The organism is Pseudomonas sp. 8_5_2, from assembly GCF_059295255.1.
In genome coordinates, this window is record NZ_CM181238.1 from 1,436,570 (window position 1) to 1,493,757 (window position 57,188).

At 62.0% G+C, this 57,188-nt stretch carries 49 protein-coding genes (2 of these 49 running past the window's edge); 34 read left to right on the top strand and 15 right to left on the bottom strand.

Annotation, left to right across the window (positions count from 1 at the left end):
- Both minD and minC read right to left on the bottom strand, forming a co-directional pair.
- A protein-coding gene (gene minD / locus AC5O5R_RS06605) for a septum site-determining protein MinD (RefSeq protein WP_016485323.1) crosses the window boundary here: on the bottom strand, positions 1–633 show its 5' portion. It extends 180 nt beyond the left edge of the window; 633 of the gene's 813 nt are visible here — the first part of the coding sequence; its start codon is at positions 631–633; its stop codon lies off the left edge, out of view.
- Between the two features lie 119 nt (positions 634–752).
- Positions 753–1,523 carry a septum site-determining protein MinC gene (gene minC / locus AC5O5R_RS06610; RefSeq protein WP_172224867.1) on the bottom strand — a complete coding sequence of 257 codons (771 nt, stop codon included), beginning with the start codon at positions 1,521–1,523 and terminating at the stop codon, positions 753–755.
- A gap of 111 nt (positions 1,524–1,634) precedes the next feature.
- Between minC and AC5O5R_RS06615 the strand changes: the two genes are divergently transcribed.
- Both AC5O5R_RS06615 and AC5O5R_RS06620 read left to right on the top strand, forming a co-directional pair.
- Positions 1,635–2,570, top strand: coding sequence for a lipid A biosynthesis lauroyl acyltransferase (locus AC5O5R_RS06615; RefSeq protein WP_172224865.1), 936 nt, complete (start codon positions 1,635–1,637; stop codon positions 2,568–2,570).
- 178 nt (positions 2,571–2,748) lie between these two features.
- Positions 2,749–3,897: a patatin-like phospholipase family protein gene (locus tag AC5O5R_RS06620; RefSeq protein ID WP_172224863.1), complete on the top strand. Its 1,149-nt coding sequence runs from the start codon at positions 2,749–2,751 to the stop codon at positions 3,895–3,897.
- Positions 3,898–3,983: 86 nt separating this feature from the next.
- Here the strand turns inward: AC5O5R_RS06620 and AC5O5R_RS06625 are convergent, their stop codons facing one another.
- Both AC5O5R_RS06625 and AC5O5R_RS06630 read right to left on the bottom strand, forming a co-directional pair.
- Positions 3,984–4,811: an MlaA family lipoprotein gene (locus AC5O5R_RS06625; RefSeq protein WP_172286556.1), complete on the bottom strand. Its 828-nt coding sequence runs from the start codon at positions 4,809–4,811 to the stop codon at positions 3,984–3,986.
- Positions 4,804–6,102, bottom strand: a complete 1,299-nt coding sequence (locus AC5O5R_RS06630) for a serine/threonine protein kinase (protein WP_172231650.1) — start codon at positions 6,100–6,102, stop codon at positions 4,804–4,806. Before AC5O5R_RS06630 ends, AC5O5R_RS06625 begins: the two co-directional genes overlap by 8 nt.
- Positions 6,103–6,294: 192 nt before the next feature.
- Between AC5O5R_RS06630 and AC5O5R_RS06635 the strand changes: the two genes are divergently transcribed.
- The gene (locus tag AC5O5R_RS06635) at positions 6,295–6,660 is read left to right on the top strand and encodes a hypothetical protein (protein ID WP_172231647.1); all 366 of its coding nucleotides are present in this window, start codon (positions 6,295–6,297) and stop codon (positions 6,658–6,660) included.
- Positions 6,661–6,879: 219 nt separating this feature from the next.
- On the opposite strand, the gene AC5O5R_RS06640 is transcribed toward AC5O5R_RS06635, so the two are convergent.
- Positions 6,880–8,445 (bottom strand): glycoside hydrolase family 17 protein, encoded by a 1,566-nt coding sequence (locus AC5O5R_RS06640; RefSeq protein WP_172231644.1) that lies wholly within the window; start codon positions 8,443–8,445, stop codon positions 6,880–6,882.
- 197 nt (positions 8,446–8,642) lie between these two features.
- Here AC5O5R_RS06640 and AC5O5R_RS06645 point away from each other — a divergent pair, with 197 nt between their 5' ends.
- The 3 genes from AC5O5R_RS06645 (at position 8,643) to AC5O5R_RS06655 (ending at position 11,717) form a co-directional block, all read left to right on the top strand.
- A complete protein-coding gene (locus AC5O5R_RS06645; protein WP_172286553.1) occupies positions 8,643–9,503 on the top strand; it encodes a glycine betaine ABC transporter substrate-binding protein in 861 nt (286 codons plus the stop codon).
- A gap of 241 nt (positions 9,504–9,744) precedes the next feature.
- Entirely contained in the window at positions 9,745–10,056 is a 312-nt protein-coding gene (locus tag AC5O5R_RS06650; protein ID WP_172232781.1) for a DUF485 domain-containing protein, read from the top strand.
- Positions 10,053–11,717, top strand: coding sequence for a cation acetate symporter (locus tag AC5O5R_RS06655; protein ID WP_172286552.1), 1,665 nt, complete (start codon positions 10,053–10,055; stop codon positions 11,715–11,717). The genes AC5O5R_RS06650 and AC5O5R_RS06655 overlap by 4 nt, the downstream gene beginning before the upstream one ends.
- 55 nt (positions 11,718–11,772) lie before the next feature.
- Here AC5O5R_RS06655 and AC5O5R_RS06660 read toward each other — a convergent pair whose 3' ends face one another.
- Positions 11,773–11,925 carry a DUF3309 family protein gene (locus AC5O5R_RS06660; protein ID WP_013971433.1) on the bottom strand — a complete coding sequence of 51 codons (153 nt, stop codon included), beginning with the start codon at positions 11,923–11,925 and terminating at the stop codon, positions 11,773–11,775.
- Between the two features lie 219 nt (positions 11,926–12,144).
- Between AC5O5R_RS06660 and AC5O5R_RS06665 the strand changes: the two genes are divergently transcribed.
- Entirely contained in the window at positions 12,145–12,954 is an 810-nt protein-coding gene (locus tag AC5O5R_RS06665) for an SDR family oxidoreductase (RefSeq protein WP_172233263.1), read from the top strand.
- A 119-nt stretch (positions 12,955–13,073) separates the two neighbouring features.
- Positions 13,074–13,262: a carbon storage regulator CsrA gene (gene csrA / locus AC5O5R_RS06670; RefSeq protein WP_172233261.1), complete on the top strand. Its 189-nt coding sequence runs from the start codon at positions 13,074–13,076 to the stop codon at positions 13,260–13,262.
- Between the two features lie 32 nt (positions 13,263–13,294).
- Here csrA and AC5O5R_RS06675 read toward each other — a convergent pair whose 3' ends face one another.
- The 5 genes from AC5O5R_RS06675 to mnmC form a co-directional block, all read right to left on the bottom strand.
- Positions 13,295–13,522, bottom strand: coding sequence for a YheU family protein (locus AC5O5R_RS06675; RefSeq protein WP_054900489.1), 228 nt, complete (start codon positions 13,520–13,522; stop codon positions 13,295–13,297).
- Between the two features lie 81 nt (positions 13,523–13,603).
- Positions 13,604–14,788 (bottom strand): osmoprotectant NAGGN system M42 family peptidase, encoded by a 1,185-nt coding sequence (locus AC5O5R_RS06680; protein ID WP_172231186.1) that lies wholly within the window; start codon positions 14,786–14,788, stop codon positions 13,604–13,606.
- A 125-nt stretch (positions 14,789–14,913) separates the two neighbouring features.
- Positions 14,914–16,659, bottom strand: a complete 1,746-nt coding sequence (gene ngg, locus AC5O5R_RS06685; RefSeq protein WP_172231183.1) for an N-acetylglutaminylglutamine synthetase — start codon at positions 16,657–16,659, stop codon at positions 14,914–14,916.
- A 3-nt stretch (positions 16,660–16,662) separates the two neighbouring features.
- Complete coding sequence (locus AC5O5R_RS06690) at positions 16,663–18,450, bottom strand: N-acetylglutaminylglutamine amidotransferase (RefSeq protein WP_172231180.1); 1,788 nt, start codon at positions 18,448–18,450, stop codon at positions 16,663–16,665.
- Positions 18,451–18,673: 223 nt separating this feature from the next.
- Complete coding sequence (gene mnmC / locus AC5O5R_RS06695) at positions 18,674–20,653, bottom strand: bifunctional tRNA (5-methylaminomethyl-2-thiouridine)(34)-methyltransferase MnmC2/FAD-dependent 5-carboxymethylaminomethyl-2-thiouridine(34) oxidoreductase MnmC1 (RefSeq protein ID WP_172223487.1); 1,980 nt, start codon at positions 20,651–20,653, stop codon at positions 18,674–18,676.
- A 136-nt stretch (positions 20,654–20,789) separates the two neighbouring features.
- Here mnmC and pap point away from each other — a divergent pair, with 136 nt between their 5' ends.
- Positions 20,790–22,283, top strand: a complete 1,494-nt coding sequence (gene pap, locus AC5O5R_RS06700; RefSeq protein ID WP_172223483.1) for a polyphosphate:AMP phosphotransferase — start codon at positions 20,790–20,792, stop codon at positions 22,281–22,283.
- A gap of 351 nt (positions 22,284–22,634) precedes the next feature.
- Positions 22,635–23,597, top strand: coding sequence for a DMT family transporter (locus tag AC5O5R_RS06705; RefSeq protein WP_172223479.1), 963 nt, complete (start codon positions 22,635–22,637; stop codon positions 23,595–23,597).
- A gap of 43 nt (positions 23,598–23,640) precedes the next feature.
- Here AC5O5R_RS06705 and AC5O5R_RS06710 read toward each other — a convergent pair whose 3' ends face one another.
- The gene (locus tag AC5O5R_RS06710; protein WP_172223475.1) at positions 23,641–25,035 is read right to left on the bottom strand and encodes a class II fumarate hydratase; all 1,395 of its coding nucleotides are present in this window, start codon (positions 25,033–25,035) and stop codon (positions 23,641–23,643) included.
- 154 nt (positions 25,036–25,189) lie between these two features.
- On the opposite strand from AC5O5R_RS06710, the gene AC5O5R_RS06715 reads away from it, so the two are divergent.
- From AC5O5R_RS06715 to AC5O5R_RS06745, 7 genes are all read left to right on the top strand, one after another.
- The gene (locus AC5O5R_RS06715) at positions 25,190–25,714 is read left to right on the top strand and encodes a DUF2059 domain-containing protein (RefSeq protein ID WP_172223471.1); all 525 of its coding nucleotides are present in this window, start codon (positions 25,190–25,192) and stop codon (positions 25,712–25,714) included.
- A 10-nt stretch (positions 25,715–25,724) separates the two neighbouring features.
- Positions 25,725–26,021, top strand: coding sequence for a BolA family protein (locus tag AC5O5R_RS06720; protein WP_172223468.1), 297 nt, complete (start codon positions 25,725–25,727; stop codon positions 26,019–26,021).
- A gap of 220 nt (positions 26,022–26,241) precedes the next feature.
- The gene (gene trhO, locus AC5O5R_RS06725; RefSeq protein WP_172223465.1) at positions 26,242–27,174 is read left to right on the top strand and encodes an oxygen-dependent tRNA uridine(34) hydroxylase TrhO; all 933 of its coding nucleotides are present in this window, start codon (positions 26,242–26,244) and stop codon (positions 27,172–27,174) included.
- A 3-nt stretch (positions 27,175–27,177) separates the two neighbouring features.
- Positions 27,178–27,810, top strand: coding sequence for a DsbA family protein (locus tag AC5O5R_RS06730; protein ID WP_172223460.1), 633 nt, complete (start codon positions 27,178–27,180; stop codon positions 27,808–27,810).
- Positions 27,803–29,635: an ABC transporter ATP-binding protein gene (locus AC5O5R_RS06735; RefSeq protein ID WP_172286131.1), complete on the top strand. Its 1,833-nt coding sequence runs from the start codon at positions 27,803–27,805 to the stop codon at positions 29,633–29,635. The genes AC5O5R_RS06730 and AC5O5R_RS06735 overlap by 8 nt, the downstream gene beginning before the upstream one ends.
- A gap of 133 nt (positions 29,636–29,768) precedes the next feature.
- Entirely contained in the window at positions 29,769–32,228 is a 2,460-nt protein-coding gene (locus AC5O5R_RS06740; RefSeq protein ID WP_494515099.1) for an EAL domain-containing protein, read from the top strand.
- A 30-nt stretch (positions 32,229–32,258) separates the two neighbouring features.
- Entirely contained in the window at positions 32,259–33,044 is a 786-nt protein-coding gene (locus tag AC5O5R_RS06745) for an iron-containing redox enzyme family protein (RefSeq protein WP_172223449.1), read from the top strand.
- Between the two features lie 124 nt (positions 33,045–33,168).
- On the opposite strand, the gene AC5O5R_RS06750 is transcribed toward AC5O5R_RS06745, so the two are convergent.
- The 3 genes from AC5O5R_RS06750 to ubiG form a co-directional block, all read right to left on the bottom strand.
- Positions 33,169–33,909, bottom strand: a complete 741-nt coding sequence (locus tag AC5O5R_RS06750; protein ID WP_494515100.1) for a YciK family oxidoreductase — start codon at positions 33,907–33,909, stop codon at positions 33,169–33,171.
- Positions 33,910–33,978: 69 nt separating this feature from the next.
- Positions 33,979–34,650: an N-acetylmuramic acid 6-phosphate phosphatase MupP gene (mupP, locus tag AC5O5R_RS06755; RefSeq protein ID WP_172233374.1), complete on the bottom strand. Its 672-nt coding sequence runs from the start codon at positions 34,648–34,650 to the stop codon at positions 33,979–33,981.
- Positions 34,651–34,652: 2 nt separating this feature from the next.
- On the bottom strand, positions 34,653–35,351 hold the full coding sequence (gene ubiG, locus AC5O5R_RS06760; RefSeq protein WP_172233371.1) for a bifunctional 2-polyprenyl-6-hydroxyphenol methylase/3-demethylubiquinol 3-O-methyltransferase UbiG: 699 nt from the start codon (positions 35,349–35,351) through the stop codon (positions 34,653–34,655).
- Positions 35,352–35,461: 110 nt separating this feature from the next.
- Here ubiG and mtnA point away from each other — a divergent pair, with 110 nt between their 5' ends.
- The 17 genes from mtnA to AC5O5R_RS06845 all read left to right on the top strand — a co-directional run.
- Positions 35,462–36,538, top strand: a complete 1,077-nt coding sequence (mtnA, locus tag AC5O5R_RS06765) for an S-methyl-5-thioribose-1-phosphate isomerase (protein WP_172232536.1) — start codon at positions 35,462–35,464, stop codon at positions 36,536–36,538.
- A gap of 276 nt (positions 36,539–36,814) precedes the next feature.
- Positions 36,815–39,577 carry a DNA gyrase subunit A gene (gyrA, locus tag AC5O5R_RS06770; RefSeq protein WP_172286133.1) on the top strand — a complete coding sequence of 921 codons (2,763 nt, stop codon included), beginning with the start codon at positions 36,815–36,817 and terminating at the stop codon, positions 39,575–39,577.
- 256 nt (positions 39,578–39,833) lie between these two features.
- A complete protein-coding gene (gene serC, locus AC5O5R_RS06775) occupies positions 39,834–40,919 on the top strand; it encodes a 3-phosphoserine/phosphohydroxythreonine transaminase (protein ID WP_172232397.1) in 1,086 nt (361 codons plus the stop codon).
- Positions 40,919–42,013, top strand: coding sequence for a prephenate dehydratase (pheA, locus tag AC5O5R_RS06780; RefSeq protein ID WP_172286134.1), 1,095 nt, complete (start codon positions 40,919–40,921; stop codon positions 42,011–42,013). Before serC ends, pheA begins: the two co-directional genes overlap by 1 nt.
- A 254-nt stretch (positions 42,014–42,267) precedes the next feature.
- Positions 42,268–44,475 carry a bifunctional prephenate dehydrogenase/3-phosphoshikimate 1-carboxyvinyltransferase gene (locus AC5O5R_RS06785; protein WP_372242460.1) on the top strand — a complete coding sequence of 736 codons (2,208 nt, stop codon included), beginning with the start codon at positions 42,268–42,270 and terminating at the stop codon, positions 44,473–44,475.
- Positions 44,472–45,158, top strand: coding sequence for a (d)CMP kinase (gene cmk, locus AC5O5R_RS06790; protein WP_172230675.1), 687 nt, complete (start codon positions 44,472–44,474; stop codon positions 45,156–45,158). The genes AC5O5R_RS06785 and cmk overlap by 4 nt, the downstream gene beginning before the upstream one ends.
- 124 nt (positions 45,159–45,282) lie before the next feature.
- The gene (gene rpsA, locus AC5O5R_RS06795) at positions 45,283–46,959 is read left to right on the top strand and encodes a 30S ribosomal protein S1 (RefSeq protein ID WP_172230678.1); all 1,677 of its coding nucleotides are present in this window, start codon (positions 45,283–45,285) and stop codon (positions 46,957–46,959) included.
- Positions 46,960–47,436: 477 nt separating this feature from the next.
- The gene (gene ihfB, locus AC5O5R_RS06800; RefSeq protein ID WP_494515101.1) at positions 47,437–47,733 is read left to right on the top strand and encodes an integration host factor subunit beta; all 297 of its coding nucleotides are present in this window, start codon (positions 47,437–47,439) and stop codon (positions 47,731–47,733) included.
- Between the two features lie 18 nt (positions 47,734–47,751).
- Positions 47,752–48,015 (top strand): lipopolysaccharide assembly protein LapA domain-containing protein, encoded by a 264-nt coding sequence (locus tag AC5O5R_RS06805; protein WP_172232333.1) that lies wholly within the window; start codon positions 47,752–47,754, stop codon positions 48,013–48,015.
- 99 nt (positions 48,016–48,114) lie between these two features.
- Positions 48,115–49,545 carry an MBL fold metallo-hydrolase gene (locus tag AC5O5R_RS06810; RefSeq protein WP_494515102.1) on the top strand — a complete coding sequence of 477 codons (1,431 nt, stop codon included), beginning with the start codon at positions 48,115–48,117 and terminating at the stop codon, positions 49,543–49,545.
- Between the two features lie 228 nt (positions 49,546–49,773).
- Positions 49,774–50,826 (top strand): LPS O-antigen chain length determinant protein WzzB, encoded by a 1,053-nt coding sequence (locus AC5O5R_RS06815; RefSeq protein WP_494515103.1) that lies wholly within the window; start codon positions 49,774–49,776, stop codon positions 50,824–50,826.
- Positions 50,827–50,939: 113 nt separating this feature from the next.
- Positions 50,940–52,157, top strand: coding sequence for a glycosyltransferase family 2 protein (locus tag AC5O5R_RS06820; protein WP_494515104.1), 1,218 nt, complete (start codon positions 50,940–50,942; stop codon positions 52,155–52,157).
- A 10-nt stretch (positions 52,158–52,167) separates the two neighbouring features.
- A complete protein-coding gene (locus AC5O5R_RS06825; RefSeq protein ID WP_494515105.1) occupies positions 52,168–53,652 on the top strand; it encodes a lipopolysaccharide biosynthesis protein in 1,485 nt (494 codons plus the stop codon).
- A gap of 38 nt (positions 53,653–53,690) precedes the next feature.
- The gene (locus tag AC5O5R_RS06830) at positions 53,691–54,548 is read left to right on the top strand and encodes a dTDP-4-dehydrorhamnose reductase family protein (protein WP_494515106.1); all 858 of its coding nucleotides are present in this window, start codon (positions 53,691–53,693) and stop codon (positions 54,546–54,548) included.
- A 20-nt stretch (positions 54,549–54,568) separates the two neighbouring features.
- Positions 54,569–55,582: a polysaccharide biosynthesis protein gene (locus tag AC5O5R_RS06835; RefSeq protein ID WP_494515107.1), complete on the top strand. Its 1,014-nt coding sequence runs from the start codon at positions 54,569–54,571 to the stop codon at positions 55,580–55,582.
- Between the two features lie 62 nt (positions 55,583–55,644).
- Positions 55,645–56,436 carry a glycosyltransferase family 2 protein gene (locus tag AC5O5R_RS06840; RefSeq protein ID WP_494515108.1) on the top strand — a complete coding sequence of 264 codons (792 nt, stop codon included), beginning with the start codon at positions 55,645–55,647 and terminating at the stop codon, positions 56,434–56,436.
- A protein-coding gene (locus AC5O5R_RS06845; RefSeq protein ID WP_494515109.1) for an EpsG family protein crosses the window boundary here: on the top strand, positions 56,436–57,188 show its 5' portion. It continues 300 nt past the right edge of the window; 753 of the gene's 1,053 nt are visible here — the first part of the coding sequence; it begins with the start codon at positions 56,436–56,438; its stop codon lies off the right edge, out of view. The genes AC5O5R_RS06840 and AC5O5R_RS06845 overlap by 1 nt, the downstream gene beginning before the upstream one ends.

Here is a 57,188-nt window from a genome sequence, read left to right on the forward strand (position 1 = left end):
AGGGATCACACCCTTGAGCTTGATCGCCAGGATCTCTTCGACGTCGGCGATGCTCAGCATTTCGCCCTTTTCCACGCGCTCGGGGTGGTAGCGGGTGATCAGCAGGTGCTCCTTGATCGGCTCTTCGCCTTTTTCGGAGCGGCGCGACTTGCTCGACAGGATACCCAGCATGCGATCGGAGTCACGTACCGAAGACACTTCGGGGTTGGTCACGACAATGGCTTCGTCGGCGAAGTACATCGCCAGGTGCGCGCCTTTCTCGATACCGGCTGGCGAGTCGCAGATGACGTAGTCGAAGGTTTCCTTCAGCTCCATCAGCACTTTTTCGACGCCTTCCTGGGTGAGTGCGTCCTTGTCACGCGTCTGGCTGGCGGCCAGCACGAACAGGTTTTCCAGGCGTTTGTCCTTGATCAGGGCCTGCTGCAGGTTGGCTTCGCCGTTGACCACGTTGACGAAGTCGTACACAACGCGGCGTTCGCAGCCCATGATCAGGTCGAGGTTACGCAGGCCCACGTCGAAGTCGACGATGACGGTCTTGTGGCCGCGCAGTGCGAGGCCGGTACCAATGGCGGCGCTGGTGGTGGTCTTGCCCACACCCCCTTTGCCGGAAGTAACCACGAGAATCTTGGCCAAGGTGTTTCACCCCTAAAATAGTCGGGACAGTCGTCCCTGCAAAAAACTGAAATATCTTGAATAGCTTGAAATAACGGCAACGGTAAAAAAGTTGCTCTAAAAATGCAGGCAAGTATCCGTTAAAGACGGGTGATGTTCAACACGTCGCCAGACAGGCTGACTTGCACGCCAGTTCCCCACAGCGGGTCGCGCCGCAAGTCTTCGCAGACCTTGTACTGGCCGGCGATGGAGACCATTTCGGCGGTCATCTGCTGGCAGAAAATCCGTGCCTTGGTATTGCCTTTGATGCCGGCCAGGGCCCGGCCGCGCATGGCGCCGTACACATGGATGTTGCCATCGGCCAGAAGTTCCGCACCCGGGCTGACCGATGCGGTCACGATCAGATCGCCACCTTGGGCGTAGATCTGCTGGCCGCCGCGCACCGGCGAGGTGATGATCCGGGTCGGGCGCACTTCGGGTTCGGCGACGGGTGGTGGTGGTGGTGGTGCCGGGGCCGGCTCGGGCTGCTTCACCACCTCGGGCTCGGGGTCCAGCGGCCGCTCGCGGGCACCGGACGGTGGCAGCACCGGCAGGTCGATGGCGATGGCGGCGGCGATGTCCTCGATGCGGTTGGCGCGGATGGCCAGGGTGCGCAGGCCATGGTGGCGGCAGATCCGCATCAAGCCGGGCAGGTCGACTGCCCCTTCGCCTGCCGGCAGCTTGTCCAGCGCCAATACCAGCGGCGTGTTGCTGAAGAAGTTCGGTGCCTGGGCGACCTTGGCCGCCAATTGGCGGTCGAGGGCTTCAAGGTCATTGCGCGCCAGTTCCAGCACAGTAATGGCGAGCATGCTGCCCTTGAGCTGGAACACGGAGGCGGTGTCGGGTGTGTGGTTTGGGCTCATGGTCTGCATAGACGGCTTGTTGCGAAAAAAGTGCCCTGACTTATAACGAGAACACCGGTTGCCCGCAACATGCGCTGATCCGTTGTAGAATGCGCGGCCTTTGTCTTTCCGGATGCTTCAATGGAACGCCCGCGTTTTCGTCCCTATTTCCTTCACCCCAAGTTCTGGGGCCTGTGGCTGGGCCTGGGCGTGCTGTGGCTGGTGGTCCAGCTGCCGTACCGGGCCCTGTTGAAAATCGGTGCCGCGCTGGGCGCGGTCATGTACCGCTTTGCCGGTGAGCGCCGGCACATTGCCGCGCGCAACCTGGAGCTGTGCTTCCCGGAGCTGTCGGTCGACGAACGGCAGCGTTTGCTCAAGGCCAATTTCGCCTCCACCGGCATCGCCTTCTTCGAAATGGCCATGAGTTGGTGGTGGCCCAAGGCCAGGCTGGCGCGCCTGGCCCATATCGAGGGGCTGGAGCATCTGCAGGCGGCCCAGCAGGCGGGGCAAGGCGCGATCCTGATGGCGGTGCACTTCACTACCCTGGAAATCGGCGCGGCGCTGCTGGGCCAGCGGCACACCATTGACGGCATGTACCGCGAGCACGGTAACGCGCTGTTCGACTTTATCCAGCGCAGCGGCCGCGAGCGACACAACCTTGACTCGCTGGCGGTGGAACGCGAGGACGTGCGTGGCATGCTAAAGCTGCTGCGTTCGGGCCGGGCCATCTGGTACGCACCCGACCAGGACTACGGCGCCAAGCAGAGCCTGTTCGTACCGTTGTTCGGCATCCCTGCGGCAACGGTTACCGCCACCACAAAGTTCGCCCGGCTGGGCAAGGCGCAGGTGATTCCGTTCACTCAAAGGCGCCTGGAGGACGGCAGCGGCTATCGTCTGGTGATCCACCCGCCGCTGGCAGACTTCCCCGGCGAAAGCGAAGAGGCTGACTGCCTGCGCATCAACCAGTGGGTCGAGGGTGTGTTGCGCGAATGCCCCGAGCAATACCTGTGGGCGCACCGCCGGTTCAAGTCGCGGCCCGAGGGCGCACCGCGGCTGTACGACAAGAAAAAGTCTTGAACCTTGTGTAGGCAGGTCTGGCCTCTTCGCGGGTAAATCGGACCGCCGTACCGCCGCTCCCACACGGGGCTTGCAAAACCGGGGACTGTGGGTATCCCTATGGGAGCGGCGGTGCGGCGGTCCGATTTACCCGCGAACAGGGCGTGCCTGAATACACATCAACCCCAGGAAGGACTCCATGGCCCCACCCGCGGTAACCGGTCTTATCCTTTCAGGGGGCGGCGCCCGCGCCGCCTATCAGGTTGGCGTCCTGGCCGGCATCGCCGAACTGCTGCCCGCCGGCGCGCACAACCCGTTCCCGGTCATTGTCGGCACCTCCGCCGGAGCCATCAACGCCGTCACCCTGGCCAGTGGCGCCACCCAGTTCCATGACGCCGTGCAACGGCTGACCGCTTTCTGGCAGAACTTTCGCAGCCACCTGGTCATCCGCAGCGACTGGCCGGGTGTAGTCCGCCAGGCCAGCCGCTTCGTTGGCCACAGCCTGCTCGGGCTGGGCGCCCAGGCCCCGGTGGCGCTGCTCGACAGCAGCCCCTTGCGCAGCCTGCTGCAAGCGCACCTGAACCTGGACGGTATCAGCCACGCCCTGGCGGCCGAGCAGCTGAGCGCCGTTGCAGTGACCGCTTTCGGCTACGAGTCTGGCCAGGCGGTGACCTTCTACCAGGGCCGCGGCACCATCGAAGGCTGGTTGCGCCACCGCCGCATCGGCGTGCCCACGGCGCTGACCATCGACCACCTGCTGGCCAGCGCGGCGATCCCGCTACTGTTCGCCCCGGTGCAGCTGGGCGACGAGTATTACGGTGACGGTGCTGTGCGCCAGTCGGCGCCGATCAGCCCGGCCTTGCACCTGGGCGCCAGCCGGGTGCTGGTGGTGGGGGTGAGTGGCAACCCCCAGCGGCCGGCGCCACCCTTGCCGACCCAGCGGGTGTTCAGTGGGCAGCAGCCGAGCCTGGCACAGATCGGCGGGCACATGCTCAACAGCACCTTCATCGACAGCCTGGAAGACGACATCGAACTGCTACAGCGCCTGAATCACCTTAGCCGGCTGTTGCCCGCACACCTGGATGCGCGACACCTGGGGCTGGCGCCGATCGAGGTGCTGGTGGTGGCGCCCAGCCAGCCGCTCGATGAGATCGCCGCACGGCACCGGCGCGAGTTGCCGGCGGCACTGCGGCTGTTCTTGCGCGGGCCGGGGGCCACGCGCACCAGCGGGGCAGGGGTGTTGAGCTATTTGCTGTTCGAGGCCAGCTACTGCAGCGAGCTGATCGAGCTGGGGCGGCGCGACGCCCTGGCCAAGAAGCGGGAGTTGTGTCTGTTCCTGGGAATTTGAGGTTGCTTGTTCGGGTGGTTCTCAAGGGGATCGCGTCAGGGCTTACAGATGTCAGCCCTGATGCGGTCCCTGTGCCCAGATCAGTCCTACTCAGCTATCTGCAACTTCCTCGACTGGGTATACACATAGCGCACCTTCTCGTACTCGAACGGCGAGTTCAGTTGGCCATAGCGGAATTTGGTGGTATAGCGCTTGTCCACCACCTGCAGCGCGAAGATCTCCGGGTGGTCAGTGCTGGCCTCGGGCACGTTCAGGTAGTTGATCGCCTGCTCACCCGCATAGTCCACCACCAGGCCGGTGGTATCGCGCAGGTTCGATGGGCCCAGCACCGGCAGCATCAGGTACGGCCCGTCTGGGACGCCGTAGAAGCCCAGGGTCTGGCCGAAATCTTCGCTCTGGCGTGGCAGCCCCATGCTGGTCGCCGGGTCCCACAACCCACCCACGCCGATGATGGTGTTGAACATCAGCCGTGCGGTGATCTCTGCCGAACGCTTGGCCTTGAGTTGCAACACGCTGTTGAACAGGTTCGGCACATCGCCCAGGTTGTTGAAGAAGTTGCTCACCCCGGTGCGCACGAAGCGCGGGGTGACGTACTGGTACCCGCTCACCAGCGGCAGCAGCACCCACTGATCCAGACGGTAGTTGAAGTGGTAGACGCGACGGTTGATCGACTCCAGCGGGTCGTACACGTTCAGCGCCTCCAGGGTGGAGCGCTCGAACTCGCGCTGGTCCAGCCCCGGGTTGAATTTCAGCTCACGCAGCGGGTCGATGAAGCCGTCGGCTTCCGGCACCAGAGGCGCTGTACCCATCACCTGCGGGTCGCCCTCGACCACGCTGGCGCGGGGCGCGGTTTCGGCCGCCAGCGCGTGGCCGGCGACGAGCAGGGCAGTGGCGAAGAGGAGTTTGTTAACCACGGAAGAACTCCAGCATGGCGTCACTGTTGACGCGGTAGTTGAGGTTGCCGCAATGGCCGCCATGGGGGTAAAGGGTCAGCCGGTCACCGAACACCTTGCGCAGGAAGCCGATGTCGCCCGGGCCGAGGATGACATCGTCGGCGTTGTGCATCACGGCGATCTTGTCGCTGCTGCGCAGGTAGTCTTCCAGGGCATACAGGCTGACCTGGTTGACCAACTGCAGGATGCTGTTGCCGTCGGTGCGGGCGCGCCACATGGGGATGACCTGCTCGGTCATGTAGCAGTCGAAGTCGCACTGCAGGGCGCGCTTGAAGAACGGCGTGAGGCTGCTGCCCTCGGTGATCGGGAACTTCGGCGGAATGATCAGGCCGCGGCGGTTGATCAAGTCGGAGGTGAAGGCAATGTCGGCCGCCGAGAAGCGGAACGAGGTGCCAATCAGCATCGCCATCTGCTCGTTGGACAGGTGCTGTTTCGACTGCTGGAAGTCGTACAGCAGCGCTTCATTCAGATCGATATAACCCTTGTCCTGGAAGTAGCGCGTCAACTTGGTCAGCATCAGTTCGTAGAACGTGGTGCTGCGGTCGATGCCCTTGACCTGGGTTTGCACCAGTTTGTCGAGGTTGTTGATGGAGGTGTAAAGGTTCACCGGCGGGTTCAGCAGCAGCACGCGCTTGAAGTTGAAGCTGCGGCGGGTTTCGTCCAGGTGGCTGACAAAGGCGGCATCGAGTGCCCCCAGGCTGTAGCCGGTGAGATAGAAATCTTTGACGGGCAGGCGCGGGTGCTGGGCGCGTACGGCCTGCATCACCCGGTACATGTCTTCGGCGTCTTCCTGGCTGATACCGGGGGTGGCGAAGCGTGAGGCGGCGCTCATGAAGTCGTAGCTGGTGGGCGACGACAGTTGCACCACATGGAAGCCGCCCTGGTAGAACAGCTTTTTCAGGTATTCGTTGATGCTGCTGCTGTACGGGGCGCCGGTACCGGCGATGATGAAGATCAGGGGCGCCTCGTGGTCCTGGCGGGCCAGGCGATACTTGAGCTTTTTCACCGCCCAGAAGTTGTCGGGCAGGGTGAACTCACGCTCGGGGCGCAAGGTGAGGCTGTAGTCGGACTGGTTGATTTCGTCGTCGCTGGGCAGGGTGGGGCGCTGGTCCGGCGGGGTGGTGGCGATGGTCGCCTCGAACGGGTTGGTCAAGGGGTAGCCATAGCTTGCGGCGTCGATATCTCGCGCTGAAGCGGCCACAGCCATGAGCAGGCCGCCGAGCAGGGCAGCGAGGCGCAAAGATAGATGCATGTATTCCCCCAAAAGAACGCAAGGTCGAGCAGTGTGCAGGCTAGGACCACATCCTACCGGGCAAAGTTGCCAGGTGCGCCTGCCTTTGGTGTGCTTGTTATCTGCAACATAGCTGCAGAGCCATGATTTTGCCTTAGAACCGGGCTTGAGTGATCATGGATACTTTCGATTACCGCTATGGGAAAAAACAGGATGTCTCGTTCGCTGCCCGCTGCATTGCTCGTGCTGTTTCTGGGGCTGTGGCTCGCGGCCAGTTATGGCGTGCGCTACGGGCTGATGGAGGACGGCCAGTGGGTGGGGCTGTGCACCGCGCCAGCGATGTACTGGCAGTGCGAGGTGCGTTCGTTGCTGGGGTTGGGCATCCATCACCAGGTGATGGCCTGGGGCGGGCTGGGGCTGGCGCTGCTGGCGCAGGTGGTCGCCGGCCGCGCCGGTTGGTGGTTGGCGGTGCTGGCCCTGGTGTTCGCGGTGCCGGCGCTGGTGCTGTATACCGCCAGCATTGCCGTGTTTGCGCTGGTACTGGCGGGGTTGCGGTTGGTCAGGCAGCCCTCTCGCTAAGCTGCTGCAACTACGACTGTGGGCGCAACTGTCTTGCGCAAGATTTAAAAAGCGTGCGTGATCCCTGTGGGAGCGGCGGTGCGGCGATCCGATTTACCCGCGAAGAGGCCGGACCTGCCGGCCACTATCCTTGGGCATTCACCGTTGTCTCCGCCACCGCATTCGCGGGTGAACCCGCTCCCACCAGGCGCCGTGTTTGCCCAGAACCCAGCCTGGTAATCAGGCGTGGCGCAACCGCAGGCTGCGCCACAAGGCTGCCGTCATCAGCACACTCACCAGTGCCCAGGCCCAGGCCTGCTGGTTCTCCAGCCCTTCAACGAACAACTGCGGCGCCACCCCAGCACCGACGATGAACGCCAGCAACGCCACCTCCGCCCGTCGCGCGCGCACCGGCCGCAGCACGTAGACCACTGCCGGTAACGCCAGCGCCGCGCTGGGGAAGCTGCGGTAGCGCGGGTCGAACACCATCGCCAGCATGCTCACCGCCGCCGCAAAACCCGCCGCCAGCAGCAACCAGCCGGCCTGCGCCTGCAGCCAGGCGTACAGACGCTCGCGCCAGCCCGTCCGCTGTGCCAAGGCAAGCACCCCATGGGCCAGCACCAGCAGGTTCAGCCCCGCCAGCACTACCGCCCACAGCCATTCCCCGGCAAACCGCGCATGGGTGCGCATCAACTCGCCCCATAATCCCAGGCAGCCCGCACCAAACGCGGCCAGCAGCGGCAGCAGCACGGCAGCCTGCACTGTGGCGGGGCGCCCGGCGAGTAGCAGCATGGCCGCCATCAGCAGCGCACTGGCCAGCAACCATTGCGGCCAGTAGGGCAGGTTGCTGACCGGCCCTTCGAGCACGCCCTTGTCCTGCCGGTTGGCATCGTACAGCCCCCAATAACCGCCCACCGCGCCCTCGTTGGCACGCTTCCAGGGCTGGTCGAAGGCCTCGATCAGGTTGTAATGCCAGCCGTTGCTTTCCGCCATCGCAACGAAGCCGCGAATGAAGCGCGCTTCGTTGACCCGGCTGGGCACTGCGGTTTCGCGCTGCCGGCCTTCGCTGGGCCAGCCAGTTTCGCCGATCACGATATCCTTGGGCGCGAAGCGCGTGCCGAACACCCGGCGCACATCGGCCACGTGGGCCAGGGCATCGTCGATGCCGCGTGGGTCGTCTTCCCAGTAAGGCAGCAGGTGGATCGTGAGGAAGTCGACCGCAGGTGCCACCTGCGGATGCTGCAGCCAGAACTCCCACACATCGGCATAGGTAACCGGTACCTGCACCTGGCTTTTCACCTTGGCGATCAGCTTGGCTAGGTGAGCGCCGGTAACTTCCTTGCGCAGCAGCGTCTCGTTGCCGACGATCACGGCAGTGACCACGTCGGGGTTGGCGTTGGCAGCGGCGATCAGCAGGTCGATTTCCTTGGCCGTGTCCGCCGCGTGGGCATTGACCCAGGCCCCGAGCATCACCTTCAGGCCATGCTTGCGCGCCAGCGCCGGGAGCGCTTCGAGGCCGGTTTGCGAATAGGTACGGATGCACTGGAACCGTTCAGCCAGCAACGCCAGGTCGGCATCCATCCGCTCCGGGCGCAGGTGAAACGGCTGGTCGTAGGGCGACTGGTCCTTGTCGAACGGTGTGTACGAAGCGCATTGCAACTTGTGCGTGGGGCTGGCCGCATCGGCCAGGTGCACCGGCTTGCCAAGCCCGTACCAGAGGCCTGCGAGGCCAAGCAGGGCCAGCAGGCAGGCAAGCAGGTACAACGGCAGCAGCAGGCGAGCAGAACGGGGCATCGGGCGGTCCATCGTCAGGCACAAAAGGGTAGATAGTAGCCCGGCGCCAAGACTTTGGCATGCAAGGATCGCGCAGGTCGGTGTAGGCAGATGGCGCTAATGGCACAGTGCTGTCGCATATGAGGCGGGTACAGGTCGCAGGCGGATCAGGTCGACTGGTGTGACAGGCAGATGATGCAATCTCCAAGACCTGACGAGGGGATGCTTTGATGGCAGCTTTGAGAAGAATGCGACGTGTCCTGGGCGTGGGAACCGCCCTGGTATTGGCCATGAGCGGTGCACAGGCAATGGCCAAGGAAGTAAGCATCGGTTACGTGGATGGTTGGGCCGACAGCGTGGCGACCACCAACGTGGCCGCCGAAGTGATCAAGCAGAAGCTCGGCTACGACGTGAAGCTGCAGGCCGTGGCCACGGGCATCATGTGGCAGGGCGTGGCGACCGGCAAGCTCGATGCCATGTTGTCGGCCTGGTTGCCGGTGACTCACGGCGAGTACTGGACCAAGAACAAGGACAACGTGGTCGACTACGGCCCCAACTTCAAGGACGCCAAGATCGGCTTGATCGTCCCCGAGTACGTCAAGGCGGTGAGCATCGCCGACCTCAAGACCGACAACAGCTTCAAGCAGAAGATCGTCGGCATCGACGCCGGCTCCGGGGTCATGCTCAAGACCGACCAGGCCATCAAGGACTACGACCTGACCGGTTACAAGCTGCAGGCCAGCTCTGGCGCGGCGATGACTGCAGAGCTGGGACGTGCCTATGCCAAGCAGCAGTCGATCGCGGTGACCGGTTGGGTGCCGCACTGGATGTTTGCCAAGTGGAAGCTGAAGTTCCTCGAAGACCCGAAAGGCGTGTATGGCGCGGCCGAAACCGTGAACAGCATCGGCAGCAAGGAACTGGCGACCAAGGCGCCGGAAGTGGCGGAGTTCCTGAAGAAATTCAACTGGCAGTCGAAAGACGAGATTGGCGAAGTGATGCTGGCGATTCAGGAAGGCGCCAAGCCTGAAGCGGCGGCCAAGGACTGGGTGGCCAAGCACCCTGATCGCGTCAAGGAGTGGACTGGCAAGTAACTACCTGCAAGGGCCAGTTTGCTTCTTCGCGGGCTCGCCCGCTCCCACACGGATATCACTGTCCTCAGGCCTCGTGATACCCCTGTGGGAGCGGGCATGCCCGCGAAAGGGCCGTCAGTTTGTTACGCAATTGGTAAAACACCGTTGCATCTAAGACTAAGGTCGTCTGGTTGGCGTCCAGCAGCCGCATAAAGTAAGGGTGTGGGTTTCATCCCCTATCTGTGCTGCTAGGACAAAAACAATGAACGACAGCATTTACCTCTCGATACAAAACAGCCCCCGCTTCAAGGAGCTGGTCACCAAACGCGAACGGTTCGCCTGGATCCTCTCGGCGATCATGCTCGGCCTGTACTGCGCCTTCATCCTCCTGATTGCCTACGGTCCTCATATCCTGGGCGCCAAGCTCAGCCCTGAGTCGTCGATTACCTGGGGTATCCCCCTGGGTGTTGGCCTGATCATTTCGGCATTCGTCCTGACCGCCATCTACGTGCGCCGCGCCAACGGCGAGTTCGATGAGCTGAACAAGGCCATCCTGAAGGAGGCGCAACAATGATCCGCCATGCCAAAACCTTGGCCGTACTGGCCTGCGGAGCCTTCGCACCCGCCGTGTGGGCCGCCGATGCCCTGACCGGCGAGGTGCAGAAACAACCGCTGAACGTTTCGGCGATCGCCATGTTCGTGGCCTTTGTCGCCTTCACCCTTGGCATCACCTACTGGGCCTCCAAACGCAACAAGTCTGCCGCTGACTACTATGCCGCCGGCGGCAAGATCACCGGTTTCCAGAACGGCCTGGCGATTGCCGGCGACTACATGTCGGCCGCCTCGTTCCTGGGCATTTCCGCGTTGGTGTTCACCTCTGGCTACGACGGCCTGATCTACTCCATCGGCTTCCTGGTCGGCTGGCCGATCATCCTGTTCCTGATCGCCGAACGCCTGCGCAACCTGGGCAAGTACACCTTTGCCGACGTCGCCTCTTACCGCCTCGGGCAAAAGGAGATCCGTACCCTGTCGGCCTCCGGTTCGCTGGTGGTGGTGGCGTTCTACCTGATCGCGCAGATGGTGGGTGCCGGCAAGCTGATCGAGCTGCTGTTCGGCCTGGACTACCACGTGGCGGTGATCCTGGTGGGTATCCTGATGTGCCTGTACGTGCTGTTTGGCGGCATGCTGGCCACCACCTGGGTACAGATCATCAAGGCCGTGCTGTTGCTGTCCGGTGCCAGCTTCATGGCGCTGATGGTGATGAAACACGTGAACTTCGACTTCAACACCCTGTTCTCCGAAGCGATCAAGGTGCATGCCAAGGGTGAAGCGATCATGAGCCCAGGCGGCCTGGTCAAGGACCCGATCTCGGCCTTCTCGCTGGGCCTGGCGCTGATGTTCGGTACCGCCGGCCTGCCACACATCCTGATGCGCTTCTTCACCGTCAGTGACGCCAAGGAAGCCCGCAAGAGCGTGCTGTATGCCACCGGCTTCATCGGCTACTTCTACATCCTTACCTTCATCATCGGCTTTGGCGCAATCCTGCTGGTCAGCACCAACCCGGACTTCAAGGACGCCGCCGGCGCCCTGCTGGGTGGCAACAACATGGCAGCGGTGCACCTGGCCAACGCGGTGGGTGGCAGCGTGTTCCTCGGCTTCATCTCGGCCGTGGCCTTCGCCACCATCCTGGCGGTGGTTGCCGGCCTGACCCTGGCAGGCGCCTCGGCGGTGTCCCACGACCTGTATGCCAGCGTCTGGCGCAAGGGCAAGGCCAACGACAAGGATGAGATCCGCGTCTCGAAGATCACCACCATCGCCCTGGGCGTGCTGGCGATCGGCCTGGGTATCCTGTTCGAGAAGCAGAACATCGCCTTCATGGTCGGCCTGGCATTCTCGATTGCTGCCAGCTGCAACTTCCCGGTGCTGCTGCTTTCGATGTACTGGAAGAAGCTGACCACCCGCGGCGCGATGATCGGCGGCTGGCTGGGCCTGGTAAGCGCGGTGACCCTGATGATTCTCGGGCCTACTATCTGGGTACAGATCCTCGGCCATGAAAAGCCGATCTACCCGTACGAGTACCCGGCGCTGTTCTCGATGGCCATCGCCTTCGCCAGCATCTGGTTCTTCTCGGTCACCGACAAGTCCAAGGCGGCTGATGACGAACGGGCGCTGTTCTACCCGCAATTCGTGCGGTCGCAGACTGGCCTGGGCGCTTCGGGGGCTGTTTCGCACTGATTCGCCGGGCAATAAAAAAACCGCGCTCAGGCGCGGTTTTTTTATTGGTTCAGGGCTAGATCATGCCTAATAACAACAACACCAGCAGGACCACCAGCACTACGCCAATGATGCCGGACGGGCCATAGCCCCAGCTGCGCGAGTGCGGGAAGACTGGTAAGCCACCAATCAGCAGCAGGATCAGGATGATGATGAGAATCGTGGTCATGACGGAGTCCTTGCGTGGTTGAGGGTCAAGGGCCTCGGACTGCTGGCCTCTTGTAAGTTCGGACTGTTGCCGCTTGTGAAAGATTCCATTGATGTGCGCCGACACCGGCCTCTTAGCAGCACAGTCATGCTCCCCCATTCACTACCCTGATTAACCCTGCTGACCCCCCGGCCCTTGTTTAGACTGCCTCCATTGCTCATCAGAACAAGGCTAGCCACCATGCAAAACCGCATCATGATCACCGGCGCCGGGTCCGGCCTCGGTCGCGAGATCGCCCTGCGCTGGGCACGTGAGGGCTGGCGCCTGGCGTTGGCCGATGTCAACGACGCCGGCCTGGGCGAAACCCTGGAACAGGTTCGCGCGCTCGGTGGCGAAGGCTTTGTGCAGCGCTGCGACGTGCGCGACTACAGCCAGCTGACTGCCCTGGCCCAGGCCTGCGACGAGAAGTTCGGCGGCATCGATGTGATCGTCAACAACGCCGGGGTCGCCTCGGGCGGGTTCTTTGCCGAACTGTCGCTGGAAGACTGGGACTGGCAGATCGCGGTCAACCTGATGGGCGTGGTCAAAGGCTGCAAGGCCTTCCTGCCGCTGCTGGAGCGCAGCAAGGGGCGCATCATCAACATCGCCTCGATGGCCGCGCTGATGCAGGGCCCCGGCATGAGCAACTACAACGTGGCCAAGGCGGGCGTGCTGGCGCTGTCGGAGAGCCTGCTGGTCGAGTTGCAGCAGCTGGAGGTGGCCGTGCATGTGGTGTGCCCGTCGTTCTTCCAGACCAACCTGCTGGACTCGTTCCGCGGGCCGAACCCAGCCATGAAGGCGCAGGTGGGCAAGCTGCTGGAAGGTTCGCCGATCAGTGCTGCCGATATTGCCGAGTATATCCACCGACAGGTCGCCGCCGGCGAGTTCCTCATACTGCCGCACGAGGCCGGGCGCCAGGCGTGGCAGTTGAAGCGCGAGGCCCCCGAGCGGCTGTACGAAGAGATGGCCGAAATGGCGGTAAAAATGCGCTCGAAAGCCCAATCGCGCTGACCTGTCTGTAGGGCAATTTACCCGCAAATGTAGGGCGCTTCTGATTCGCAGTAGAGCTATTGAGTAGCCAAATGCTTACGAGGCAGGCTCCGGTTTTCCCTTTGCAGGAGGATCGGAACATGCTGGTAATAGGGCGTGAAGTAGGCGAGATCATCGTGATTGGTGATGACATCCGCATCATGGTGGTGGAGACGCGGGATGGCGTGGTGCGCTTGGGGATCGATGCCCCGCGCGAGGTGCAGGTGCATCGGGCCGAGGTGTACAAGCGCATCAAGGAAGGCGAAAAGTGCAAGACCCGAAGGGCCTGATGTCGCCTGTACCCGCTTGGACACCCGTGCTGTCAGTCGAGCAGCTCGCGCGGCACATCATGCTTGGCAAGCAGCTGGCACTGCTGGCTTTCCAGGTCGAACAGGATGAACGCCTGGCCCTTGGCCAATGCCTGACGAACCCGCAGCACGCGGGTTTCCAGCGGGGTGTCGTCGCCGTTGTCGGTGCCGTCGCGGGTGACGAAGTCCTCGATCAGGCGGGTAAGGGTTTCGGCTTGCAGTTGTTCGTAGGGGATCAGCATGGTGTGACTTGTCTGGAAGTGGTGTAGGCATGCTACGCGAAACATCTGATGGTTTGGGGCCGCATTGCAGCCCCTAGGCCATCAGCCTTTATTACCTACCAGGCTATCCACCGCCGGCACCCGCGTATCGCTTTCCATCTGAGCATCATGCTCCAGCTGATGGCTGAAGCGCTCCAGCGACGCGTTGGCCGGCTGTGAATCACTGGCAAACACCGGCGGGCTCAGCAGGTACGCCGACAGCAGCCGGCTAAGCGCCGCCAGGCTGTCGATATGTGTGCGCTCATAGCCATGGGTGGCATCGCAGCCGAACGCCACCAAGGCGGTACGAATATCATGCCCCGCGGTCACCGCCGAATGGGCATCGCTGAAGTAATAGCGGAACAGGTCGCGCCGCACCGGCAGGTCGTGGTCGCCGGCCAGTTTCAACAGGTGCCGGGACAGGTGGTAGTCGTAAGGCCCCGACGAGTCCTGCATGGCCACGCTCACCGCATGCTCGCTGGAGGCCTGCCCGGGCGCCACCGGGGCGATGTCGATACCGACGAACTCGCTGACGTCCCAGGGCAGGGCGCCGGCTGCACCTGAGCCGGTCTCCTCGGTGATGGTGAACAGCGGGTGGCAGTCGATCAGCGGCTGGCGACCGCTTTCAACAACCGCCTTCAATGCCGCCAGCAACGCTGCCACGCCAGCCTTGTCGTCCAGGTGGCGGGCACTGATATGGCCGCTTTCTGTGAACTCGGGCAGCGGGTCGAAGGCGACGAAGTCACCAATGCTCACGCCCAGCGCCTCGCAGTCGGCGCGGGTGGCGCAATAGGCGTCCAGGCGTACCTCGACGTGGTCCCAGCTGATCGGCATCTGGTCGATGGCGGTGTTGAAGGCATGCCCGCTGGCCATCAGCGGCAGCACGCTGCCACGGAATACGCCGGTGTCGGTGAATACACTGACCCGGCTGCCCTCGGCGAAGCGGCTGGACCAGCAGCCGACCGGTGCCAGGGCCAGGCGGCCGTTGTCCTGCAACTGGCGCACGCTGGCGCCAATGGTGTCCAGGTGGGCGGATACAGCGCGGTCGGGCGATGTTTGCCGGCCCTTGAGGGTGGCGCGGATGGTGCCACGGCGGGTCAGCTCGAAGGGGATGCCCAGCTCGTCGAGGCGCTCGGCCACGTAGCGCACGATTGTGTCGGTAAAGCCCGTGGGGCTGGGGATGGCGAGCATCTCCAGGAGTACGCGCTTGAGGTAGTCGAGATCGGGTTCGGGGTGTCGTTCGGACATGTTGGGTGCTCCTCTACTCCTGTGCCGGCCTCTTCGCGGGTAAGGCGCGCCCCCAGGGTCGGTGATATCCCTGTGGGAGCGGGTTCATCGAGGCGTCGAACCGCCGCGAAGAGGCCGGGACTGGTTTACGCCAAAGGCCGGCTATGCGGAAACAGCAGGTCGATAAAACGCTCGGCCGTTGGCTGCGGTTCATGGTTGGCCAACCCGGCGCGTTCATTGGCCTCGATGATCACGTACTCGGCCTGCTCGGCGTCGCGGACCATGAAGTCCAGCCCCACCACCGGAATTTCCAGTGCCCGTGCAGCGCGCACGGCGGCGTCGGCCAGCACCGGGTGCAGGCGTGCGGTCACGTCTTCCAGGGTGCCACCGGTGTGCAGGTTGGCAGTGCGCCGTACCGCCAGGCGCTGGCCGGCGGGCAACACGTCGTCATAGCCAAAACCCGCAGCGTGCAACGTGCGTTCGGTCTCGTCGTCCAGCGGGATCCGGCTCTCGCCTGCCGTAGCAGCCTGGCGCCGACGGCTCTGGGCTTCGATCAACTGGCGCACGCTGTGCTTGCCATCGCCCAGCACTTGCGCCGGGTGGCGGATGGCGGCGGCCACCACTTCATAGCCGATCACCACGATGCGCAGGTCATGCCCGGCATGGAAGCTCTCCAGCAGCACGCGGCTGTCGAACTGGCGGGCGTGGGCCACAGCGCGGGTGATATCGTCGATACAGGTCAGGTTCACGGCAACGCCCTGGCCTTGCTCGCCATCCACCGGTTTGACCACCACCGCGCCATGCTCGTCGAGAAATGCCAGGTTGTCGTCGGCGTTGCCGGCCAGTTGTTGCGCGGGCACCTGCAGCCCGGCGTTGTGCAGCGCATGCTGGGTCAGGCGCTTGTCCTGGCACAGGGTCATGGTCACGGCGCTGGTCAGGTCGCTTAGCGATTCACGGCAGCGAATGCGGCGCCCGCCCAGGCTCAGGGTGAACAGCCCGCCTGCGGCATCGTCCACCTGCACTTCGATACCTCGGCGCAACGCTTCGTCAACGATGATGCGCGCATACGGGTTCAGGTCGGCCTGCGGGCCGGGGCCCAGGAACAGGGGTTCGTTGATGCCGTTCTTGCGCTTGACCGCGAAGGTGGGCAGGTTGCGAAAGCCCAGCTTCTGGTACAGGCGCTTGGCCTGGCGGTTGTCGTGCAGCACCGACAGGTCCAGGTAGGCCAGGCCACGGCTCATGAAGTGTTCGATCAAGTGGCGCACCAGCACTTCACCCACCCCGGGACGGGTGCAGTGCGGGTCCACGGCCAGGCACCACAGGCTGCTGCCGTGCTCGGGGTCATCGAACGCCTTGCTGTGGTTGAGGCCCATGACGCTGCCGATTACCGCGCCGCTGTCTTCGTCCTCCGCCAGCCAGTACACCGGGCCGCCGAGGTGCCGAGGCGTCAGCCGATCGGCATCGACCGGCAACATGCCGCGGGCCTGATACAAGGTGTTGATGGCTTGCCAGTCGGCGGGGTTCTGCGCCCGGCGTACACGAAAACCGCGAAAAACACGCTGCGCCGGGCGATAGTCGGTGAACCACAGGCGCAGGGTGTCGGACGGGTCGAGGAACAGCTGTTGCGGCGCTTGCGCCAGCACCTGCTGCGGTGCTGCCACGTACAAGGCGATATCGCGCTCGCCCGGGCGCTCGTCCAGCAGTTCGTCGGCCAGGCTGTTCGGGTCCGGGTAGGTGTGGCCAATCAGCAACCGGCCCCAGCCGCAGTGCACGGCACGCGGCTGGTCGTGGGGCTGGCTGCCGTCGCCGGCCAGGCGCGCCTGCAGGCGCTCGTAGGACGGCGCCTGGCCGCGCAGCAGGCGCTGACCGTAAGCGATTTCGTGGGCTTTCATCGGTCAGATTCCTTGTTCGCTCAGCCACAGGTTCAGCGCAGCCAGCTGCCACAATTTGGAGCCACGCAGCGGCGTCAGCTGGCCGTGCGGGTTGCTCAGCAAGCGGTCGAGCATGGCCGGGTTGAACAAACCGCGGTCCTGGCTGGGGTCGGTCAGCAGCTCGCGCACCCAGCCCAGGGTCGCACCTTCCAGGTGCTTCAGGCCTGGCACCGGGAAGTAGCCCTTCTTGCGGTCGATCACTTCATGCGGGATCACCCGACGGGCCGCTTGCTTGAGCACCTGCTTGCCGCCGTCAGGCAGCTTGAAACGCGCTGGAATACGCGCCGACAGCTCTACCAGGCGGTAGTCGAGGAACGGCGTGCGTGCCTCCAGGCCCCAGGCCATGGTCATGTTGTCCACCCGTTTGACCGGGTCTTCCACCAGCATCACCGTGCTGTCCAGGCGCAGGGCCTTGTCCACGGCATCCGCTGCGCCGGGGCGGGCGAAATGTTCGCGCACGAAGTCGCCGGCTGCGTCGGTTTCCAGCAGCCAAGGCGCCTGTACGGTGTCGCGGTATTCGGCGTGGCTGCGGTCGAAGAAGGCGTCGCGGTAGGCCCCGAACGCATCCTCGGCGCCGTCCACCTGCGGGTACCAGTGGTAGCCGGCAAACAGCTCGTCGGCGCCCTGGCCGCTCTGCACGCCCTTGCAGTGCTTGGCCACTTCCCGCGACAGCAGGTAGAAGGCGATGCAGTCGTGGCTGACCATCGGCTCGCTCATGGCGCGGAAGGCCGCTGGCAGCTGGTCGATGATCTCGTGCTCGGCGATGCGCAACTGGTGATGGCGGGTGCCGTAATGCCTGGCGATCAGGTCGGAATACTCGAACTCGTTGCCGCGCTCGCCGCCGGCGTCCTCGAAGCCGATGGAGAAGGTCGACAGGTCGTCCACGCCCACTTCGCGCAGCAGGCCGACCAGCAAGCTGGAATCGACCCCGCCGGACAGCAGTACGCCTACGTCCACGGCGGCCCGCTGCCGAATGGCTACGGCATCGCGGGTGGCATCGAGTACCCGGGTGGTCCAGCCTTCAAGGTCCAGTTCACGCTCGTCCGGGTGGGGGCCGTAATGCAGCGTCCACCAGGTCTGGCGTTCGACTTCGCCATGGCGGTCGATGCGCATCCAGGTGCCCGGTTCCAGCTTCTGCACGTTGGCCAGCAGGGTACGCGGTGCCGGTACCACGGCATGGAAGTTCAGGTAGTGGTTGAGCGCCACCGGGTCGAGCATCGGGTCGATGTCGCCACCTTTGAGCAGCGCTGGCAGGGTCGATGCAAAGCGCAGGCGCTCGCCATTGCGCGACAGGTACAGGGGTTTGACGCCCAGGCGGTCGCGGGCCAGGAACAGGCGCTGGTTGTCGCGTTCCCAGATGGCCAGGGCGAACATGCCGTTGAGCTTGGGCAGCAAGGCCGCGCCCCAGGCATGGTAGCCCTTGAGCAGCACCTCGGTGTCGCCGTCGGACCAGAAGCTGTAGCCCAGGTCTTGCAGTTCCTGGCGCAGCTCGGGGAAGTTGTAGATGGCGCCGTTGAAGGCCAGTGACAGGCCAAGGGTGTTGTCGACCATTGGCTGCGCCGAGCCGTCGGACAGGTCCATGATTTTCAGGCGCCGATGGCCAAGGGCGATCGGGCCTTGGCTATGGAAGCCCCAGGCATCCGGGCCACGCGGGGCCAGGTGATGGGTCATGCGCTCTACCGCAGCCAGGTCGGCTGGGCGAGGGGCTTGGTCGATGGGGGTGAAACGTAACTCTCCTGCTAATCCGCACATAAGTCCTTACCGGTTTTTCCGTTGGGGAGGTGATGCCCCGGATTAGGGCACCTTAAGGAACTGACCAGGGTGGTTTGCAGGAGTTTTAGAACGATCTGTTATAAGGGTTTTCAGTTTTTGGTTGTCCGCCCTGGTTTTTGTGGCGTGGCGATAAATCCAGCGCCGCGCGGGCGGCGCTCGATTCGCAGGCGCCATGAATTCAACGGCATGCGCCCCAAGGCAATCACTTTCCCCGAACCAATCGCCGCACCCCAAACCGGTTCGGATGACAACCTTCCGCCACCCCCCGCGGCAACGGCAGTGGTTCCCCGCACACCCAGGCCGCCAGCAGCTCACCGCTCAGCGGCGCGGTAATCAACCCACGCGACCCGTGCCCGCTGTTCACATACAACCCACCCAGCCAAGGGCAAGCCACATCCGGCACCTGGCGTGCATCCCGCCCCAGCACCGCATAGGCCTGGGCAAATGCCTGCGCGTCGGCCACCGGCCCGACGAGCGGCAGGTAATCCGGGCTGGTGCAACGAAACGCCGCACGGCCCTGCAACTGCTCAGGGTCCAGCTCCGCCGCGCCGAGGCGCTGGGCCAGGTCGGGTGAAATCTCATTCAGCAACGCCAGGTTGCCCTGGTGCTCGGCAACCGTCGGCGTCAGGTCCTCGTTGTGGAAATCAAAGCTCGCGCCCAGGGTATGTTCATCTTCGCGCGGCGGTGCCACGTAGCCCTCCGCACACACCACCGTGCGCAGCGCCCGGCTGCTGGCGGTGGCGGCAAGGCGGGTTATCTGCCCACGGATGCGCTTGAGCGGCAGCTGCGCGCAAGGCTCGAACCGGCGTACTTCGGCCGCACCGGCCAGGATCACCACCGGTGCGCTGGCCAGCAGGCGATTGCCAGCCCAGGCCTGCCACTGCTGGTCAACCTTGCGCAGTTCCAGCACCTCATGGTGCGTCAGCAGGCGAATGCCCGGGTGCTGCAGCTGCTGCTGGCAAAGTGCAGGCGGGTGTACCCAGCCGCCTTCGGGGTAGAACAGCCCACCCGCCGGCAAGGTGACACCGGCGAGGGCCTCAGCCTCGGCGCGCTGCAGTGGCTGCAGCAAGTCGCGGTCGAAGGCAGCAGCCAATTTGCCCTGGCGCTCGGCTTCCTTGCTGTCGAAAGCCAGCTGCAGCACCCCGCAGGCATCCCAGTCACGGCCCCGCTGCAGGCGTTCGAGCTGGCGACGGGTATAACCGAAACCGGACAGGATCATCTGCGACAAGGCAGTGCCATGGGCGGACAGCTTCAGGTACAGCACCCCTTGCGGATTGCCTGAGGCCTCTTGTGCCGCGCCCTGGTGACGCTCCAGCACGGTCACCTGCCAGCCACGCCGGGCCAGGCTGGCGGCGCTGCTGCTACCGGCCAGGCCGGCACCGATCACCAGCGCCTCGCGCGGCCCTGGTGCGGCAGGCGGGCGCGCATACCAGGGCGCTTCGGGGCCGGGCAGGGGGCCGACGTAGGCGCCGCTCATCACCTCCCACTTCTTGCCGATGCCGGGCACCTTTTTCATGGCAAAACCGGCTTCGACCAGGCTGCGGCGTACCCAGCCAGTGGTGGTGAAGGTGCCCAGCACTGTGGCTTCGGCAGCACCAGCCGGGTGCGACAGCCGCGCCAGTTGCGCGAACAGCTGTGGTGTCCACATGTCCGGGTTCTTGGCCGGCGCAAAGCCGTCGAGGAACCACACATCGATCTGTGCATCGAGTTGCGGCAGCTGTTCCAGCACATCCCCGATCAACAGGGTGAGGGTGACCCGGCCGCTGTCGAAGGTGAACTGCTGGAAGCCCGGGTGGATGGCCACGTACTGTTCCAGCAGTGGCTCTGTATAGGCGGCAAGCTCAGGCCACAGGCGTACGGCACGGAGCATGTCGGCGTGGCCGAGGGGGTATTTCTCGACGCTGATGAAGTGCAGGCGTGCATCGCTGTGCGCGTGCGCGTCGAACAGCTGCCAGGCGCAGAAAAAGTTCATGCCGGTACCAAAACCGGTTTCGCCGATCACCATGCAGGTGTGCGGCGCAAGGCTGGCAAAGCGCTCGGCCAGGCGGGTCTGGCCAAGGAACACGTGCTTGGTTTCTTCGATGCCTTCGTTGACGGCGAAATAGACGTCGTCGTACTGCCGCGAATGGGGGCGGCCTTGGTCGTCCCAGTCGATCTGGGCATGCTGGAGGAGGGTGGACATGGTTGGCTCGGTTGCAGCGGATGGGCGGATTTTATGCCATCCGCAACACCTGTGGCAGCGGCTTCGGCCGTCAACAGGTCAATACAGGCAGAAATGAAATCCGCTAGTCTTGGTTAGCCATTGAAGGAGCCAGTGCATGTTCGAATCCGCCGAAATCGGCCACAGCATCGACAAGGAGGCTTACGACGCCGAGGTACCCGCTTTGCGCGAGGCCCTGCTCGAAGCCCAGTACGAACTCAAGCAGCAGGCGCGCTTCCCGGTGATCGTACTGATCAACGGCATCGAAGGCGCGGGCAAGGGTGAGACGGTAAAACTGCTCAACGAGTGGATGGACCCGCGCATGATCGATGTGCTCACCTTCGACCAGCAGACCGACGAAGAGCTGGCCCGCCCGCCGGCCTGGCGTTACTGGCGGGCCTTGCCACCGAAAGGGCGGATGGGGGTGTTCTTCGGCAACTGGTACAGCCAGATGCTGCAGGGGCGGGTGCACGGGGTGTTCAAGGACGCCGTGCTCGACCAGGCCATCACCGGCGCCGAGCGCCTGGAGCAGATGCTGTGCGACGAAGGCGCGCTGATCATCAAGTTCTGGTTCCACCTGTCCAGGAAGCAGATGAAGGCACGGCTGAAATCGCTCAAGGACGACCCGCTGCACAGCTGGAAGATCAGCCCGCTGGACTGGCAGCAGTCGGAAACCTATGACCGTTTCGTGCGTTTTGGCGAGCGCGTGCTGCGTCGCACCAGCCGCGACTATGCACCGTGGCATATCGTCGAAGGTGTCGATCCCAACTACCGCAGCCTGGCGGTGGGGCGCATTCTGCTCGAAAGCCTGCAGGCAGCGCTGGCCAACAACCCGAAGGGCAAGCACCAGGGCAACGTTGCGCCGCTGGGGCGCAGCATCGACGACCGCAGCCTGCTCGGCGCGCTGGACATGACCCTGCGCCTGGACAAGCCAGACTACCAGGAACAACTGGTCACCGAGCAGGCCCGCCTGGCCGGCCTGCTGCGCGACAAACGCATGCGCCGGCATGCCCTGGTAGCTGCATTCGAAGGCAACGATGCGGCCGGCAAGGGCGGTGCCATCCGCCGCGTGGCGGCAGCGCTGGACCCGCGCCAGTACCGCATTGTGCCGATCGCCGCGCCCACTGAAGAAGAGCGTGCTCAGCCTTACCTGTGGCGGTTCTGGCGGCATATTCCGGCGCGCGGCAAGTTCACCATCTTCGACCGCTCGTGGTATGGCCGGGTGCTGGTGGAGCGGGTGGAAGGTTTTTGCACCCCGGGGGACTGGATGCGCGCTTACAGCGAGATCAACGATTTTGAAGAGCAGTTGGTGAATGCGGGCGTGGTGGTGGTCAAGTTCTGGCTGTCGATCGACCAGCAGACCCAGCTGGAGCGTTTTGAAGAGCGCGAGCAGATCCCGTTCAAGCGCTACAAGATCACCGAGGATGATTGGCGCAACCGCGAAAAGTGGGACGACTACGCCCAGGCGGTCGGCGACATGGTCGACCGCACCAGCAGCGAGATCGCACCGTGGACGCTGGTGGAGGCCAACGACAAGCGCTGGGCGCGGGTGAAGGTGTTGCGCACTATCAATCAGGCGCTTGAGGCGGCGTTTGCCAAGCACAAGAAGTAGGTTGCCTGTTCTGGCCTCTTCGCGGGTGAATGCTGGGCGCTCCGCGGACCCTGTGGGAGCGGGCGCGCCCGCGAAGAATCCAACGCGGTGCATGGCACCGGCTGCGCCGGTGTTCGCGGGCACGCCCGCTCCCACAGGGTCCCTGCTGAATCAGTAAGTTATGTGCAGTTCTATGAGATCGGTTCATCGAGGCGTCGAACCGCCGCGAAGGGGTCGGCACAGGACATACGCTTGCCCAGCCATGCCCCAGAAGAATGACCTGATGAATTCTTTTCTCGGCACTCTCCACCGCCCCCACCCTCCAAGCCCGTAGAATTCAACCACCCCACCACGGGCTTGATCGAGGACGCTATGCACACCACTTCCGGCCGCTGGGGCTTTGGCCTGTTCCTGGCACTTCTGACCGCGCTGCTCTGGGGCATCTTGCCGATCAAGCTCAAGCAGGTGCTACAAGTGGTCGACCCGGTGACGGTCACCTGGTATCGCCTGCTGGTCTCCGGCGGCCTGCTGTTCGTCTGGCTGGCGACCAAGCGCCAGCTGCCGTCATTGCGCAAGCTGTCGGCCGGTGGCAAGGGCCTGGTGGTGGTGGCCGTGCTCGGGCTGATGGGCAACTACGTGCTGTACCTGATCGGCCTCAACCTGCTCAGCCCGGGCACCGCGCAGCTGGTGGTGCAGATTGGCCCGGTGCTGTTGCTGGTGGCCAGCGTGTTCGTGTTCCGTGAACGCTTCAGCCTCGGGCAAGGCGTGGGCCTGCTGATCCTGCTGGCGGGCTTTGGCCTGTTTTTCAACCAGCGCCTGGAAGAACTGCTGACTTCACTGGGAACCTACACCACCGGTGTGCTGACCATTCTGCTGGCGACCAGCATCTGGGTGTTCTACGCCCTGAGCCAGAAGCAGCTGCTGACAGTCTGGCATTCGCAGCAGGTGATGATGGTGATCTACCTCAGTTGCGCTGCGCTGTTGACGCCCTGGGTGCACCCGCTGCAAGCCTTGCAGCTGACGCCGGTGCAGGGCTGGCTGTTGCTGGCCTGCTGCCTGAATACCCTGGTGGCCTACGGCGCGTTTGCCGAGGCGCTGGCGCACTGGGAGGCGTCGCGGGTGAGTGCCACCCTGGCGCTGACCCCGCTGGTGACCTTTGTCGCGGTGGCGCTGGCGGCGGTGGTATGGCCTGAGCATGTGCATGCCGAGGACATCAATGCCCTGGGTTATGTGGGGGCGGTGACCGTGGTGCTGGGTTCGGCACTGGTGGCGCTGGGGCCCTCGCTGGTGGCCAGCTGGCGCTCGAGACGGGCGCGGCTGGCCCAGGCTCGTTGATCGCCTGCCCCGGCGATAGGGCCGGGGCGGGGCAATAAAGAGCTTATCCCTTGCCCCCCGGTGCCAGCATGTTCTCGGGCCGCACCCACTGGTCGAACTGCTCATTGGTCAGGTACTTCAGCTCCAACGCCGCCTCGCGCAGGGTCTTGCCCTCGCTGTAGGCCTTCTTGGCGATCTCCGCCGCCTTGTCATAGCCAATATGCGGGTTCAGCGCCGTCACCAGCATCAGCCCCCGTTCCAGGTGCGCGGCCATCTGCTCGGCATCCGGCTCGATACCCGCCACGCAGTGCAGCTGGAAGTTGCGGCAGCCATCGGCCAGCAATTCGATCGACTGCAGCAGGTTGTGGATGATCACCGGCTTGAACACGTTCAGCTGCAAGTGGCCCTGGCTGGCGGCAAAGCCAATCGCCGCATCATTGCCCAGCACCTGGCAGGCCAGCATCGACAGCGCCTCGCACTGGGTAGGGTTGACCTTGCCCGGCATGATCGAGCTGCCTGGTTCATTGGCCGGCAGGCGTACCTCGGCAAGCCCGGCGCGCGGGCCGGAGCCGAGCAGGCGCAAGTCGTTGGCGATTTTCATCAGGGCCACGGCCAGGGTCTTCAGGGCACCCGCCAGGCTGGTCAGCGGTTCGTGGCCGGCGAGGGCGGCAAACTTGTTTGGCGCGGTGACGAACGGCAGCCCGGACAGCGCCGCCAGCTCGGCGGCAATGGCTTCGGCAAAGCCATGCGGGGCGTTGAGCCCGGTACCCACGGCGGTGCCGCCCTGGGCCAGCTCGCACACCGCTGGCAGGGTGGCGCGGATGGCGCGCTGGGCATAGTCCAGCTGGGCAACGAAGGCGGACACTTCCTGGCCGAAGGTGATCGGCGTGGCGTCCATCATGTGCGTGCGACCGGTCTTGACCAGCTTGTGGTGGCGTGCAGACAGCTCCGCCAGCCCCGAGGACAGTTCGGCGATTGCAGGTAGCAGTTTGTCATGCACCGCCTGGGCTGCCGCAATGTGCATGGCGGTGGGGAAGCAGTCATTGGAGCTCTGCGAGCGGTTGACGTGATCGTTAGGGTGTACTGGCGCCTTGCCGCCCCGGCCTTTGCCGGCCAGTTCGTTGGCGCGCCCGGCGATTACTTCGTTGGCGTTCATGTTGCTTTGGGTGCCGCTGCCGGTCTGCCACACGACGAGCGGAAACTGGTCATCGTGCTGTCCGTCCAGCACCTCGTCGGCGGCCTGTTCGATCAGCCGGGCGATGTCCGCCGGCAGGTCGCCATTGCGGTCGTTGACACGCGCCGCGGCTTTCTTGATCAGCGCCAGGGCGTGCAGCACCGCGAGGGGCATGCGTTCCTTGCCGATGGCAAAGTTGATCAGCGAACGCTGGGTCTGCGCACCCCAGTAGGCGTCCTCCGGAACTTCGACCGGGCCCAGGCTGTCTGTCTCGATACGGCTCATTCTGTACGCACTCCTGTGTAGTTCGAAATCGCAGTTTAGGCCCTGATTCGACCGAGCGGTTCCGTCGCTCGTCGTGCCACTTGAGCACATCGCCACCACGGCGCAGAATGCTCTACCCTGAGGTACCTGCCTCCCCCTCTTTGAAGGAAATGCAATGACCCGTCTCCGTGTCCTTTGTGCCGCCGTTGCCCTGGCTTGCGCCAGCGGCCAGGTGCTCGCTGCCACCGCCAGCCACAACGCTGCTGCCGAGAAATTCCTGACCCTGGCCAACGCCGACAAGCTGGGCACCCCGGTGTACATGCAGGTCCAGCAGATGTTTGCCCAGCGCTTCGCCCAGACCAAGGCCCCGGCCAGCAAGCAGCCGGTACTCGAAGGCTACCAGGCCAAGGCCAACGCCGCGCTGGACAACGCCATCGGCTGGAACAAGCTGAAGCCGAAGATGGTCGACCTGTACACCCAGACCTTCACCGAGCAGGAGCTCAAGGACCTGGTCAAGTTCTACGAATCGCCGCTGGGCAAGAAAGTGCTGCGTGAAATGCCCAAGGTCACCCAGCAGTCGGCCCAGCTGACCCAGCAGAGCCTGGAGCCTGCGGTACCTGTGGTCAACAAGCTGCTCGAAGACATGACCAAGGAACTGGACCCGAACGCAGGCAAGGCCGCCGTTCCGGCGAAAAAGTGAGAACGCCGCAATGACCATGCAACAGCGTATCGAACAGCAGCTGGCAGCCCTGGCGCCGCAACATCTGCAGGTGCTCGATGAAAGTCACATGCACAGTCGTGGTCAGGAGACCCACTACAAGGCAGTGATCGTCAGCGAGCAGTTTGCCGGGTTGAGCAGCGTCAAGCGCCACCAGAAGGTGTACGCCACCATGGGTGAGCTGATGGGGCAGATCCATGCCCTGGCCATTCATACCTATACCGGCGAAGAGTGGGCCAAGGTCGGTGTTGCACCGGCCTCGCCGGTGTGCGCGGGCGGCGGGCACTGAAACCTTGCTGTTGTTCTGGTAGAATTCGCTACATCCCAAAAGGGGGCTGCTGTGCAGCCCATCGCCGGCAAGCCAGCTCCCACAGGTAAAGCGCCCTACTTGAGAGTGGTGCAGTATCTGTGGGAGCTGGCTTGTCGGCGATGGACCGCACAGCGGCCCCCTGTTTTTTGCACAACCCGGTCCGCCCCTTACGAGGGCACCCACCTGGAGATCCTGCTTCATGTCTCAACCGATCGTCGTCGCGGCGCTGTACAAGTTCGTCACCCTGCAAGACTACGTCGAGCTGCGCGAGCCGCTGCTCGAGGCCATGGTAAACAACAACGTCAAAGGCACCCTGCTGCTTGCCCATGAGGGCATCAACGGCACCGTGTCGGCCACCCGCGAAGGCATCGATGGCCTGCTGGCCTGGCTGCGCACCGACCCACGCCTGGTCGACGTCGACCATAAAGAGTCGTACTGCGACGAGCAGCCGTTCTACCGCACCAAGGTCAAGCTCAAGAAAGAGATCGTCACCCTCGGCGTGCCGGGCGTGGACCCGAACCAGGCCGTCGGCACCTACGTCGAGCCCAAGGACTGGAACGCCCTGATCAGCGACCCTGAAGTGCTGCTGATCGACACCCGCAACGACTACGAAGTGGCCATCGGCACCTTCAAGGGCGCCCTCGATCCCAAGACCGAAACCTTCCGCGAGTTCCCCGAGTACATCAAGGCCAACTTTGACCCGAGCAAGCACAAGAAGGTTGCCATGTTCTGCACCGGCGGCATTCGTTGTGAAAAAGCTTCCAGCTACATGCTCGGTGAAGGCTTCGAGGAGGTCTATCATCTTAAAGGCGGCGTCCTGAAATACTTCGAAGAAGTGCCTCAGGAACAAAGCCTGTGGGACGGCGACTGCTTCGTCTTCGACAACCGCGTCACGGTGCGCCATGACCTGAGCGAAGGCGAGTACGACCAGTGTCACGCCTGCCGCCACCCGATCAATGCAGAGGAGCGCGCGTCCGAGCACTATTCGCCAGGTGTCAGCTGCCCGCATTGCTGGGACACCCTGAGCGAAAAGACCCGGCGCAGTGCCATCGACCGGCAGAAGCAGATCGAACTGGCCAAGGCGCGCAACCTGCCGCACCCGATCGGTTTCAACTACAAAGCCGAGGCCTGATGCATGTCTGCACGCCTGATCTATGTGATGGACCCGATGTGCTCCTGGTGCTGGGGTTTCGCGCCAGTGGCCGCGGCCCTGATCGCCCAGGCGCGTGAGGCCGGCGTGCCCACCCGTGTGGTGCCAGGCGGGCTGCGCACCGGCGGCAGCGCGCTGGACAGCTCTACCCGCAAGTACATCCTCGAACACTGGCAGGCGGTGGCTGAAGCGACCGGCCAGCCGTTCCGTTTCGAGGGTGCCATGCCCGACGGTTTCGTCTACGACACCGAGCCTGCCTGCCGCGCCCTGGTCACGGCCCGCGAGCTGGACGCCGAGCGCGTCTGGCCGTTGCTGGCGCTGATCCAGCGCGGGTTCTATGAGCAAGGCATGGATGTGACCACCGCGCCGCAGCTGGTCGACCTGGCCGAACAGGCGGGCTTCGACCGCGCCGTGTTCGCCCAGGCCTTCGCCGGCGCCGACACGCGCGCCGCGACCGCTGCCGATTTCAGCTGGGCCCAGGACCTGGGCATTGCCGGGTTCCCGACCCTGCTGGCCGAGCGCCACGGCCAGCTGGCCTTGCTGACCAACGGCTACCAGCCGCTGGACAGCCTGCAGCCGTTGCTTGGCCGCTGGTTGCAGCAGGCCGCCTGTGCTTGATGTGCCTGGGTCACCCGACCCGGTACCGGGCAAGCCTTGCGCTGCGGCCGATCGACTGAGCTGGGCGGAAATTCGCCGTCTGGCCCTGCACCACAAGAAAAACCTCTGGTCTGCCAACCTCATCGCCGTACTGGCAGCGTGCTGCAGCGTGCCCATTCCGTTGCTGCTGCCACTGTTGGTCGATGAAGTGCTGCTGGGTCATGGTGATGCCGCGCTGAAATGGATGAACAACCTGCTGCCGTCCGGTTGGCAGGTAGCGGCCGGTTACATCGGCTTGATGCTGTGCCTCACGCTTTGCCTGCGCCTGGCGGCGCTGGCGTTCAATGTGGTCCAGGCCAAGCTGTTCGCGGGTCTGGCCAAGGACATCGTGTACCGCCTGCGCATTCGCCTGATCGAGCGGCTGAAGCGGATTTCGCTGAAGGAATACGAAGACCTGGGCAGCGGCACGGTCACCACTCACCTGGTCACCGACCTGGACACCCTCGACAAGTTCGTCGGCGAAACCCTCAGCCGCTTCCTGGTGGCCATGCTGACCTTGACCGGCACCGCGGCCATCCTGATCTGGATGCACTGGCAGCTGGCCCTGCTGATCTTGCTGTTCAACCCGCTGGTGATCTATTTCACCGTACAGCTGGGCAAGCGCGTCAAGCACCTGAAAAAGCTCGAGAACGACAGCACCGCACGCTTCACTCAGGCGCTGACCGAAACCCTCGATGCCATCCAGGAGATCCGCGCCAGCAACCGCCAGGGCTACTTCCTCGGCCGCCTGGGCCTGCGTGCCCGCGAAGTGCGCGACTTCGCCGTGGATTCGCAATGGAAGAGCGACGCCAGCGGCCGTGCCAGTGGCTTGCTGTTCCAGTTCGGCATCGATATCTTCCGGGCTGCGGCCATGTTGACCGTGCTGTTCTCCGACCTGTCGATCGGGCAGATGCTGGCAGTGTTCAGCTACCTGTGGTTCATGATCGGGCCAGTGGAGCAGCTGCTCAACCTGCAGTACGCCTACTATGCCGCTGGCGGCGCATTGAGCCGGCTCAACGAGCTGCTGGCGCGGGCCGACGAACCGCAATACCCGGCTGCCAGCGACCCGTTCGCCGGGCGCGAGACAGTGGGTATCGATGTGCGCGATCTGCGCTTTGCCTATGCCGACGAACCGGTGCTGGAGCACCTCGACCTGTCCATTGCCCCGGGCGAAAAAGTGGCCATCGTAGGTGCCAGCGGCGGTGGCAAGAGCACCCTTGTGCAGCTGTTGCTGGGGCTTTACAGCGCCCAGGCCGGCACCATCCGCTTTGGCGGTGCCAGCCTGCAGGAAATCGGCCTGGAAACCCTGCGTGAAAACGTCGCAGTGGTGTTGCAGCACCCGTCGCTGTTCAACGACAGCGTGCGTGCCAACCTGAGCATGGGCCGCGATTGCAGTGACGAGGCTTGCTGGCAGGCGCTGCGCATTGCCCAGCTGGATGCCACCATCGCCGCCTTGCCGCAGGGCCTGGACAGCGTGGTGGGGCGCTCGGGTGTGCGTTTGTCGGGTGGCCAGCGCCAGCGCCTGGCAATTGCCCGCATGGTATTGGCCGAGCCCAAGGTGGTGATCCTCGACGAGGCCACCTCGGCCCTGGACGCCGCTACCGAGTACAACCTGCACCAGGCCCTGGCGCGCTTCCTCAGCGGCCGTACCACGCTGATCATCGCCCACCGGCTGTCGGCGGTGAAGCAGGCTGACCGGGTGCTGGTGTTCGATGGCGGGCATGTGGCCGAAGACGGTGACCATCAGCAACTGATTGCCGACGGTGGGCTGTATGCCAAGCTCTACGGACATCTCCAGCAGAGCTGAACCTCAAGCCAGCACAGGCCGTACAAATTCCCGGTTTTCTGTCATAAAAATCCCCTCCACGAAGATGGCAAATGGCCTACGCTGTGCTTGTCTGGGTTGATTTGCGCCTTATCTGCTCTGTGACAGGGACTCCATGAAGGGACATCGCACTCTAGAAGCGCCAAAGTTGCTCGGCATTACCTGGCCCTTCATCGCCGTCGTGGTCTTCCAGGTGGCGCTGGGCAGCCTCAGTCTTTATACGCTCTCGGCCGTGCGCGCCTATGTTGCGGGCGAAAGCCTGTGGTCCAAGGCGCAGAAAGACGCCATCTACTACCTCACCCTGTATGCCGAAAACCGCGACGATAGCACCTATCAGCGCTATCGCCAGGCCATCACCGTGCCCCAGGGCGACCAGCAGGTGCGCGAAGTGCTGGACCACCCGCGGCCCGACCTGGACGCCGCGCGCCAGGCTGTGCTGCAAGGTGGCAACCACCCCGACGATGTCGAGCGGATCATCTGGTTCTACCGCAACTTCCGTAACGTCAGCTACATGCAGACCGCCATCGACTTCTGGAACATTGGCGACGAGTACCTGGCCAAGCTGGATGTACTGGCCGGCGAAGTGCGCCAGCGCTTCAGCAGCGGCCCGCCGGTGGATGCGCGCACGGTCGATGACTGGCAGGCCCGTATCGTTGCCATCAACGAAGGCGTCACGCCGGCCGCGAAAGCGTTCAGCGATGCCTTGGGCGAAGGCTCGCGCATGCTGCTGCGGGTGCTGCTGATCACCAACCTGCTGACCGCGCTGTTTCTGATTGCCATCGCTTGGCGTCGTTCGAGCAAGCTGCTGGCCCAGCGGCAGGCCTTCGCCAGCGCTCTGCAGGAAGAAAAAGAGCGCGCGCAAATCACCCTGCAGGCCATTGGCGATGCGGTGATTACCACCGATGTGGAGGGCTACATCGGCTACATGAACCCGGCCGCCGAGCAACTGACCCACTGGCAGGCCGGCCAGGCCCAGGGACTGCCGCTGTCGGCGCTGTTCAGCCTGGTTGACGAACATGCCGAGGAGGATGGCCGCAGCCTGGTCGAGCAGGTACTTAGCGGCAGCCTCAAGGGCGGCGCCGAGCATGCCCGGCTGATCCAGCGCCTGGATGGCAGCACCGTGTCGATCAACCTGGTGGGCTCGCCAATCGTCAATGAGGGCCAGGTCAGCGGTATGGTGCTGGTGCTGCACGACATGACCCAGGAGCGCCAGTACATCGCCAACCTGTCCTGGCAGGCCACCCACGACGCCCTGACCGGTCTGGCCAACCGCCGCGAGTTCGAATACCGCCTGGAGCAGGCGCTCAATGGCCTGGCGCGCCAGGCTGGGCGGCATTCGCTGATGTTCCTCGACCTCGACCAGTTCAAGCTGGTCAACGACACCTGCGGGCATGCCGCCGGCGACGAGTTGCTGCGGCACATCTGCGCCGTGCTGCAATCCGGCTTGCGCGAAGGCGACACCCTGGCGCGGCTGGGCGGCGACGAATTTGGCGTGCTGCTGGAAAACTGCCCGCCCGACCAGGCCGAGCGCATTGCCGAGCAACTGCGGCAGATGGTGCAGAGTTTGCACTTTGTCTGGAAAGGCCGGCCGTTCGTCACCACGGTCAGCATCGGCCTGGTGCACATGGCCCAGGCGCCCGGCACCCTGGAGACTTCGCTGCGCGCCGCCGACATGGCCTGCTACATGGCCAAGGAGAAGGGCCGCAACCGCGTGCAGGTGTACCACGCCGACGACAGCGAGCTGTCCATGCGCTTTGGCGAAATGGCCTGGATCCAGCGCTTGCATGTGGCCCTGGAAGAAAACCTCTTTTGCCTGTACGCGCAGGAAATCGCCCCGCTGAAATCGTTCGAAGGCCCGGGCCATATCGAGATCCTGTTGCGCCTGCACGATGAAAGCGGGCGCACCATCCTGCCCAGCAGCTTCATCCCGGCGGCGGAGCGCTATGGCCTGATGACCGCGCTGGACCGCTGGGTGGTGCGCAATGTGTTCCAGGTCATTCGCCAGTGCCTGGACGAAGGGCGCGAAGGGCCGTTGTCGATCTGCGCCATCAACCTTTCGGGGTCGAGCATTGGTGACGACAAGTTCCTCGAATACCTGCAGCGGCTGTTTGTCGAGTACGCCATTCCGCCGCGCATGATCTGTTTCGAAATCACCGAAACCAGCGCCATTGCCAACCTGGGCAGCGCTATCCGCTTCATCAACGAGTTAAAGGGGCTGGGCTGCAGGTTCTCGCTCGATGATTTCTGCGCCGGCATGTCCTCGTTCGCCTACCTCAAGCATTTGCCCGTGGATTTCCTCAAGATCGACGGCAGTTTCGTCAAGGACATGCTCGACGACCCGGTCAACCGGGCCATGGTCGAGGTCATCAACCACATCGGCCATGTGATGGGCAAGCGCACCATTGCCGAGTTTGTCGAAACACCCTTGATCGAGCAGGCCCTGCAGGAAATAGGCGTGGATTACGCCCAGGGCTACCTGATCGAACGCCCTCAGGTGTTCACCTGTGACAGTCTGCAGCGCCAACGGATCGCCGCCCGGCCTCTGTTGCAGCGGGCGCCTGGCACCTTTCGCTAGCTAGAAATCACAAGGATCAAGGAGCTGAAAGTGATTGATGCATTCATCCGTATCGGGCCTTTGATGGACCCCGCCAGCTACCCCCAATGGGCCCAGCAACTGATTGAAGACTGCCGAGAAAGCAAGCGCCGGGTGGTCGAGCATGAGTTCTACACGCGCCTTCGCGATGGCCAGCTGAAGCAGTCGACCATCCGCCAGTACCTGATCGGTGGCTGGCCGGTGGTAGAGCAGTTCTCGCTGTACATGGCCCATAACCTGACCAAGACCCGCTACGGCCGGCATCAGGGCGAAGACATGGCGCGGCGCTGGTTGATGCGCAACATCCGTGTCGAGCTCAACCACGCCGACTACTGGGTGAACTGGTGCCAGGCCCACGGCGTGCACCTGCACGAGTTGCAGGCGCAGGAAGTGCCGCCCGAGCTGAACGGCTTGAACGACTGGTGCTGGCGCGTGTGCGCTACCGAGAACCTGGCCATTTCCATGGCGGCCACCAACTATGCCATCGAAGGTGCGACCGGCGAATGGTCGGCGGTGGTGTGCTCTACCGATACCTATGCGCAGGGGTTCCCGGAGGATCAGCGCAAGCGGGCGATGAAGTGGCTGAAGATGCACGCCCAGTACGATGATGCGCACCCGTGGGAGGCGCTGGAGATCATCTGTACCCTGGCTGGCGAGAACCCGACCCTGGGCTTGCGAACCGAGCTGCGCCGGGCGATTTGCAAGAGTTATGACTGCATGTACCTGTTCCTGGAGCGGTGCATGCAGCTGGAAGGGCGCCAGCAGGGGCGTATGCGCCCGGCGTTGGCGGCGGGCTGACCGTTCGTCTGTGCCGGCCCCATCGCCGGCAAGCCAGCTCCCACAGGGGGCCCACATTGCCCTGGCTTGAGGTGATCCTGTGGGAGCTGGCTTGCCGGCGATAGGGGCCGGACAGGCAAAAGCTTTACTGGGCGTTCAGCGCCTGCCCATTCACCGCCTTGCTGTCCGGCCCCATCAGGTATACATACACCGGCATGATCTCTTCGGGCAGCGGGTTGTTGTGCGGGTTTTCGCTGGGGTAAGCCTGGGCCCGCATCGCCGTGCGCGTGGCGCCCGGGTTGATGCTGTTGGAGCGCACCGGCGCCACACCCTCCAGTTCATCGGCCAGGGTCTGCATCAGGCCTTCGGTGGCGAACTTCGACACCCCGTAGGCGCCCCAGTAAGCCCGCCCCTTGCGCCCGACGCTGCTGCTGGTGAACACCACCGAGGCGTCTTCCGACAGTTTCAGCAGCGGCAACAGGGTGCTGGTGAGCATGAAGGTGGCATCGACGTTGATGTGCATCACCCGCATGAAGTTTTCACCCGACAGCTGCTCCAGCGGCGTGCGCGGGCCGATGATCGAGGCGTTGTTGAGCAGGCCGTCGAGGCGGCCGAACTGGTCCTCGATCATCACGGCCAGCTCGTCGTACTGATGGGGCAGGGCGGTTTCCAGGTTGAACGGGATCACCACCGGCTGCGGATGCCCGGCGGCTTCGATCTGGTCATACACCTCGTTCAGGTTGGCCTCGGTCTTGCCCAGCAGCAGCACAGTGGCGCCCAGCGCGGCGTAGGCCTTGGCAGCAGCGGCGCCAATGCCGCGGCCGGCACCGGTAACCAGGATGACCCGGCCTTGCAGCAGGTCGGGGCGGGCGGTGTAGTCGAACATGGTTCTGTCCTTCGTGTTCGTTGGCGCAGCACCGCTCCCACGGGGACTGTGCTGCGGTCTAGGCGGGGTTCAGCAGCCGCACAGCGCGCTGTCGATCACTTTGCGCAGGTCCAGCGGGTGGTCCACCACCACGTCGGCACCCCAGTTGTTGGGGTTGTCCTCTGGATGAATATAGCCGTAGCGCACGGCCGCCGTGCGGGTGCCGGCATCGCGGCCAGACTCGATGTCGCGCAGGTCGTCACCGACGAACAACACGCTGGCCGGGTCCAGGCCCAGGGTGGCGCAGGCCAGGATCAGTGGCTCGGGGTCGGGCTTGCTGTTTTTCACGTGGTCCGGGCAGATCAGCAGCGCCGAACGCTCGGCCAGGCCCAGTTGCTGCATGATCGGCTCGGCGAAGCGCACCGGCTTGTTGGTGACCACGCCCCACAGCAGGTTGCCCTTCTCGATGTCGCCCAGCAGCTCGGCCATGCCGTCGTACAGTTTGCTGTGCACCGCGCAGTCGCGCTGGTAGCGCTCCAGAAACTCCAGGCGCAGGGCCTCGAAGCCTTCTGCCTCCGGGTTCATGGCAAAGGTGGCGGCGACCATGGCACGGGCGCCCCCGGAAATCACGTCGCGGATGCGCTGGTCGTCAATGGCCGGCAAGCCGCGTTCGGCGAGCATGGCCTGGCAAATGGCGATGAAGTCCGGCGCCGTGTCGAGCAAGGTGCCGTCCATGTCGAAGAGTACTGCTCGCAAACGCATGCTCATTCCTCGCGCAGGGTCTGGATCATGTAGTTGACGTCAACGTCGCTGGCCAGCTTGTAGTGCTTGGTCAGCGGGTTGTAGGTGAGACCGATGATGTCCTTCACCTGCAGGCCGGCATCGCGGCTCCACGCGCCCAGCTCGGACGGGCGGATGAACTTCTTGAAGTCGTGGGTACCGCGGGGCAGCATCTTGAGGATGTACTCGGCGCCGACGATGGCCAGCAGGTAGGCCTTGGGGTTGCGGTTGATGGTGGAGAAGAACACCTGGCCGCCGGGCTTGACCATGCGGTAGCAGGCGCGAATCACCGAAGACGGGTCGGGCACGTGCTCGAGCATTTCCAGGCAGGTGACCACGTCGAACTGTTCGGGCATTTCTTCGGCCAGGGCTTCGGCGGTGATCTGCCGGTAGTCCACCTGCACGCCCGATTCCAGCTGGTGCAGCTGGGCCACGGCCAGGGGCGCCTCGCCCATGTCGATACCGGTCACCGTGGCGCCGCGCAGGGCCATCGCTTCGCTGAGGATGCCGCCGCCGCAACCCACGTCCAGCACTTTCTTGCCGGCCAGGCTGGCGCGTTCATCGATCCAGTTGACGCGCAGCGGGTTGATTTCGTGCAGCGGCTTGAACTCGCTTTCGCGGTCCCACCAGCGGTGGGCCAGCGCTTCGAACTTGGCGATTTCGGCGCGGTCGACGTTGCTCATTGAACAGTCCTCTGAAACTTCGCAAAATTGCGCAGGAGTATACCCGAGCGCTCAGGGCCGAGGGTCGCTATAATCGCCGGCTTTTGATATCCGAACGACGGGGAGAGGCGATGCGCGAGCGACTTTTGGCGGCGGAGAAGGTGACCGGGATCCGCTGGCAGGGCGGCGTCCTGCACCTGCTCGACCAGCGCCTGTTGCCGTCCGAGGAGCGCTGGCTGGCCTGCGACAATGTCGCGCAGGTGGCCGCAGCCATCCGCGACATGGCGGTGCGCGGCGCCTCGGCCATCGGCGTTGCCGCAGCCTACGGCCTGGTGCTGGCGCTGGAAGAGCGGCTGGCCGAGGGCGGTGACTGGGAAATGGACCTCGAAGAAGACTTCCTCAGCCTGGCCGAGGCGCGCCCCACCGCCGCCAACCTGTTCTGGGCGCTGAACCGCATGCGCGAGCGCCTGCTGCGGCTGCGCCAGGGCGAAGACGTGCTGCGGGCGCTGGAGGCCGAAGCCGTGGCCATTCATGAAAGCGACCGTGAAGCCAACCTGACGATGGCGCAGTACGGCATCGAGCTGATCCGCCGGCACCAGGGCAATGCCCAGGCCCTGCTCACCTACGGCAACGCCGGTGCCCTGGCCAGTGGCGGTTTCGGCACCGCGTTGGGGGTGATTCGCGCGGGCTATCTGGAAGGCATGGTCGAGCGGGTATATGCCGGCGAGACCCGTCCGTGGCTGCAAGGCTCGCGGCTGACCGCCTGGGAGCTGGCCAACGAAGGCATCCCGGTGACCTTGTGCGCCGACTCGGCGCTGGCTCACCTGATGAAAAGCAAGGGCATTACCTGGGTGGTGGTGGGGGCGGACTGCATTGCCGCAAACGGCGATGTGGCCAGCAAGATCGGCACCTACCAGCTGGCGGTCAGTGCCATGCACCATGGGGTGCGGTTCATGGTGGTCGCGCCGAGCACCAGCATCGACCTCAACCTGGCTACTGGCGAGGAGATTCCGCTGGAAGAGCGTGAGGCCGATGAGTTGCTGGACTATGCCGGTACCCGGGTGGCGCCGGATGTCGAAGTGTTCAACCCGGTATTCGATGTGACCCCGGCTGACCTGATCGATGTAATTGTGACCGAGCGCGGGATTGTCGAGCGTCCGGATACGGCCAAGCTGGCGCAGTTGATGTGTCGCAAGCGGTTGCATTGATAATTGTGCCGGCCTCTTCGCGGGGGCACAGGCAACAAAAAATCAAGATTCAAACCCACTTCTTGCTACCCGCCACATCTCCCCACTGCCCCGCCTTTGTGGTAACATCCGGCAGTTTCCAAGACCGCCCATCACGGCGGCCTTCATTGCGCAGATCCATGGCACAACTCATTGATTTGTCGTAAGTCGTCGCACGCTTATACGCTGCGGCGGCGAGCTTCGTTCGGCCCTTGATGGAGCTGCGAAGTTTCACCAGAAAAAGGAATCAGGCTTCTCATGGGCGAACTGGCCAAAGAAATCCTCCCGGTCAATATCGAAGACGAACTGAGACAGTCTTACCTCGACTACGCGATGAGCGTGATTGTCGGGCGAGCGCTGCCCGATGCACGTGACGGCTTGAAGCCCGTGCATCGTCGCGTTCTCTATGCGATGAGCGAACTGGGCAACGACTGGAACAAACCGTACAAGAAATCCGCCCGTGTGGTCGGTGACGTGATCGGTAAGTACCACCCGCACGGCGACACTGCGGTCTACGACACCATCGTGCGTATGGCCCAGCCGTTCTCGCTGCGTTACCTGCTGGTCGACGGCCAGGGCAACTTCGGTTCGGTGGACGGCGACAACGCTGCGGCCATGCGATACACCGAAGTGCGCATGACCAAGCTGGCCCACGAGCTGCTGGCCGACCTGCACAAGGAAACCGTCGACTGGGTGCCCAACTACGACGGCACCGAGCAGATCCCGGCGGTCATGCCGACCCGTATCCCGAACCTGCTGGTCAACGGCTCCAGCGGTATCGCCGTGGGCATGGCGACCAACATCCCGCCACACAACCTCGGTGAGGTCATCGACGGCTGCCTTGCGCTGATCGACAACCCGGAAGTCACCATCGATGAGCTGATGCAGTTCATCCCCGGGCCAGACTTCCCGACTGCCGGCATCATCAACGGTCGCCAGGGCATCATCGAGGCCTATCGCACCGGCCGGGGCCGCATCTACATGCGCGCCCGCTCCGAAATCGAAGACATCGACAAGGTCGGTGGCCGCCAGCAGATCGTGATTACCGAGCTGCCGTACCAGCTGAACAAGGCGCGCCTGATCGAAAAGATCGCCGAGCTGGTCAAAGAGAAGAAGATCGAAGGCATCACCGAGCTGCGTGACGAGTCCGACAAGGACGGCATGCGCATCGTCATCGAGCTGCGTCGCGGCGAGGTGCCCGAGGTGGTGCTCAACAACCTCTACCAGCAAACCCAGCTGCAGAGCGTGTTCGGCATCAACGTGGTTGCCCTGATCGACGGTCGTCCGCGCCTGCTCAACCTCAAGGACCTGCTTGAAGCGTTCGTCCGTCACCGCCGTGAAGTGGTGACCCGGCGTACCGTGTTCGAGCTGCGCAAGGCCCGCGAACGCGGCCATATCCTTGAAGGCCAGGCGGTCGCGCTGTCCAACATCGACCCGGTCATCGCCCTGATCAAGGCTTCGCCGACGCCGTCCGAGGCCAAGGAAGCGCTGATCACCACGCCGTGGGAATCCAGTGCCGTGCAGGTCATGGTCGAGCGCGCCGGCGCCGATTCCTGCCGCCCTGAAGACCTGCCGGAGCAGTACGGCCTGCGCGAAGGCAAGTATTACCTGTCGCCGGAACAGGCCCAGGCCATCCTCGACCTGCGCCTGCACCGCCTGACCGGCCTGGAGCACGAGAAGCTGCTGGCCGAGTACCAGGAAATCCTCGAGCAGATCGGCGAGCTGATCCGCATCCTCAGCAGCGCCGAGCGCCTGATGGAAGTGATCCGCGAAGAGCTGGAAGCGATCCGCGCCGAGTACGGCGATGTGCGTCGCACTGAAATCCTCAATGCCAGCCACGACCTCAACTACGGCGACATGATCCCGGAAGAAGAGCGCGTGGTGACCATCTCCCACGGTGGCTATGCCAAGACCCAACCATTGTCGGCCTACCAGGCTCAGCGCCGTGGCGGCAAGGGCAAGTCGGCGACCGGTGTGAAGGACGAGGACTACATCGAGCATTTGCTGGTCGCCAACAGCCACGCCACCCTGTTGCTGTTCTCCAGCAAGGGCAAGGTGTACTGGAAGAAGACCTACGAAATCCCGGAAGCGTCGCGTGCTGCCCGTGGTCGCCCGCTGGTCAACCTGCTGCCGCTGGAGGAGGGTGAGCGCATCACCGCCATGCTGCAGATCGACCTCGAGGCCCTGCAGCAGAACGCCGACCTCGACGAAGAACTGGAAGACGCCGATGACACCGTGCTCGAAGGTGAGCTGGTAGAGCCTGAAGAAGTCGACGAAGAAGAAGGCGATACCCCGGAGTGGGTGGCAGAGCCGACCGGCGCGTATATCTTCATGGCCACTGCCTCCGGCACCGTCAAGAAGACCCCGCTGGTGCAGTTCGCCCGCCCGCGCTCCAACGGCCTGATCGCCCTGAAGCTTAAAGAAGGTGACACCCTGATTGCTGCGGCCATCACCGACGGTGCCAAGGAAGTCATGATGTTCTCCGACGCCGGCAAGGTGATCCGCTTCGCTGAAAGCGTGGTGCGCGAAATGGGCCGTACCGCCCGTGGCGTGCGCGGCATGAAGCTGGGCAAGGGGCAGCAGATCATCTCCATGCTGATCCCCGAGTCCGGCGCGCAGATCCTTACCGCCTCCGAGCGTGGCTTTGGCAAGCGCACCCCGCTGTCCAAGTTCCCGCGTCGCGGCCGTGGTGGCCAGGGCGTGATCGCCATGGGTACCAAAGGGCGCAACGGCCTGCTGGTCGGTGCCATCCAGGTGCAGGAAGGCGAAGAGATCATGCTGATCTCCGACCAGGGCACGCTGGTGCGTACCCGGGTTGGCGAGGTGTCCAGCCTCAGCCGCAACACCCAGGGCGTGACCCTGATCAAGCTGGCGACCGACGAGACGCTGGTAGGTCTGGAGCGTATCCAGGAGCCATCCGAGGAAGAGCTCGATGATGTGATCGAGAACGACGAGGAGGGCGTCGAGGCCGATGCGCCCGACGATGAAGCTGCTGGTGCCGAAGAGGCCCCGCAGGAATAAGCAAGCGTAAAACCCGAACGGGGCGACCAAGGTCGCCCCGTTTGACTGATGACAGCAGGCCTTTGGGGCCGCTGTACGGCCCATCGCCGGCAAGCCAGGCTCCCACAGGTAAAGCGCCAGCCTGAAGTTTGTGCGTTCCCTGTGGGAGCTGGCTTGCCGGCGATGGCCTGCAGGGCAGGCCCATGGCAGGTGACACAGATTCATCGGGTCAGCACTGAATTTAGAATTTGTACCATTTGGCAGAGCGAGAGTGGATGTGAGCAAACGAGCCTTTAACTTCTGCGCAGGCCCTGCCGCGCTTCCTGACGCTGTCTTGCAGCGCGCCCAGGCCGAGATGCTGGACTGGCACGGCAAGGGCTTGTCGGTGATGGAGATGAGCCATCGCAGCGACGATTACGTGGCCATCGCCGAAAAGGCCGAGCAGGACCTGCGTGACCTGCTGTCCGTCCCCTCCAACTACAAGGTGCTGTTCCTGCAGGGCGGCGCCAGCCAGCAATTCGCCGAAATCCCGCTGAACCTGCTGCCGGAAAACGGCACCGCCGACTACATCGAGACCGGCATCTGGTCGAAGAAGGCCATCGAGGAAGCGCGCCGCTTCGGCAACGTCAACGTCGCCGCCAGCGCCAAGCCGTTCGACTACCTGGCCATCCCGGGCCAGAACGAGTGGAACCTGACCAGCAATGCGGCCTACGTGCACTATGCGTCCAACGAAACCATCGGTGGCCTGCAGTTCGACTGGGTGCCGCAGACCGGTGACGTGCCGCTGGTGGTCGACATGTCGTCCGATATCCTCTCGCGCCCGATCGACGTGTCACAGTTCGGTCTGATCTACGCCGGTGCCCAGAAAAACATCGGCCCGAGCGGCCTGGTGGTGGTGATCGTGCGTGAAGACCTGCTGGGCCGCGCCCGCAGCAGCTGCCCGACCATGCTCGACTACAAGGTCTCGGCCGACAACGGTTCGATGTACAACACCCCGGCCACCTACTCCTGGTACCTCTCGGGCCTGGTCTTCGAGTGGCTGAAAGAGCAGGGTGGCGTCGACGCCATGGAGCAGCGCAACCGCGCCAAGAAAGAGCGCCTGTACGGCTTCATCGACAACAGCGATTTCTACACCAACCCGATCAGCGTCAACGCCCGTTCGTGGATGAACGTGCCGTTCCGCCTGGCTGACGAGCGCCTGGACAAGGCCTTCCTCGCTGGCGCCGATGCCCGCGGCCTGCTCAACCTCAAGGGCCACCGCTCGGTGGGCGGCATGCGCGCTTCCATCTACAACGCCTTGGGCCTCGAGGCTGTGGAAGCCTTGGTTGGCTACATGGCCGAATTCGAGAAGGAGCACGGCTGATGTCCGAACAGGAACTCAAGGCGCTGCGCGTGCGCATCGACAGCCTTGACGAGAAGATTCTCGAGCTGATCAGTGACCGCGCCCGTTGCGCCGAAGAAGTGGCGCGGGTCAAGACTGCCTCGCTGCCAGCTGGCGAAAAGCCGGTTTTCTACCGCCCCGAGCGTGAAGCCGCCGTGCTCAAGCGCGTGATGGAACGCAACAAGGGCCCGCTGGGCAACGAAGAGATGGCGCGGCTGTTCCGCGAAATCATGTCGTCGTGCCTGGCCCTGGAGCAGCCGCTGAAAATCGCCTACCTGGGCCCTGAAGGTACTTTCACCCAGGCAGCGGCCATGAAGCACTTCGGCCATGCGGTAATCAGCCGGCCGATGGCTGCCATCGACGAAGTGTTCCGTGAAGTGGCGGCCGGTGCCGTCAACTTCGGTGTGGTGCCGGTGGAAAACTCTACCGAAGGTGCGGTCAGCCACACCCTGGACAGCTTCCTCGAGCACGACATGGTGATTTGCGGCGAAGTCGAGCTGCGTATTCACCACCACCTGCTGGTGGGCGAGAACACCAAGACCGACAGCATCACCCGCATCTACTCCCACGCCCAGTCGCTGGCCCAGTGCCGCAAGTGGCTGGACGCGCACTACCCGAACGTGGAGCGCGTGGCAGTGTCGAGCAACGCCGAGGCCGCCAAACGGGTCAAGGGCGAGTGGAATTCGGCGGCGATCGCCGGTGACATGGCGGCCAACCTGTATGGCCTGACCCGCCTGGCCGAGAAGATTGAAGACCGCCCGGACAACTCCACGCGCTTCCTGATGATCGGCAGCCAGGAAGTGCCGCCGACCGGCGACGACAAGACCTCGATCATTGTTTCGATGAGCAACAAGCCGGGTGCGTTGCACGAGCTGCTGGTGCCGTTCCACCAGAACGGCATCGACCTGACCCGCATCGAGACCCGCCCCTCGCGCAGCGGCAAGTGGACCTACGTGTTCTTCATCGACTTCGTCGGCCACCACCGCGACCCACTGATCAAGGCGGTGCTCGAGCAGATCAGCCAGGAGGCTGTGGCGCTGAAGGTGCTGGGCTCGTATCCGAAGGCGGTGCTTTGATTCAAGGCCAATGGGGCCGCTCTGCGGCCCATCGCCGGCAAGCCAGCCCCCACAAGTACAGCGCAAGCTCGCAGGTTTGCAGTGTCCCAGTGGCCTCGCAGGGGCCGGGCAACTTTCAGGTTTGCACGGTCCCTGTAGGAGCTGGCTTGCCGGCGATGGGCTGCAAAGCAGCCCCAATGGCCCTAACAGGCTGTCTAGATTTCTGAACAGGGTTCGCACCAGTGGTAAAAGCAGCAAAAACCAAACCCGCGCCAATCATCAACCGGCTGGTCGTGGTCGGCCTCGGCCTGATCGGTGGCTCGTTCGCCAAGGGCCTGCGTGAAAGCGGCCTGTGCCGCGAAGTGGTCGGTGTCGATCTGGATGCCCCCTCGCGCAAGCAGGCCGTGGCCCTGGGCGTGGTCGACCGCTGCGAAGAAGACCTCGCCGCCGCTTGTATGGGCGCCGACGTTATCCAGTTGGCCGTGCCGATCCTGGCCATGGAAAAGCTCCTGACGCGCCTGGCGCAGCTGGACCTTGGCGCTGCCATCATTACCGACGTCGGCAGCGCCAAGGGCAACGTGGTGCGTGAAGCGCGCGCCGTCTTCGGTGCGCGCCTGCCGCGCTTCGTCCCGGGCCACCCCATCGCCGGTTCCGAGCAGAGTGGGGTGGAGGCCTCCAACGCCGCGCTGTTCCGCCGTCACAAGGTCATCCTCACGCCGTTGGCGGAAACCGACCCAGCCGCGCTGGCCCTGGTCGACCGCCTGTGGCGTGCGCTGGACGCAGACGTCGAGCACATGCCGGTCGAGCGCCATGACGAAGTGCTGGCCGCCACTAGCCACCTGCCGCACCTGCTGGCCTTTGGCCTGGTCGATTCGCTTGCCAAGCGCGATGAAAACCTCGAGATCTTCCGGTACGCTGCGGGGGGCTTCCGCGATTTCACGAGGATCGCTGGTAGCGACCCGACCATGTGGCATGACATCTTTCTTGCCAACCGCGACGCTGTGCTGCGCACGCTTGATACATATCGCAGTGATCTCGACGCCTTGCGCGACGCGATCGCTGAAGGGGACGGGCACCAGCTGCTGGGTGTATTCACCCGCGCTCGGGTGGCCCGCGAGCATTTCAGTAAAATCCTGGCCCGCCGGGCCTATGTGGACGCTATGAACGCCAACGATCTGATTTTCCTGGCCCAACCAGGTGGCCGCCTGTCCGGACGCATCCGTGTACCGGGCGACAAGTCGATTTCCCACCGCTCGATCATGCTCGGCTCGCTGGCCGAAGGCACCACCGAGGTCGAGGGTTTCCTCGAAGGTGAGGATGCACTGGCGACCCTGCAGGCATTTCGTGACATGGGTGTGGTCATCGAAGGCCCCAGCCATGGTCGCGTGACCATTCACGGTGTCGGCCTGCACGGCCTCAAGCCACCACCCGGCCCGCTATACGTGGGTAACTCCGGCACGTCGATGCGCCTGCTGTCGGGCCTGCTGGCCGGCCAGTCGTTCGACGTGACCATGACCGGCGACGCCTCGCTGTCCAAGCGCCCTATGAACCGTGTGGCCAACCCGCTGCGCGAAATGGGTGCGGTGGTCGAGACTGGCCCTGAAGGCCGTCCGCCGCTGACCATCCGCGGTGGCCACACGCTCAAGGGGCTGACCTACACGCTGCCGATGGCCAGTGCCCAGGTCAAATCCTGCCTGCTGCTGGCCGGTCTGTATGCCGAAGGCAAGACCACCGTCACCGAGCCTGCGCCTACCCGCGACCACACCGAGCGCATGCTGCGCGGCTTCGGTTACCCGGTCGAAAGCAATGGGCCGGTTGCCTCGCTGCAATCCGGTGGCAAGCTGACTGCAACCCGCATCGAAGTACCGGCCGACATTTCCTCGGCGGCGTTCTTCCTGGTGGCGGCGTCCATTGCCGAAGGCTCCGAGCTGGTACTGGAGCATGTCGGCATCAACCCGACCCGTACCGGTGTAATCGACATCCTGCGCCTGATGGGCGGCGACATCACCCTGGAAAACCAGCGTGAAGTGGGTGGCGAGCCGGTCGCCGACCTGCGCGTGCGCGGTGCCAGGCTGAAGGGTATCGACATCCCTGAGAACCTGGTGCCGCTGGCCATCGACGAGTTCCCGGTGCTGTTCGTCGCTGCCGCCTGCGCCGAAGGCCGCACCGTGCTGCGTGGTGCCGAGGAACTGCGGGTGAAGGAGTCCGACCGCATCCAGGTCATGGCCGATGGCCTGATCACCCTGGGTATCAAGTGCGAGCCTACCCCGGACGGCATCATCATCGACGGCGGCCAGCTGGGCGGCGGCGAAGTGCATGGCCACGGTGACCACCGCATCGCCATGGCCTTCAGCGTCGCCTCGCTGCGTGCCAGCGCGCCGATCCGCATTCATGACTGCGCCAACGTCGCCACCTCGTTCCCCAACTTCCTGGCGCTGTGCGCAGAAGTCGGCATTCGCGTGGCAGAAGAGGGCAAGTCGTGAGTTCGAAAGCACCCATCATCACCATCGACGGGCCAAGTGGCTCTGGCAAGGGCACGGTTGCCGGGCTACTGGCACGCGAGCTGGGCTGGCGGCTGCTCGATTCCGGTGCGCTGTACCGCCTGCTGGCGTTCAACGCCAGCAACCACGGCGTCGACCTGACCAATGAAGAGCTGCTGACCAAGCTTGCCGCCCATCTGGATGTGCAGTTCATTGCGGCCGAGCCCGGTAAGCTTCAGCAGACGATCCTTGAAGGCGAGGACGTCAGCCAGGTGATCCGCACCGAAACCGTCGGTGCCGGTGCCTCCATGGTCGCCTCACTGCCTGCGGTGCGCGATGCGCTGCTTCAGCGTCAGCGCGCTTTCCGTGAACTGCCCGGCCTGATCGCCGACGGCCGCGACATGGGCACCGTGGTGTTCCCGGACGCGCCGTTGAAGGTCTTCCTTACTGCCAGTGCAGAAGAGCGTGCTCGTCGCCGTTACCTGCAGTTGAAGGGCAAGGGTGAAGATGTTAGTCTGTCGAGTCTGCTGGATGAGATTCGTGCGCGTGATGAGCGCGACACCCAACGCGCAGTGGCCCCGCTGAGACCAGCGGCCGATGCCATTCAGTTGGACTCTACCGAGTTGTCCATCGAGCAGGTGCTGCAACGTATCAGAAGCGAGATCGCATTACGCGACATTGCCTGATAGCCAGGAAAGCAGGCAGGTGCACCAGTCAACGTCCTGCCGGCTTTCCTTTACTTAAAACAAACCCACATTGTCTGGAATGTGGCGATGGGCGTCTGTTTCGCCCGAATCTACAGGAATTAAAATGAGCGAAAGCTTTGCAGAACTCTTTGAAGAAAGCCTGAAAACCCTCAATCTTCAGCCGGGTGCGATCATCACCGGTATCGTTGTCGACATCGACGGCGACTGGGTTACCGTACACGCTGGCCTGAAGTCCGAGGGCGTCATCCCGCTCGAGCAGTTCTACAACGAAGCTGGCGAGCTGACCATCAAGGTCGGTGACGAAGTTCACGTTGCGCTGGACGCGGTCGAAGACGGCTTTGGCGAAACCAAACTGTCCCGTGAAAAAGCCAAGCGCGCCGAGTGCTGGATTGTTCTGGAAGCAGCTTTCGCCGCCGAAGAAGTGGTCAAGGGCGTTATCAACGGTAAGGTTAAAGGCGGCTTCACTGTCGACGTTAACGGCATCCGTGCGTTCCTGCCGGGCTCCCTGGTTGATGTCCGCCCTGTGCGCGACACCACCCACCTGGAAGGCAAAGAGCTGGAATTCAAGGTCATCAAGCTGGACCAGAAGCGCAACAACGTTGTCGTTTCCCGTCGCAGCGTGCTGGAAGCCGAGAACTCCGCCGAGCGCGAAGCCCTGCTGGAAACCCTGCAGGAAGGCCAGCAAGTCAAAGGTATCGTCAAGAACCTCACCGACTACGGCGCATTCGTGGACCTGGGCGGCATCGACGGCCTGCTGCACATCACCGACATGGCCTGGAAGCGCATCAAGCACCCGTCGGAAATCGTTAACGTTGGCGACGAAGTCGACGTACGCGTTCTGAAGTTCGACCGTGAGCGCAACCGCGTTTCGCTGGGTCTGAAGCAGATGGGCGAAGATCCGTGGGTAGCTATCACTGCCCGTTACCCAGAAGGTACCCGCGTACAAGCGCGCGTTACCAACCTCACCGACTACGGCTGCTTCGCTGAGCTGGAAGAAGGCGTTGAAGGTCTGGTACACGTTTCCGAAATGGACTGGACCAACAAGAACATCCACCCGTCGAAAGTCGTTCAGGTTGGCGACGAAGTGGAAGTCATGGTTCTGGACATCGACGAAGAGCGTCGTCGTATCTCCCTGGGCATCAAGCAGTGCAAGTCCAACCCATGGGAAGACTTCTCCGGCCAGTTCAACAAGGGTGACAAGATCACCGGTACCATCAAGTCGATCACCGACTTCGGTATCTTCATCGGTCTGGACGGCGGCATCGACGGCCTGGTTCACCTGTCCGACATCTCCTGGAACGAAACCGGCGAAGAAGCCGTACGTCGTTTCAAGAAGGGCGACGAGCTGGAAACCGTCATCCTGTCGGTCGACCCAGAGCGCGAGCGCATCTCCTTGGGCATCAAGCAGCTGGAAGACGATCCGTTCTCCAACTTCGTTGCTGTCAATGACAAGGGCGCTATCGTCCGTGGCATCGTGAAAGAAGTTGACGCCAAAGGCGCCATCGTCACTCTGGCCGACGACATCGAAGCTACTCTGAAAGCTTCCGAAATCAGCCGTGACCGCGTTGAAGACGCGCGTAACGTTCTGAAGGAAGGTGAAGAGATCGAAGCCAAGATCATCAGCGTTGACCGCAAGTCCCGCGTTATCAGCTTGTCGATCAAATCGAAAGACGACGCTGAAGAGCGCGAAGCCATCCAGAGCCTGAAAAACGCTCCGGAAGCGGCTGCCGACACCACCATGGCTGCGCTGCTGCGCGAAGCAATGGCCAAACAGAACTGAGTTCTGTTTGATCGGTAAAAAAGGGCGACCCTCGGGTCGCCCTTTTTTTATGCCTGCGAATTTCTAGGGCCGGCCTATCCTGCGGTCTCTGTGGGAGCCGCGCTTGCCGGCGATGGGCTGCGAAGCAGCCCCCATGCAAGCGACACCATTCTGACGAATTTTGAGTGACTTGAAACGTTGGGGCCGCTGCGCGGCCCATCGCCGAATGCGGTGGGTTTGCGGGCTGTGCTACACAGATGGCGCAGGCTCACGCTCACATCCGGCCAACACCGCCCGTTTTGAGAGCGGGTTCACCCGCGAATCAGGCGTCGCGGTGGATGGCACCGGCTTGGCCGGGATTCACGGTGTAGACCATTCTTGAATTACTTCAATCTTGAATTTTTTTATTAAGTCAAGATCCACCCTGTTCAAATCTCTCCCGGCGTGCTACAAACTGGTTAAGCAATGATCTAGCTGCTTGATAACGAAGGGAAAAATATGACGAAGTCGGAGCTGATCGAACGTATTGTCACCCATCAAGGGCTGCTTTCGTCCAAGGACGTGGAGCTGGCCATCAAGACCATGCTTGAGCAGATGTCACAGTGCCTGGCGACCGGTGATCGCATCGAGATCCGCGGTTTTGGCAGCTTCTCGCTGCACTATCGGGCCCCTCGTGTGGGTCGTAACCCCAAGACGGGACAGTCGGTCAGCCTCGAAGGCAAGTTTGTGCCGCACTTCAAGCCCGGCAAAGAGCTGCGCGACCGGGTCAATGAAGAAGACGAGGCGCAAGCCTGATCATCAAGGAGCAATCTGATGCGTAACCTCAAGCGCGCCCTGGCGGCGGTGTTTGTGCTGCTGTTGGCGGCTGTGGTGCTGTTCTTTGTGCTGGAAAACCAGCAGACCGTGTCGTTGGTCCTGTTCGGCTGGGTCGCCCCGGCCATGCCGGTTGCCGTGGTGGTGTTGGCTGCCCTGGTCCTCGGCCTGGCGGTCGGGCCATTGCTAGGTGCCTACGGCGTGCAGCGCAGCAAGCGCAAGATCAGGGCGTCTGCCCGACAGGCCGCGTTGAGCGGTAACTAGCGAAAATTCCTACGCACACATAGGAAAGTCTCACCTATGCATGTGCCGGCCGTCATGGGGTAATAGGGCACCTCTTCGGCTCAGGCGAACGCGTGCAGCATGCAATACCCCAGCCTTTCCCATCACGGCGGTACCCGTGGCGTCACCGGGTCTTGCCACCAGCTGCACCTTGCCCCGTCCAGCAGCCTGCTGGTCGACTGCGGCCTGGAGCAGGGGGCCGAGGCCGCGCCAGGCGCCGAGTCTGCGGCGCTTGGTTTCGATGTACAAGGCATCCAGGCGCTGGTCGTCACCCATGTTCATCTTGATCACGTTGGTCGGATCCCGGCACTGCTGGCTGCTGGCTACCGCGGCCCCATCCTGTGCAGCGAGCCCTCCGCCCGTTTATTGCCGCTGGTGCTGGAAGATGCCTTCAGGCTGGGCATCAGCAGAAAGCCTGCGCTGGTGGCGCGTTATCTCGACCTGGTGCGCAGCCTTGTCGTGCCGCTGCCGTTCGAGCGCTGGCACATGCTGCTCGAACGCCCCGGCCTGACCTGCCGCATTCGCCTCCAGCGTGCCGGGCACCTGCTGGGCTCGGCTTATGTCGAGTGTGATATCCAGCGGGAGCATGCCAACAGCCGTTACGTGTTCTCCGGTGACCTGGGCGCTTGCAGCAACCCCATGCTGCGGCCCGTGCAGCCACCGGAGCGGGCTGACGTGCTGGTACTCGAAAGCACCTACGGCGACCGCCTGCACCCACCTGCAGGTGACCGACGGCAGCGCCTGGAAGCTGCCATTGACCGCGCGCTGGCCGACCAGGGCACTGTCCTGATTCCTGCATTCAGCCTGGGCCGCACCCAAGAGCTGCTGTACGAGCTCGAAGACATTCTTCACCGCAAGGCCTTGCTGGGCTCAGCCGGCCATGGCTCTGAGGAGGATCCCCTCAATTGGTCACAATTGCCGATTATCCTTGATTCACCCTTGGCCCAGCGCATCACTGGCGTGTACCGCGAGCTGCATGAATATTGGAGCGCCGAAGCGAGGGCGCGCCTCGTCGAAGGGCGCGACCCGCTTGGTTTCAGCCAGCTGATCAGCGTGGACAGCCATGCCCGTCACCAGCAGGTGGTCAACTACCTGAAGAGTACCGGGCGGCCAGCGATCGTGATTGCCGGCAACGGCATGTGTTCGGGTGGGCGTATCGTCAACTACCTCAAGGCCATGCTGGGGGATGCACGGCATGAGGTGATGTTTGTGGGGTATCAGGCGAAGGGGGCGCCTGGGGCGGTTATACAGGCCAGTGAAGCTGCGCAAGGGGTTGAGCAGGTTGACCTAGATGGGCAGATGTATGAGGTGCGGGCGAAAGTCAGGACACTACCGGGATATTCGGGGCATGCAGATCAACAAGGTCTTGTATTGTTTGCGACCGAGGGTTGCAGGCCAGCGGTGAAAATTCATCTGGTACATGGCCAGGCAGCAGCGAAAGCGGCGGTTAGCCAAGCCCTGCTGAGGGCAGCCCGGAAGAACGGGTACGAACTGGAGGTAAGCATTCCCTGATACCGACATGCTAATCTGAAGAAACTCTGGTGTGCTTGGGAACTAATCGCTATGCCGTTCCTCTCAGATCGCGGAGCTTTTCGCCAGGCTTGAGCTGATCAAGCTAATGGCTATTTGCTGCTGCCCTCGATTTTAGCTATCGTGCCTGACGGCCTGCCAGAAAGCAGGCGCTGCCTGGTATACCAAGAGTTTCTCCCCAGATGTCGGAATCAAGGAAAAATAAAAGAAATGCGCAATGACCTCGAGCGCCTGAACAAAGAGCGTGATTTTGACATTTTCGATTTGGTCGTTGGGGTGTGGCGTCAGCGGTGGTTAGTTCTATTGATCACGTTGGCGGTGACGGCTATCTTCGGTATTTATGCGGTTGCGGTGACACCGGTATATCAAACCAAAATCTTCCTTCAACCTCCTCTCGACAGTGACATCAATCAATTGAATATTGGTCGAGGAGAAGGTAAGGGGCTGTTGTTGCCTATTACCGCGAAACAAGTTAGCGATGTGTTCGAGCGCAATCTTCAGTCTGACGCTTTGAGGCAGGCCTTTTATCAGCGTGTATATTTGCCCGGCCTGAGCGAGAGTGTTCGGAGTGGCCCGCAAGCGGGGCTCTATGCAAAGTTCAACGGCCAATTTGTGGTGGATGTCAGTAAATCTGAGCAGCGGGGATCGGTCACTGTCCTGGCAGAAGACCCCAAGCAAGCCGCTGATTGGGCTGTACGATATGCCGAGTTGGCAAGCGATCAGGCAAAAAAGGACCTCATTGAGCGGGTAGTTTCTGATTTCCAGGTAGAAGCTAACAACCTGCAACGATCCATTGACTCTGCGCGCGCTAGCGCCAAGCTGGAGCGGGCCGACCGTATTGCCCAGTTGACAGAGGCGTTGAGAATATCCAGGTCGATTGGCCTGGAAAAGCCACCGATAATCGAAAGTGGCCTTTCCGGCGAGGTTTCTGCAGGCATGAATGGGTCGTTGATGTACATGCGCGGCAGCAAAGCTCTGGCATCGGAAATTCAAAATCTGGAAGCACGATCATCTGATGATCCATTCGTAAGTAACCTTCGTGAGCGCGAGGAGCTGGTGTCCGTGTACCGTTCCACGAAAATCAATCCCGACCAGTTTTCCGTTTATCGCCAAGATGGCGTGGTGGAGATGCCAGAAAGGCCTGTCAAACCACGAAAGGCGTTGCTGGTGATGGTAGGGCTGTTCTCTGGCTTGTTCTTGGGCTTGTTCGTGGCGCTCGTTCGCGAAGCGTGGATTTACCGTCAGGCGCGTTTGCGGGGCTAGCGGTGGGGTGATGATGATTGCTATAGCAATGCGGTCTTGAGCGCACGGCCATGGGTGGCTGAGCATGGGTCAGACTTTCGCAGATATAAAACTAGCAAAGGGTTCGTTTGAAAATGAGTGAGCGATACTTAGTTACAGTGGTAGTGCCAACCCACAACCGCTCAAAATACGCGATCCCTTGCGTGAAAAGCCTGCTCGAGATCCAAAGCGATCGCCTTCAGATTGTAGTGCATGACACCAGTAATGATGAATGTGCTCTTGCGACGTGGGCGGCGGCTCAGACAGATACCCGTTTGGTTTATGTCCACTGGAAAAGCCGCCTGTCCATGACCGAAAATCATGAGCGTGCGATCGCCTTGGCCGAAGGTGAATACGTCTGCTTGATCGGCGACGACGATACGGTTTCTGAAAGAATTATCGACGCGGCAGATTATGCACGCGCGCAAAATATTGGCATGCTGACGCCGCAAGTGAAGGCTTTTTATTACTGGCCTGACTTTCGGACGAAGTTCTACGGTGCAGCACATGCCGGGCGCATTTACCTGGATGATTTCACTGGCCAGTGTGTCCAGCACGATGTAAAGCAGCGTTTGGATGTAGCGCTGCGAGACGCGTGCCAAGGAACTGATGCGTTGCCAAAACTCTATCATGGGCTGGTGAAGCGCAGTCTGTTGGATGAACTTCGTGAGCGCAGTGGAAAAATATTTTACGGCACAAGCCCGGACATGTCTGCATCGATATCACTGGCGATGATCGGCACGAATTATTCGCTTATGGACTTTCCTTTCACCATGCCGGGAGGTGGGGGGGGGAGTAACAGTGGGCGTAGCGCCATGGGTAAACATAAGGGTGATCTGAAAAGCGACCCACACATGAAGCCATTCACCGATCTTGAGTGGCCAGCAGAGTTGCCGATGTTTTTCAGTGTCGAGACGGTTTGGGCGCATGCCGCCTGGGCGACCCTTGAGGGCTTGAGTGAAAGAACACGTCAGGATCAGTTTAATTTGGCCAGGCTCTACGCACTGTGCTTGTTCCATCACCGTGATTACGCCAGGGAGGTCTTTTCGGCACGGCGGGCAGCCCTTCAAAGTGGCAATACGCAGGTAGGCGCTGTGCGGATTGCTTCGGAGTTCATCAGGGTTCTATGCAAATATGCTTTCGCAAGGTTCAAGCGTGTATTGAGGCCTAAAGCCAGCAACGGTCGCGAAGTCGTCGCGGTTGTAGATGATGTCTACCTTGCCAGGCAAGCGCTGGATCAGCGCCTTCCCGCCCTCTTGACGGCAGCAGCGCAGCGTGATGATTCGACTGTGGTGGCTAGGGGTAGCAGGTGATGACGCGTTCATGAAGATTGCCAATCTATCATCGCTGCTGCTTGCCAGTTTTTCCGGAAAGCTGATTTATGCGTTGGCGAGTTTGATTTCGCTACCTGTCGCTGCGCACGTATTGGGTGCTGAGGCTGTTGGCTTGGTCGGTTTTTTTACCACGCTATTGATGGTGCTGATGGTGCTGGAAGGTGGGCTCACCAGTAGCGTGATCCAGCGTCTGGCGAGTTTAAGAGGCAAGCATTCGGCTGCGCGTACCCGGCGCCCAGTCTTTGCGTTGGTGAACACGTATCTGCTGGTGTTTGCAGGGCTGGGGGTTGTTGCTGGATTGGCGATTGCGGCGGCGGCGCCCTTTCTGGTAACAAAATGGCTCAAACTCTCAATGATTACCGAACAGCAGGCGATTTATTGCGTGTACTGTATGGCGGTATTTATTGGTCTGAACCTACCTGTGATGCTACTGCAAGGCGTTTTCGCCGGGAAAGAGTTGCAGCTCTCGTTAAACAAGATTTACATTCCGTACTCATTGATGCGAACGCTCGGTGTCTTGTTGGTGCTCGGTTGGATTCCGCATGTAGAAGGCGTGGTTGGCTATTTCCAGATTCAGGTGATTGTTCAGGTATTTTATGTAGTTGCGTTGTTAGTTGTGTTGATGAAGTGCGGCGTCATTGGGCGTGCGAGAACTCGCTTGAAGTATGTGGCTCACGGGCTGGCATTTAGTCGAGGGGTATTCCTGATCTCTCTGACGTCCATAGTGACGGTGCAGTACGATAAAATATTCATGAGTGGCGCACTGGGGTTGGATGAGTATGCATACTATAGCCTGGCAGCTACAGTGGCGGGGTTCCCCTACATATTTTCCACCGCCTTCAATGCAGTATTGTTTCCCCGCTTCTCAACCCATTTGCGGCTGGATAGATACGAAGATATAGAAAAAATATTTCGCGCGGCATTAGTCTTGTTTTCGGTCGTGATGACGATTATGTGCGCTGCGGTATTTTGGTTCGCTCGACCCGTACTGCACATCTTATTTGAGGGGTTTCTGGCAGATGGCATGGCATCTGTGTTGCCTTGGCTTCTGCTGGGTACTGCGATGCAGTCTCTGTTGATAATTCCTTTCGCGCTTCAGCTAGCGGCAAGCTGGACATCACTGTCATTCCGTCTGAATCTGGTGTCGATGCCTTTCATGTTGCTGGCGCTTCCTGTACTAGTGTCCAATTTTGGAGCCGTAGGGGGCGGGTATACCTGGGTTTTTTACAATTTGTTTTCACTCGTCTGCACCGTATATTTCACATGTCGTCGCTTCTCCTGGTTGCGAAGGGCTTACACCACTTGCCTCGCGTCCGTGTCGGCTACCGCGGTTTTGGCGAATGGTCTGTTTTTCCTCAATTCGTTATGGATGAACAGCGGGCTGACAGTTGTAATCGTTACGTGCCTTTCGTCTGCTGCGCTGTGCGCAGTCAGTGGGCTAATTTTTCGAAGGCACCTCGCTGGACTCAGGTGACGTGACCGTATAGGCTTTCAAGATCAGGGAGAATGACAATGAAAATCATGGTTCTCGGTGCATCCGGGATGTTAGGGAACGCGGTATTCAGGCATCTGGTGTCGGACTCGCGTTACCAGGCATGGGGTACCGTCCGCAGTGCAGCGACATTGCGTTTTTTTTCGGCCGCTGAGCAAAGCCGTTTACTGATTGGTGTCGATGTCCTCAATCAAGACGAAATGCTGGATGTTGTCAGTCAACAACGCCCCGATGTTATTATTAACTGCACCGGTCTAATTAAACAGTTAGCAACTGCGAACGACCCTCTCGCCGTATTGCCTATCAATGCGTTGCTACCTCATCGGTTGCAGAAAGTGGCCAGCTTGGCTGGCGCGCGCTTGGTGCATATCAGTACAGATTGCGTGTTTTCCGGCACGCGCGGGATGTACACCGAGTCGGATGTTTCTGATGCTGAAGACCTTTACGGTAAGTCGAAATATATTGGCGAAGTCTCCGAGGCAACCAATGCCATTACGCTGCGGACTTCAATAATTGGTCATGAACTGACAAGCAGCAAATCGCTTATTGATTGGTTTTTGTCACAGTCGGGCCCGGTAAAGGGCTACCAGCGAGCAGTTTTTTCGGGGCTGCCCACCGTCGAGATCGGGCGTGTCATCAGCGACTACGTATTGCCGAATGCAGCGTTACACGGCCTTTATCATGTGTCTGCCGAGGCGATAGATAAGTATTCGCTCCTGGAGAAGGTCGCAAGAATCTATGGCAAGACCGTCACGATCACAGCGGATGATGCGCTGGTCATCGACCGGTCCCTGGATTCGACGCGGTTCCGCAAGGCGGTGGGGTATGTCCCCCCTTGCTGGGATGATTTGATCACTCGTATGCGTGACTTTAAATAACGAATTGCCGGGGCGTAGACATGTTCAAAAATAAGGTTTTGATGATTACCGGTGGCACAGGCTCCTTCGGTAATACAGTGCTAAAGCGCTTCCTTGATACCGATGTCAAGGAGATCAGAATTTTCAGCCGTGACGAAAAAAAGCAAGAAGACATGCGGATTGCCTTGGGTAATGACAAGGTGAAGTTCTACATTGGCGATGTGCGTGATTACGCCAGTTTGATGCAGGCCATGATCGGTGTGGACTACATATTCCATGCGGCTGCCCTCAAACAAGTTCCGTCTTGCGAATTTTTCCCGATGGAAGCTGTAAAAACAAATGTGTTGGGTACCGAGAATGTGCTCAATGCCGCAGTGGAATGCAAGGTCAAACGTGTCGTTGTCTTGAGCACTGACAAGGCGGTTTACCCAATCAATGCGATGGGGATCTCCAAGGCGTTGGCGGAGAAGTTGGTGATTGCCAAGTCCAGAATGATTCCCGAGAGTTCGCCGACGGTGATTTGTGCTACCCGCTACGGCAACGTGATGGCGTCTCGAGGCTCGGTAATACCACTGTTCGTCAATCAGCTGAAAAGCGGCCAGGCGTTAACCGTCACAGACCCGAACATGACGCGTTTCCTGATGTCGCTCGAGGACTCGGTTGACTTGGTGTTGCACGCATTTGAGCACTCCCAGCAAGGCGATATCTTTGTGCAGAAGGCGCCTGCTTCGACGGTGGGTGACTTGGCTCAAGCGCTTCAGCAATTGTTTGCGCTGACCACTGAAATTAAAGTCATTGGTACGCGTCATGGTGAAAAGCTCTACGAGTCGTTGATATCTCGTGAAGAAATGGCCAAGGCAGAGGATATGGGTCGTTACTATCGAATTCCAGCCGATAATCGTGACCTGAATTATGAGAAGTACGCCTCTAATGGTGAGGAAGAAGTTTCCCATCTTGACGACTATACCTCGCACAATACCTCCCTGCTTTCGATTGAGCAGATCAAGGAGACGCTGTTGAAATTGGAATACATTCAGAATGAACTGAAGGCGTAGTGCGTGTCGTCAGTCGAGTGGTCGCGTGTGTCATGGTTTGAAGTGGAAGAAGGTGGTTAACGGTGTCCAATGCTTCTGTCAGTGTCATTATCCCTTGCTATCGAAGCAGGGCATCGATTACACGTGCCATCGAGTCGGTTTACAATCAAACCATGAGGCCGACTGAGGTCATTCTGGTCGATGACTGCAGTCCTGATGATACACTCGACAAGCTGTATGAAGAGCAAAAGAAGTACCCTTCGAGCTGGGTGAAGGTGATTGCTTTATCGCAGAATGTTGGTCCTGGCAACGCCCGTAATGCGGGTTGGGAACAGGCAGTGGGCCGGTATGTGGCTTTTCTGGATTCGGATGATTGCTGGCATCCTCGTAAGGTCGAGCTTCAGTACCAGTGGCTTGAAGGGAATCCTGATGTAAGCCTGTTGGGTCAGTGCTTTGGCGCGGGTTTGCGAGATGAGCCGCAGGTTGATAGCGTTTTATTCACCGAGGTCGGCGAGCGACAATTACTTTTTTCAAATCGTTTCACAACCTCCTCGGTTATGTTGCGTCGAGATATAGAAAGTCGTTTCAAGCATGGAAAACGATTTTGCGAAGATTATCATCTCTGGTCAGATATTCTTTTCTCTGGCGGCAGATGCTTCAATATGGATTTTCCCTTGGTCAGGACATTCAAGCCTGTCTACGGTGATTCGGGTTTGAGCGGGCAGCTTTGGTCCATGGAAAAAGGAGAGCTGGGCGTCCACGTGGCGCTGCTGAGGGCGGGCAGGATAGGCGTCTTGCCGTTCTGTTCAGCGGTGACGTGGTCCCTGCTGAAGTTCATCAGGCGCATCATTAACTCATCACTGCGAAGAAATTAATGATCTATATTGTCGGCTGGGCGATGATGTTGCTGGCGCTTATTGCTTCCGAAATCACCAGGAATAGAAGCCGCTTGCCCGTGGCACTGGTGATTTTCTATGTTGCAGTACTCGCAGTCTTGAGGGGCGCAGTCGGTACCGATACCAATACCTATGAGTGGATGTTGGATTCGCTAGACATCGAAGGCTTGCGAGGGGGCGTCGAGCCGGCATTCACGTTTCTGGGCTGGCTTTTCAAAAACTTCACAGGCTCTGGGGTAGGGGCTGTCCGGCTATTTGGGCTTCTGCTCTTTGGTGTGCTGTTCTATTATCTTCTGCGATCCAATGCCAATGAGCGATTTTTTTTATTGTCGTGTTTTCTGCCGTCGTTCATTTATCAGTACAGTATGAATACGTTGCGTTTAGGGTTGGCGAGTGTATTTTTACTGTTGGCGTTTCAATATGTGCGCAAATTTGATTACACCAAGCGCGGTGGGCTCTCGCTTATTGCATTGGGCTTCCATTACTCGTCGCTATTCAATGTCGCCTACCTGATGCTGCTACGCATGCCTTGGGCCCGCTGGAGTACTTTACTGGCTGGCGTCGGTTTCATTGCGTGCGTGGGCCTGGTTCTGGTCCTTAAAAGCGACTATTTTCTGATGAAGATCGCCGCTTACAGCGCAGTTTCCTCGCCTGGCAGATTTTCTGGCATGAGCAAGGTCTTGGTGATAGCAGTGATGCTGATTGCGGTGGCAGCGTCTCACATGCCCCGT

Bases quoted from the DNA above. Each gene is read 5' to 3' on its own strand.
- minC (WP_172224867.1), bottom strand. From the start codon at position 1,523: ATGCAGACCATGAGCCCAAACCACACACCCGACACCGCCTCCGTGTTC.
- AC5O5R_RS06615 (WP_172224865.1), top strand. From the start codon at position 1,635: ATGGAACGCCCGCGTTTTCGTCCCTATTTCCTTCACCCCAAGTTCTGG.
- AC5O5R_RS06620 (WP_172224863.1), top strand. From the start codon at position 2,749: ATGGCCCCACCCGCGGTAACCGGTCTTATCCTTTCAGGGGGCGGCGCC.
- AC5O5R_RS06630 (WP_172231650.1), bottom strand. From the start codon at position 6,102: ATGCATCTATCTTTGCGCCTCGCTGCCCTGCTCGGCGGCCTGCTCATG.
- AC5O5R_RS06635 (WP_172231647.1), top strand. From the start codon at position 6,295: ATGTCTCGTTCGCTGCCCGCTGCATTGCTCGTGCTGTTTCTGGGGCTG.
- AC5O5R_RS06640 (WP_172231644.1), bottom strand. From the start codon at position 8,445: ATGGACCGCCCGATGCCCCGTTCTGCTCGCCTGCTGCTGCCGTTGTAC.
- AC5O5R_RS06645 (WP_172286553.1), top strand. From the start codon at position 8,643: ATGGCAGCTTTGAGAAGAATGCGACGTGTCCTGGGCGTGGGAACCGCC.
- AC5O5R_RS06650 (WP_172232781.1), top strand. From the start codon at position 9,745: ATGAACGACAGCATTTACCTCTCGATACAAAACAGCCCCCGCTTCAAG.
- AC5O5R_RS06655 (WP_172286552.1), top strand. From the start codon at position 10,053: ATGATCCGCCATGCCAAAACCTTGGCCGTACTGGCCTGCGGAGCCTTC.
- AC5O5R_RS06660 (WP_013971433.1), bottom strand. From the start codon at position 11,925: ATGACCACGATTCTCATCATCATCCTGATCCTGCTGCTGATTGGTGGC.
- AC5O5R_RS06665 (WP_172233263.1), top strand. From the start codon at position 12,145: ATGCAAAACCGCATCATGATCACCGGCGCCGGGTCCGGCCTCGGTCGC.
- csrA (WP_172233261.1), top strand. From the start codon at position 13,074: ATGCTGGTAATAGGGCGTGAAGTAGGCGAGATCATCGTGATTGGTGAT.
- AC5O5R_RS06675 (WP_054900489.1), bottom strand. From the start codon at position 13,522: ATGCTGATCCCCTACGAACAACTGCAAGCCGAAACCCTTACCCGCCTG.
- AC5O5R_RS06680 (WP_172231186.1), bottom strand. From the start codon at position 14,788: ATGTCCGAACGACACCCCGAACCCGATCTCGACTACCTCAAGCGCGTA.
- ngg (WP_172231183.1), bottom strand. From the start codon at position 16,659: ATGAAAGCCCACGAAATCGCTTACGGTCAGCGCCTGCTGCGCGGCCAG.
- AC5O5R_RS06690 (WP_172231180.1), bottom strand. From the start codon at position 18,450: ATGTGCGGATTAGCAGGAGAGTTACGTTTCACCCCCATCGACCAAGCC.
- mnmC (WP_172223487.1), bottom strand. From the start codon at position 20,653: ATGTCCACCCTCCTCCAGCATGCCCAGATCGACTGGGACGACCAAGGC.
- pap (WP_172223483.1), top strand. From the start codon at position 20,790: ATGTTCGAATCCGCCGAAATCGGCCACAGCATCGACAAGGAGGCTTAC.
- AC5O5R_RS06705 (WP_172223479.1), top strand. From the start codon at position 22,635: ATGCACACCACTTCCGGCCGCTGGGGCTTTGGCCTGTTCCTGGCACTT.
- AC5O5R_RS06710 (WP_172223475.1), bottom strand. From the start codon at position 25,035: ATGAGCCGTATCGAGACAGACAGCCTGGGCCCGGTCGAAGTTCCGGAG.
- AC5O5R_RS06715 (WP_172223471.1), top strand. From the start codon at position 25,190: ATGACCCGTCTCCGTGTCCTTTGTGCCGCCGTTGCCCTGGCTTGCGCC.
- AC5O5R_RS06720 (WP_172223468.1), top strand. From the start codon at position 25,725: ATGACCATGCAACAGCGTATCGAACAGCAGCTGGCAGCCCTGGCGCCG.
- trhO (WP_172223465.1), top strand. From the start codon at position 26,242: ATGTCTCAACCGATCGTCGTCGCGGCGCTGTACAAGTTCGTCACCCTG.
- AC5O5R_RS06730 (WP_172223460.1), top strand. From the start codon at position 27,178: ATGTCTGCACGCCTGATCTATGTGATGGACCCGATGTGCTCCTGGTGC.
- AC5O5R_RS06740 (WP_494515099.1), top strand. From the start codon at position 29,769: ATGAAGGGACATCGCACTCTAGAAGCGCCAAAGTTGCTCGGCATTACC.
- AC5O5R_RS06750 (WP_494515100.1), bottom strand. From the start codon at position 33,909: ATGTTCGACTACACCGCCCGCCCCGACCTGCTGCAAGGCCGGGTCATC.
- mupP (WP_172233374.1), bottom strand. From the start codon at position 34,650: ATGCGTTTGCGAGCAGTACTCTTCGACATGGACGGCACCTTGCTCGAC.
- ubiG (WP_172233371.1), bottom strand. From the start codon at position 35,351: ATGAGCAACGTCGACCGCGCCGAAATCGCCAAGTTCGAAGCGCTGGCC.
- mtnA (WP_172232536.1), top strand. From the start codon at position 35,462: ATGCGCGAGCGACTTTTGGCGGCGGAGAAGGTGACCGGGATCCGCTGG.
- gyrA (WP_172286133.1), top strand. From the start codon at position 36,815: ATGGGCGAACTGGCCAAAGAAATCCTCCCGGTCAATATCGAAGACGAA.
- pheA (WP_172286134.1), top strand. From the start codon at position 40,919: ATGTCCGAACAGGAACTCAAGGCGCTGCGCGTGCGCATCGACAGCCTT.
- rpsA (WP_172230678.1), top strand. From the start codon at position 45,283: ATGAGCGAAAGCTTTGCAGAACTCTTTGAAGAAAGCCTGAAAACCCTC.
- ihfB (WP_494515101.1), top strand. From the start codon at position 47,437: ATGACGAAGTCGGAGCTGATCGAACGTATTGTCACCCATCAAGGGCTG.
- AC5O5R_RS06805 (WP_172232333.1), top strand. From the start codon at position 47,752: ATGCGTAACCTCAAGCGCGCCCTGGCGGCGGTGTTTGTGCTGCTGTTG.
- AC5O5R_RS06810 (WP_494515102.1), top strand. From the start codon at position 48,115: ATGCAATACCCCAGCCTTTCCCATCACGGCGGTACCCGTGGCGTCACC.
- AC5O5R_RS06815 (WP_494515103.1), top strand. From the start codon at position 49,774: ATGCGCAATGACCTCGAGCGCCTGAACAAAGAGCGTGATTTTGACATT.
- AC5O5R_RS06820 (WP_494515104.1), top strand. From the start codon at position 50,940: ATGAGTGAGCGATACTTAGTTACAGTGGTAGTGCCAACCCACAACCGC.
- AC5O5R_RS06825 (WP_494515105.1), top strand. From the start codon at position 52,168: ATGAAGATTGCCAATCTATCATCGCTGCTGCTTGCCAGTTTTTCCGGA.
- AC5O5R_RS06830 (WP_494515106.1), top strand. From the start codon at position 53,691: ATGAAAATCATGGTTCTCGGTGCATCCGGGATGTTAGGGAACGCGGTA.
- AC5O5R_RS06835 (WP_494515107.1), top strand. From the start codon at position 54,569: ATGTTCAAAAATAAGGTTTTGATGATTACCGGTGGCACAGGCTCCTTC.